Origin of the sequence: Pseudobutyrivibrio sp. (genome assembly GCF_015057185.1) — a bacterium.
Taxonomy (GTDB): Bacteria; Bacillota; Clostridia; order Lachnospirales; family Lachnospiraceae; genus Pseudobutyrivibrio.
Map to the genome: position 1 here is coordinate 1 of NZ_SVEV01000008.1, position 57,671 is coordinate 57,671.

General features: G+C 38.4%; 46 protein-coding genes and 1 pseudogene (1 of these 47 running past the window's edge). 39 read left to right on the forward strand and 8 right to left on the reverse strand.

The window, feature by feature from the left end:
- Positions 1 to 81: 81 nt before the first annotated feature.
- Both E7276_RS04510 and E7276_RS04515 read left to right on the forward strand, forming a co-directional pair.
- Positions 82 to 2,268, forward strand: coding sequence for a glycoside hydrolase family 2 protein (locus E7276_RS04510; protein ID WP_294214268.1), 2,187 nt, complete (start codon positions 82 to 84; stop codon positions 2,266 to 2,268).
- Positions 2,269 to 2,335: 67 nt separating this feature from the next.
- Entirely contained in the window at positions 2,336 to 3,529 is a 1,194-nt protein-coding gene (locus E7276_RS04515; RefSeq protein ID WP_294214269.1) for a helix-turn-helix transcriptional regulator, read from the forward strand.
- Here the strand turns inward: E7276_RS04515 and E7276_RS04520 are convergent.
- The 3 genes from E7276_RS04520 to E7276_RS04530 all read right to left on the reverse strand — a co-directional run bounded on the left by E7276_RS04520 (position 3,474) and on the right by E7276_RS04530 (position 7,507).
- The gene (locus E7276_RS04520) at positions 3,474 to 4,736 is read right to left on the reverse strand and encodes a carboxylesterase family protein (RefSeq protein ID WP_294214271.1); all 1,263 of its coding nucleotides are present in this window, start codon (positions 4,734 to 4,736) and stop codon (positions 3,474 to 3,476) included. The genes E7276_RS04515 and E7276_RS04520 overlap by 56 nt on opposite strands.
- Positions 4,729 to 6,183: an MFS transporter gene (locus E7276_RS04525; protein ID WP_294214273.1), complete on the reverse strand. Its 1,455-nt coding sequence runs from the start codon at positions 6,181 to 6,183 to the stop codon at positions 4,729 to 4,731. Before E7276_RS04525 ends, E7276_RS04520 begins: the two co-directional genes overlap by 8 nt.
- A gap of 100 nt (positions 6,184 to 6,283) precedes the next feature.
- On the reverse strand, positions 6,284 to 7,507 hold the full coding sequence (locus E7276_RS04530) for a helix-turn-helix transcriptional regulator (protein ID WP_294214275.1): 1,224 nt from the start codon (positions 7,505 to 7,507) through the stop codon (positions 6,284 to 6,286).
- A gap of 195 nt (positions 7,508 to 7,702) precedes the next feature.
- Here E7276_RS04530 and E7276_RS04535 point away from each other — a divergent pair, with 195 nt between their 5' ends.
- The 5 genes from E7276_RS04535 (at position 7,703) to E7276_RS04555 (ending at position 14,305) form a co-directional block, all read left to right on the forward strand.
- A complete protein-coding gene (locus E7276_RS04535; protein WP_294214277.1) occupies positions 7,703 to 9,229 on the forward strand; it encodes an MFS transporter in 1,527 nt (508 codons plus the stop codon).
- Between the two features lie 25 nt (positions 9,230 to 9,254).
- Positions 9,255 to 10,979 carry a glycoside hydrolase family 3 protein gene (locus E7276_RS04540; protein ID WP_294214279.1) on the forward strand — a complete coding sequence of 575 codons (1,725 nt, stop codon included), beginning with the start codon at positions 9,255 to 9,257 and terminating at the stop codon, positions 10,977 to 10,979.
- 16 nt (positions 10,980 to 10,995) lie between these two features.
- Positions 10,996 to 11,829 carry an HAD family hydrolase gene (locus E7276_RS04545; protein ID WP_294214282.1) on the forward strand — a complete coding sequence of 278 codons (834 nt, stop codon included), beginning with the start codon at positions 10,996 to 10,998 and terminating at the stop codon, positions 11,827 to 11,829.
- 206 nt (positions 11,830 to 12,035) lie between these two features.
- Positions 12,036 to 12,875: a sugar phosphate isomerase/epimerase family protein gene (locus tag E7276_RS04550; protein WP_294214284.1), complete on the forward strand. Its 840-nt coding sequence runs from the start codon at positions 12,036 to 12,038 to the stop codon at positions 12,873 to 12,875.
- A 143-nt stretch (positions 12,876 to 13,018) separates the two neighbouring features.
- Entirely contained in the window at positions 13,019 to 14,305 is a 1,287-nt protein-coding gene (locus E7276_RS04555; RefSeq protein WP_294214286.1) for a Gfo/Idh/MocA family protein, read from the forward strand.
- Positions 14,306 to 14,390: 85 nt separating this feature from the next.
- Here the strand turns inward: E7276_RS04555 and E7276_RS04560 are convergent, their stop codons facing one another.
- On the reverse strand, positions 14,391 to 15,263 hold the full coding sequence (locus tag E7276_RS04560) for an AraC family transcriptional regulator (RefSeq protein WP_294214288.1): 873 nt from the start codon (positions 15,261 to 15,263) through the stop codon (positions 14,391 to 14,393).
- Between the two features lie 199 nt (positions 15,264 to 15,462).
- A complete protein-coding gene (locus tag E7276_RS04565) occupies positions 15,463 to 16,047 on the reverse strand; it encodes a TetR/AcrR family transcriptional regulator (RefSeq protein ID WP_294214291.1) in 585 nt (194 codons plus the stop codon).
- Between the two features lie 157 nt (positions 16,048 to 16,204).
- Here E7276_RS04565 and E7276_RS04570 point away from each other — a divergent pair, with 157 nt between their 5' ends.
- Together E7276_RS04570 and E7276_RS04575 are read left to right on the forward strand one after the other, a co-directional pair.
- Positions 16,205 to 17,581, forward strand: coding sequence for an MATE family efflux transporter (locus E7276_RS04570; RefSeq protein WP_294214294.1), 1,377 nt, complete (start codon positions 16,205 to 16,207; stop codon positions 17,579 to 17,581).
- Positions 17,565 to 18,287, forward strand: a complete 723-nt coding sequence (locus tag E7276_RS04575) for a diacylglycerol/polyprenol kinase family protein (RefSeq protein ID WP_294214298.1) — start codon at positions 17,565 to 17,567, stop codon at positions 18,285 to 18,287. The genes E7276_RS04570 and E7276_RS04575 overlap by 17 nt, the downstream gene beginning before the upstream one ends.
- A gap of 17 nt (positions 18,288 to 18,304) precedes the next feature.
- Here E7276_RS04575 and E7276_RS04580 read toward each other — a convergent pair whose 3' ends face one another.
- Positions 18,305 to 19,507 (reverse strand): helix-turn-helix domain-containing protein, encoded by a 1,203-nt coding sequence (locus E7276_RS04580; RefSeq protein ID WP_294214299.1) that lies wholly within the window; start codon positions 19,505 to 19,507, stop codon positions 18,305 to 18,307.
- A gap of 124 nt (positions 19,508 to 19,631) precedes the next feature.
- Between E7276_RS04580 and E7276_RS04585 the strand changes: the two genes are divergently transcribed.
- The 14 genes and pseudogenes from E7276_RS04585 (at position 19,632) to preA (ending at position 37,256) form a co-directional block, all read left to right on the forward strand.
- Complete coding sequence (locus E7276_RS04585) at positions 19,632 to 21,146, forward strand: MFS transporter (RefSeq protein ID WP_294214304.1); 1,515 nt, start codon at positions 19,632 to 19,634, stop codon at positions 21,144 to 21,146.
- A gap of 21 nt (positions 21,147 to 21,167) precedes the next feature.
- On the forward strand, positions 21,168 to 23,378 hold the full coding sequence (locus E7276_RS04590) for a glycoside hydrolase family 2 protein (protein WP_294214307.1): 2,211 nt from the start codon (positions 21,168 to 21,170) through the stop codon (positions 23,376 to 23,378).
- A gap of 2 nt (positions 23,379 to 23,380) precedes the next feature.
- Complete coding sequence (locus tag E7276_RS04595; protein WP_294214308.1) at positions 23,381 to 25,630, forward strand: family 78 glycoside hydrolase catalytic domain; 2,250 nt, start codon at positions 23,381 to 23,383, stop codon at positions 25,628 to 25,630.
- Entirely contained in the window at positions 25,620 to 26,942 is a 1,323-nt protein-coding gene (locus E7276_RS04600; protein WP_294214310.1) for a glycoside hydrolase family 1 protein, read from the forward strand. The genes E7276_RS04595 and E7276_RS04600 overlap by 11 nt, the downstream gene beginning before the upstream one ends.
- A gap of 11 nt (positions 26,943 to 26,953) precedes the next feature.
- Positions 26,954 to 27,805 carry a sugar phosphate isomerase/epimerase family protein gene (locus tag E7276_RS04605; RefSeq protein ID WP_294214313.1) on the forward strand — a complete coding sequence of 284 codons (852 nt, stop codon included), beginning with the start codon at positions 26,954 to 26,956 and terminating at the stop codon, positions 27,803 to 27,805.
- Positions 27,806 to 28,050: 245 nt separating this feature from the next.
- Positions 28,051 to 28,662: pseudogene (locus E7276_RS04610) on the forward strand (bifunctional 4-hydroxy-2-oxoglutarate aldolase/2-dehydro-3-deoxy-phosphogluconate aldolase); the annotation flags it as partial.
- A 29-nt stretch (positions 28,663 to 28,691) separates the two neighbouring features.
- Positions 28,692 to 29,765 carry a mannonate dehydratase gene (gene uxuA / locus E7276_RS04615; RefSeq protein ID WP_294214317.1) on the forward strand — a complete coding sequence of 358 codons (1,074 nt, stop codon included), beginning with the start codon at positions 28,692 to 28,694 and terminating at the stop codon, positions 29,763 to 29,765.
- Between the two features lie 16 nt (positions 29,766 to 29,781).
- Complete coding sequence (locus E7276_RS04620) at positions 29,782 to 30,630, forward strand: SDR family oxidoreductase (RefSeq protein ID WP_294214319.1); 849 nt, start codon at positions 29,782 to 29,784, stop codon at positions 30,628 to 30,630.
- 2 nt (positions 30,631 to 30,632) lie between these two features.
- The gene (gene uxaC, locus E7276_RS04625; RefSeq protein WP_294214322.1) at positions 30,633 to 32,033 is read left to right on the forward strand and encodes a glucuronate isomerase; all 1,401 of its coding nucleotides are present in this window, start codon (positions 30,633 to 30,635) and stop codon (positions 32,031 to 32,033) included.
- A 159-nt stretch (positions 32,034 to 32,192) separates the two neighbouring features.
- On the forward strand, positions 32,193 to 33,290 hold the full coding sequence (locus E7276_RS04630) for a sugar kinase (RefSeq protein WP_294214325.1): 1,098 nt from the start codon (positions 32,193 to 32,195) through the stop codon (positions 33,288 to 33,290).
- Positions 33,291 to 33,524: 234 nt separating this feature from the next.
- Entirely contained in the window at positions 33,525 to 33,716 is a 192-nt protein-coding gene (locus tag E7276_RS04635) for a hypothetical protein (RefSeq protein WP_294214328.1), read from the forward strand.
- A 228-nt stretch (positions 33,717 to 33,944) separates the two neighbouring features.
- Positions 33,945 to 34,856 carry a CPBP family intramembrane glutamic endopeptidase gene (locus E7276_RS04640; RefSeq protein ID WP_294214330.1) on the forward strand — a complete coding sequence of 304 codons (912 nt, stop codon included), beginning with the start codon at positions 33,945 to 33,947 and terminating at the stop codon, positions 34,854 to 34,856.
- A 47-nt stretch (positions 34,857 to 34,903) separates the two neighbouring features.
- The gene (locus tag E7276_RS04645; RefSeq protein WP_294214333.1) at positions 34,904 to 35,713 is read left to right on the forward strand and encodes a CPBP family intramembrane glutamic endopeptidase; all 810 of its coding nucleotides are present in this window, start codon (positions 34,904 to 34,906) and stop codon (positions 35,711 to 35,713) included.
- A 49-nt stretch (positions 35,714 to 35,762) separates the two neighbouring features.
- Positions 35,763 to 37,256: an NAD-dependent dihydropyrimidine dehydrogenase subunit PreA gene (gene preA / locus E7276_RS04650; RefSeq protein WP_294214335.1), complete on the forward strand. Its 1,494-nt coding sequence runs from the start codon at positions 35,763 to 35,765 to the stop codon at positions 37,254 to 37,256.
- 1 nt (position 37,257) lies between these two features.
- Here preA and E7276_RS04655 read toward each other — a convergent pair whose 3' ends face one another.
- Both E7276_RS04655 and E7276_RS04660 read right to left on the reverse strand, forming a co-directional pair.
- Positions 37,258 to 37,542 carry a hypothetical protein gene (locus E7276_RS04655; RefSeq protein ID WP_294214337.1) on the reverse strand — a complete coding sequence of 95 codons (285 nt, stop codon included), beginning with the start codon at positions 37,540 to 37,542 and terminating at the stop codon, positions 37,258 to 37,260.
- A 14-nt stretch (positions 37,543 to 37,556) separates the two neighbouring features.
- The gene (locus E7276_RS04660; protein ID WP_294214340.1) at positions 37,557 to 37,802 is read right to left on the reverse strand and encodes a helix-turn-helix transcriptional regulator; all 246 of its coding nucleotides are present in this window, start codon (positions 37,800 to 37,802) and stop codon (positions 37,557 to 37,559) included.
- A 178-nt stretch (positions 37,803 to 37,980) separates the two neighbouring features.
- Here E7276_RS04660 and E7276_RS04665 point away from each other — a divergent pair, with 178 nt between their 5' ends.
- The 16 genes from E7276_RS04665 to E7276_RS04740 all read left to right on the forward strand — a co-directional run.
- Complete coding sequence (locus E7276_RS04665; protein ID WP_294214342.1) at positions 37,981 to 39,240, forward strand: glycoside hydrolase family 5 protein; 1,260 nt, start codon at positions 37,981 to 37,983, stop codon at positions 39,238 to 39,240.
- Between the two features lie 6 nt (positions 39,241 to 39,246).
- Positions 39,247 to 41,040: an aminopeptidase P family protein gene (locus E7276_RS04670; RefSeq protein ID WP_294214344.1), complete on the forward strand. Its 1,794-nt coding sequence runs from the start codon at positions 39,247 to 39,249 to the stop codon at positions 41,038 to 41,040.
- A 190-nt stretch (positions 41,041 to 41,230) separates the two neighbouring features.
- Positions 41,231 to 43,933: a DNA polymerase I gene (gene polA, locus E7276_RS04675; protein WP_294214346.1), complete on the forward strand. Its 2,703-nt coding sequence runs from the start codon at positions 41,231 to 41,233 to the stop codon at positions 43,931 to 43,933.
- A gap of 2 nt (positions 43,934 to 43,935) precedes the next feature.
- Entirely contained in the window at positions 43,936 to 44,538 is a 603-nt protein-coding gene (gene coaE, locus E7276_RS04680; protein WP_294214347.1) for a dephospho-CoA kinase, read from the forward strand.
- 4 nt (positions 44,539 to 44,542) lie between these two features.
- Complete coding sequence (locus E7276_RS04685) at positions 44,543 to 46,618, forward strand: cell division FtsA domain-containing protein (protein ID WP_294214350.1); 2,076 nt, start codon at positions 44,543 to 44,545, stop codon at positions 46,616 to 46,618.
- A 136-nt stretch (positions 46,619 to 46,754) separates the two neighbouring features.
- Positions 46,755 to 47,555, forward strand: a complete 801-nt coding sequence (locus E7276_RS04690) for an MBL fold metallo-hydrolase (protein ID WP_294214352.1) — start codon at positions 46,755 to 46,757, stop codon at positions 47,553 to 47,555.
- Positions 47,556 to 47,568: 13 nt separating this feature from the next.
- The gene (locus tag E7276_RS04695; protein ID WP_294214355.1) at positions 47,569 to 47,844 is read left to right on the forward strand and encodes an ACT domain-containing protein; all 276 of its coding nucleotides are present in this window, start codon (positions 47,569 to 47,571) and stop codon (positions 47,842 to 47,844) included.
- A gap of 49 nt (positions 47,845 to 47,893) precedes the next feature.
- A complete protein-coding gene (locus E7276_RS04700) occupies positions 47,894 to 49,258 on the forward strand; it encodes a PFL family protein (RefSeq protein WP_294214357.1) in 1,365 nt (454 codons plus the stop codon).
- Positions 49,259 to 49,346: 88 nt separating this feature from the next.
- The gene (locus E7276_RS04705) at positions 49,347 to 49,979 is read left to right on the forward strand and encodes a precorrin-2 dehydrogenase/sirohydrochlorin ferrochelatase family protein (protein WP_294214360.1); all 633 of its coding nucleotides are present in this window, start codon (positions 49,347 to 49,349) and stop codon (positions 49,977 to 49,979) included.
- A 25-nt stretch (positions 49,980 to 50,004) separates the two neighbouring features.
- The gene (locus E7276_RS04710) at positions 50,005 to 51,681 is read left to right on the forward strand and encodes a dicarboxylate/amino acid:cation symporter (RefSeq protein ID WP_294214365.1); all 1,677 of its coding nucleotides are present in this window, start codon (positions 50,005 to 50,007) and stop codon (positions 51,679 to 51,681) included.
- 128 nt (positions 51,682 to 51,809) lie between these two features.
- A complete protein-coding gene (locus E7276_RS04715) occupies positions 51,810 to 54,146 on the forward strand; it encodes a hypothetical protein (protein ID WP_294214368.1) in 2,337 nt (778 codons plus the stop codon).
- A gap of 78 nt (positions 54,147 to 54,224) precedes the next feature.
- Positions 54,225 to 54,698 carry a hypothetical protein gene (locus tag E7276_RS04720; RefSeq protein WP_294214371.1) on the forward strand — a complete coding sequence of 158 codons (474 nt, stop codon included), beginning with the start codon at positions 54,225 to 54,227 and terminating at the stop codon, positions 54,696 to 54,698.
- A gap of 70 nt (positions 54,699 to 54,768) precedes the next feature.
- Complete coding sequence (locus tag E7276_RS04725) at positions 54,769 to 56,709, forward strand: hypothetical protein (protein ID WP_294214373.1); 1,941 nt, start codon at positions 54,769 to 54,771, stop codon at positions 56,707 to 56,709.
- Between the two features lie 246 nt (positions 56,710 to 56,955).
- Positions 56,956 to 57,438 carry an RNA polymerase sigma factor gene (locus tag E7276_RS04730; RefSeq protein ID WP_294214376.1) on the forward strand — a complete coding sequence of 161 codons (483 nt, stop codon included), beginning with the start codon at positions 56,956 to 56,958 and terminating at the stop codon, positions 57,436 to 57,438.
- An 11-nt stretch (positions 57,439 to 57,449) separates the two neighbouring features.
- Positions 57,450 to 57,659, forward strand: a complete 210-nt coding sequence (locus E7276_RS04735) for a hypothetical protein (RefSeq protein ID WP_294214379.1) — start codon at positions 57,450 to 57,452, stop codon at positions 57,657 to 57,659.
- A protein-coding gene (locus E7276_RS04740; protein WP_294214381.1) for an Mbov_0395 family pilin-like conjugal transfer protein crosses the window boundary here: on the forward strand, positions 57,656 to 57,671 show its beginning. 308 nt of this gene lie beyond the right edge of the window; 16 of the gene's 324 nt are visible here — the first part of the coding sequence; the start codon lies at positions 57,656 to 57,658; its stop codon lies off the right edge, out of view. The genes E7276_RS04735 and E7276_RS04740 overlap by 4 nt, the downstream gene beginning before the upstream one ends.

Sequence of the window (57,671 nt, forward strand, 5' to 3'; positions counted from 1 at the left end):
AGCTTCATCTATGTGACTATGAAAAAGTGAGAAAAAGTGAGTTAACAAGAGATATAACAAGATTAATATGGGAGGATATTTATGAGCAGTATTATTAATTGGAATAAGCATTGGATTTTTAAGAAAGAAGCATGGGAAAATATTGATGCTTCTCAGGTGATAGATGGAGAAAAGGTAGATTTGCCTCATACATGGTACAAGGATGATGATTACTATCAGGGGGATGCAGTATATCAAAAAATATTTACTTATGAGCGCAAGGACTCAAAATGTACATTTGTAAAGTTCTATGGTGTTGATAAAGTGTGCCGCATTTTTCTTAATGGAAAAGAGGTGGGGCACCATGAGGGTGGCTACAATATTTTTGCCATTGATTTAACAGACGAAATTATCGATGGACAAAATGTCATGACCGTTCTTGTAAGCACCGATAAGAAATATCAGGTGTCTCCAATATCAGGTGACTTTGCTGTGTTTGGTGGTATACATAGAAAGGTAGAACTGATTGAGACATCAAAGGTCTGTTTTGACAGAACCTACTTTGGTACAGATGGATTTATTGTTAAGACAACCTGTGATAATGGTGTTGGCAAAATAGATGCCAAAGTAGTAGTTCATGGCGCAGAAGAATCAGCATGTGATATCGTATATACGATATATGATGGCGACGAAATAGTAATGAGCTCTAGGGAGAATTCATTTACATTTGATGGTCCAAAGCTATGGAATGGTCTTGATGATACATATTTATATACAATCAGGGCAACTCTAATTGTAGATGGAGACCCTGTTGACTGTGTAGAAAAAGAAATCGGATTTAGAAATATTAGAATGGATGCTAATGAAGGCTTTTTCCTTAATGGTAAGCATGTAAAGATTCATGGCGTAGCCAAGCATCAGGATACAGCAGGAGTATTTTCAGCAGCAACTATAGAGCACTGGAAGCAGGATATGGAGCTTATTCATGAAATCGGCGCAAATGGCGTTAGACTTTCCCACTATCCACATCCACAGGAGGTTTATTCGCTGTGTGATGCATATGGTTTTGTGGTATGGGCAGAGATACCTCTCCTCAAGCTTACAGAGGATGAGGGATTATTTGAAAATGCAAAGCTACAGCTCAAGGAAATGATACTTCAGAATATGCATCATCCAAGCATTTGCTTCTGGGGAATACAAAATGAGATTGCCATTTATGGTGAGTTCCCATATATGAAAGAAAAAATGGATGTGTTAAATGAGATTGCACATGAGCTTGATGATACCAGATTCTCGGTTTGTGCAAATCTTAATGTGGTACATTCCAATAGTAACCTTAATCAGGTGACTGACGCTACAGCCTATAATATTTATTATGGCTGGTATTATGGCAAGTTCGAGGATCATGGCAAGTTTTTAGATGAATTCCATCGTATTAATCCTGATATGCCACTTGGAATCTCAGAATATGGTGCAGATACAAACACAGCTTTTCATAGCGATGAGCCAAAGGTAAACGATTATACAGAGGAGTTCCAAGCTCTGTATCATGAGACAGTATATCCGATGATGGCTGAGCGTGATTTTGTATGGGGCAGCTTCGTTTGGAATATGTTTGATTTTACAAGTCCAATCAGACAGGCAGCAAATATTAAAAATAGAAATATTAAGGGACTTGTTACTTTTGACAGACAGACTAGAAAGGACAGTTTTTACTATTATAGAGCTATGTGGTCCAAGGAACCTTTCGTTCATTTTGCCAGCAAGCGCTATGTGAATCGCTCAAATGAGTTCATTAGTGTAAAGGTGTATTCAAATCAGCCAGAGGTTACAATCATAATAAACGGATTGGAATATACTCAGAGAGTGGAAAATGGTAGTGCCATTTTTGAAAATGTAAAGCTTGATATGGGCGAGAATAAAATTGTTGCCAAGGCAGGAATCTCTGTTGATGAGGTAATATTTAATCGCCAGAGTGAAGCAGACGAGTCATATGTATATGTAGATCAAAATCCGGGTCTCAATGTTCGCAACTGGTTCTTAGATGAGCAAAGCGAATCAGAGTTATTCCCAGAGGGCTTTCTTTCTATTAGAAGTACGATTAATGATTTATTAGCATCTGATGAAGCCACATCTGTTATTGATAAGAGAATGCCTGACGTTGGAAAGGATATAAGAGATATGGTAGGAACTTTTTCTCTTGAAAAATTCTTCTCATTTGCCAAGCCTGATTATACTGAGGAAGAATTCAAAGCATTGAATGCTGAACTTACAAAAATTGCTTTATAGTGATATAATTTACTATCAAGGACTGAGTTTTCCTCAGTCCTTTTATTGGTTTGTATAGAGGGTATTTATGAATAAAAACATTGAAACACTTAATACTGCATTGAATCTTATTCATTCTATTTTTAACTTGGGGACTAATACTTTCCAGGGTGAAAATGATGTAGAAAATTTTTGTAATGAGAACAGAGCTATCGAAGGTCAGGCTTGGCTTGCTCCTGAGGCACTAAAGCTGATTTTGGAAAAAAGCCATGAGAATAGCATTAATTACTTCGAGGATTTATTACACATTAGGATTGTGCTTTTTTATTATAAAAGCATTCCTGTGGTGTTAGGACCATATTTATCTGAAGAAATGACCATAGGTCAGAGCATTCAGATTTGCAATCAGATAGATAAAAAGAAAATGAATCCTAATGAATTGATAATATACTATGGTAAGTTCCCTGTTATCCCTGATGGAGTTATGAATAAAATTTTGCATGGCATATCAGAAAACCTTGGCTTAGAAAATCTATCTGAGCATTTTACCAGGTATAAGGGGCATAATGATGATATGTCAGAAAATGACGATTTGGAGCGTATAAGCAATGCCAACATCGAGGCTCATTATGTAACCGAGCGAGAATATATGAATGCAATTAAAAGAGGAAATACCCAGGAAGCCATTCATTACAAAAAGCTTCTATCTGAAAATGCCGCTGGAATGTGGACCAGAAAGGCTACCTTACAGGATAAAAAATTTGGCCTTGCTGTAAACAGAGCCATGAGTAGAATAGCAGCTTACGAAGCGGGTGTGCCAGCCCCTATTATTCATAAAATAACAACTAAAGAGTCTAGGGCGATTGCAGCAGCTAATAGTGAAAGTCAAATGGATGAGGCATGCGATACAATGCTCAAGGAATTTTGTGAGATAATTCGTATCATAAGAAATGAAAAATATTCTGCCTTAACACAAAGCATCATATATTCTGTAAATCAGCATTATATGGATGATATAACAATTAAGGAAATAGCAGATGAGTTAAACATTACAGAAAGCTATATGATTTCACAGTTTAAGAAAGAAACAGGACAGACGCCTGCAACTTATCTACGCCAGATTAGATTAAAAAATGCCGCCAACCTCTTGATTTCCACAAATGATGAAATCCAAAAGATTAGCGGCTGTGTAGGCATCCCTGATGCCAATTATTTCGTTAAATTATTCAAGGCTGAATTTGAAATGACACCTGGGGCATATCGTAAGCGTTACAAGATATAGAACCAGTCCTTACAAATTCTGATATTGCCTTTACAAGATTATCAGAAATTGCATAATCTTCATCAGTCATTGGACGCCAACACTTTTTGAGAGAGCCCATGGTGTACCAAAGCTCTGCTGAGTGGAAAGCGCCTGATTCATCTCCAGGAAGCTGTCTTGTAAAATAGAAGTAGTAAGCTTTTCCACCATTTGAATTAACTGCGTTGCAGAAATTCTTGCTCATGTCATGTAGAAATTCCGGTGCCATGTCTTCTGAGTTTGTGCTTAGGAGATATGGCACTTTTGCATATTCATTATTAGCTAATGCTTCTGCTGGATCCTTGGAAATGATAATACCATCCACATGAGGACAACAGTGAATCATCATATTCATATCAATGCTTGCTTTAAATGTTTCGATTAATTCCTGAACAGGGACTTTTCTCCAGTCATCAACATTATTCCCCAGTTTGTTTGTAAAGTTAGCAAAGTAATCGTAGCTATCCTCTACAGGATTAACAACGGCAAACTCTTTGCCGATTCCAGCGCCACTTGCCATATATACTTTATTGATATAAGGCTTGGTAAGAGGAGAGAAGCAATGCTGCTGGATACTCATTGCACCTGCAGACTGACCAAATAAAGTGATATTGTCAGGGTCTCCACCAAATGAAGCAATATGCTTGTGAACCCATTTGATAGCTTCTAACTGATCATATAAACCATAGTTTCCACTATGACCAGCTTCTTCAGTAAGCTTTCTATCGCAGAGAAAACCCAGTACTCCAAGTCGATAATTAATAGTTACAAATATGATGCCATTTTTTGCATAAGCGGATCCATCCATATGAAGCTCGTTTCCGCAACCGCCCTGGAATGCTCCGCCATGAATGTAGATTATAACAGGAGCCTTTTTAGCATCAGCAGGAGCATAGATATTAAGGAAAAGGCAATCCTCATCGTATTTGAATTCTAATCCATCTCTAAACTCTTTGTAATAAAAAGGCTTTGGTTCTTTTTGATCCTCTGGATCATAGGTTCTAAATTGTGGACAGGCATTACCGAAATCTGTTGCATCATAAACACCTTCCCATGAGTCTACTGGAACAGGATAAGCAAAGCGCTTGGCTGTTGCGTATCTGATTCCTCTAAATTCTTTTGTTCCATCTATGAATTCCAGACCCTGGATATCTCCAAGGTCTGTATTTATTGTTACTAGTTTATACATTTTCTACCTCTAGCTCTGCTGAATTTATATCCTCAGCAATAGCTTCTTTTTCATTTGAATTATTTGCGCTGTGAATCTTATGAAGCTTTTCATACATTTCCTCAGACTTATTTTTTGTAAGAGGATAAACAAGCCAAATGCTCACAAGAATTACTACTGCACCAAAAAGTGGCATTAATATAACAAGCTTTCTGATGTTTTCTCCAAAAGCAGGTGATTGCTCAGCAGCGCCGGCAACAAATCCTGCAGTGCCGATAAGCGCAGTAGATAGTGATGCGGCAGCAGCAGAACCAATTTTTCTAGAGAATGTGTAAATAGAATACATTGTTCCATCTGAACGCTCCCCAGATTTGTATTCCTGATAGTCAATTGATTCTGTAACAAGTGCCCAAACAAGCATTGTAAATGCTGTAAGTCCAAGGTTTGCAATAGAATTTACAAACATGAATACATAGCAATTTGGAATTCTTACAAGGTATAAAATTGCAAAAGCTACGATACTGTAGGCAGCAGAGTAGATGATAAGTTTTCTGTTTCCAACAATTTTAGCAAGGTGAGGTACCGCGAAGAATGCAAGGAACATCATTGGCAAGCTGATGAATGATGATGCAGCCATTGCCTTTGGCATATGGTAATACTCTTTAAATAAATAGTTGTTCATGCTTTGTGCACTTGCAAACATACTACCTACAGAAGCAATCATTACAGCAATAAGAGCTCTGTTTGTAAATGCTTCCTTGACAACATGACCAAGACTATATTTAGGAGCGTTATCTCCAACAAATCTATGCTCCTGGTGAATGCGCTCTTTTGTGAGATTTACAAGTAAAAGATAGAAGATGATAGAGAGAACACCTGCAACTATAGCCATAAGGAAATAGCCACTAGCCTTTGGATTTCCTGCATCATCCCAAATTGCAAGAGAAACAACTGGAATAAATAAAATACCAACACCCATTCCGCCGAATGCTCTCGCTCTTGAAAGACGTGTACGCTCCACTGGTGAATCTGTGATTACAGAAGCCATAGCACCATATGGCATTGATACACCTGTATAAGCCATTCCGTAGAGAATATAAGATACAGCAACCCATGCGTGCTTGATTACGCTAGGGAATGAAGTAGTGTCTGTGAAACATAAAAGACCTGTAAGGGCTAAAGGCACCATGAAAATTTTTACCCATGGCTTGAACTTATCAGAGCCCTTACCAATTTTGAAACGGTCAGGCAAAGAGCCAATCATTGGATCATTGATGGCATCCCATATCTTTGCCACAAAAATTAATGAAGCCATCCAGGCTGGACTGATACCAAGTACATAGTTGCAAAATGTAACATAGAATGCACTGATATAAAGATTTACTAAACTTCCCCCGAAGTCACCACTGAAATAACCAAATTGCTCTAGAAATGACAACTTAGTTTCTTTAGTTTGTTCTTTTTTCATTACTAAATGCTCCTTTTTTAGTGTTGTTGTATTTGGTGAATTCAGTATAAAAAAAGATATTTATCACAAATAGAAATATTTATAGCTGAATATAAAAATATTACTGTAACAACATTTTTCGGTATTGGCTAGGAGACATGCCTTTTTCCCTCTGAAAAATACGAGTGAAATAAGTTACATCAGGTATACCGCAAGAGCTGGCAATGTCTTGAATCTGTTGATTGGTTGTATTTAATAAGAATATTCCATGATCAATTCGTTTACTGTTTACAAATTCAGTGAAAGTTTTTTCCGTTTCCTTTTTAAATAAGGTTGCAAGATAGCTTTTGTTAAGTGCCAGGGCAGTGGCAGTGCTTTGAAGTGTCAGCTCTGTTTCAAAAAGATGCTGTGAAACGTAGTTGATTACTCGTTGCATAGTAGGGCTGTATCCTGATGTAGATTGATGCTGTACCATGGTGCAGTATCTTTTGAGAATTTCACGATGAACTTCTCTGTCCTGGTCAGGCGATGCCATATTCTCAATTTTGATTGCCATTCGGCGTGACATTTCATCAAGATGAATTGGGTGCACATTTCCCTTTTGTGCACCTTTTCTGCAAACGGTATTAAATGCAAGTAGATTATTTTTTTGACTCCTAAGTGTGTTGGAAGATCGGTTGTCAATGTTTCTAAGAGCCTGGTCTGTACTATAGTGCATGGCTGAATTAAAGTCACCTCTTGAAATGGCATCAATAACCTTTTCCTCTAATTCATATCTATATTCAAGTCTGGCCATAATGTCATCAGTTCCTGTGTTGGCATCCATATAGGTAATATAGGCGGTATCCTCATCAGAATTTTGTCGTAGATACTCAAGCCTAAAATTGCCAGGACCATAAATATGTTCACCAACGGTAAGTAAATAGTTCTCGATGATTGAGGAGTCCTTTAGGCAAGGCAATGTAGCGTAGTATTGATGCATAAAGGGAACTAAAGCCTCGGGAATTTTATTCTTGTGACATAGCTCGTTTGTGCGGTTGATACCAGAATTGATAGTGATATAAGGTCCAAGGATTATTAAATTCTCTTCTGAATCAGAAGGAATGGGTATGAAAATGTAGTGACAATCAAATCGGTCTGTCATCAAATAGATTATATTTTTTCTCACAAAGTCAGTATCTATATCCTTAAAAGAAAGTATGGTGGTATTGTCAGCTCCAACTATGGCATTTCGAAGTCCTAAATCCACTTTTGTGGAAAGTGGAGTAGTAGGGTTGATAATATTTGAACCTACATTAAGTTTTGAAAAAAAGCTGATTGTAAAATCTAAATAATTATTATCCATAAGAACACCTTTGTTAAAATAAAAACTCAATATCGAATGATATTTATTTATAATAATACAATATTTGCAAAAATAATATAAGAGTAAATATTGTACTACTTATACCAAATATAGTAATTGAGAAAACCAGGTTACCTAACTATGATATCTCTATAAATAATAAAGCCAAATGGGGATTGGCGAAGGAGGAGAATCATGGAACAGAAAAATGATGGAATTAACAGAGCCAAATGGTGGCAAATTGCAGGGTTAGCTGTTAATGATGTAGGCACAAATACCTATATGTGGATGATGATATTCATATCATATTATCTGAATGGTATTGTTGGTGTGGGTGTTGTCATTGCTTCATCACTTGCAACAATTATGAGACTTTGGGATGGAGTCACTGATCCTATTATTGGAATCATTTTGGACAAAACAAATGGTAAATTCGGAAAGAACAGACCTTTCCTTGTAATCGGTCAGGCAATTATGATTGTTATGTCAGCATTGATGTTTTTCGTAACACCAAAGTTTCCAAAGGTAGCTCAGTTCTTTATGTTTGTAGTGTTCTATGCTGTTTATATCATTGGTTATACATGTCAGTGTGTTGTTACAAAATCAGCACAGACATGTCTTACAAATGATCCAAAGCAAAGACCAACCTTTGGTATATATTCAGGAGTATTATCAGCATTATTCTTTACATTAGCACCACTTTATTCCTATACATATTTATTAGGAAAGCATATGTATCAGTTTGATATGGGATATTTTGCTGAGATGTGGAAGACTGGCGCTATTATGTCTTTGATTTGCACAATTATTGCATATATTGCTATCAGAGGTAAGGATAGAGATGAATTCTATGGTACTGGATCGGCAAAAATAGAGAAAATATCATTTAGAGATTATCTTGATGTGTTAAAGCACAACAAGGCTTTACAGATGCTTGTAATCAGTGCTTCTACTGACAAGTTAGGACGTCAGATGAATGGAAATGCAACAGTTTCAATTATTATTTATGCAATTATTTGTGGCAATGCATCAGCTGCTGGATTGGTTGGAACTTATACACTTGTTCCAGGAATGATAATGCTTTTCCTTGGAATTGGTTATGTGGCTAGAAAATTTGGTCAGCAAAAGGGATTTGTTTACTCTAGCTATGGAGCAATATTCTCTCTTGCAGCACTTATAGCTTTATTTGTAATTGGAAATCCTACATCACTTTCATTACCTGGTGATGGAAGATTTGCAGGATGGAATGTATTCTCATTATTGTTCCTTGTACTTATGGTTGTATTCTCAGGATTTCAGAATATTGCAGGAAGCTTGATTTATCCTATGACAGCTGACTGTACAGACTATGAAGTATATCGTAGCGGCAAATATGTGCCAGGCTTAATTGGAACAGTATTTAGCTTTATTGACAAACTTATTTCTTCACTTGCACCACTTTTGATTGGTTTATTATGTGCAGCAGTAGGTTATTCAAAGGCACTTCCAACAGCAGATACTCCTTATTCAACAGGTTTAGCCTGGGTTGGAATCATCAGCATGTATGGCGTTTTATTAATTGGATTTATATGTAATGTTGTTGCAATGAAATTCTATCCACTTTCAAAGGAAAAGATGGAAGAAATTGCAGAAGACATTGCTAAAATTAAAAAGGAAGCAACAGCAGAATCAGTAAACGAAAGCTCAGACAATGATAAAAAAGCAGCTTTGAAGAATGCTTAAGCTGTTACTAGAAGTGAGGTTATAAATGATAGATCTTAAGGCAAAGCCTTTTAATTTAAATGAAAAACAGATTGAGTGGGTGGAGAAGACATTTAATTCTTTAACAGAGGATGAGAAAATTGGACAGCTTTTCATCAATTTGACATTGCAAAGAGATAAGGAAAGCTTGGACAAACTCATTAACGAATACCACATTGGTGGTGTTCGTTGGCAGGGGGGAACACTTGAGGAAGTATATGAGCAGAATAAATACTTCCAGGAACATAGCAAGGTTCCAGTGCTCATAGCAGCAAATACAGAAGCAGGTGGTAACGGTGCAGTTTCAGAAGGAACATTTATTGCATCTGGTGCTGCATGTGGAGCCAGCCAAACAGAGGAGACTGTTAGAGACATGGCCAGCGTAGGAGCTGAGGAAGCAAAAGCAATAGGCTGCAACTGGGTTTTTGCTCCAGTGTGCGATGTGGTTTCAAACTGGAGAAATACTATTGTAAATACTAGAGCCTTCGGAGATGATCCAAAGCTTGTGGCTTCACGTTCTATAGCTTACATGGAAGAAAATTTAAATAGAGGCGTTGCCTGTGCAGCTAAGCATTTCCCTGGTGATGGTTCAGAGGAAAGAGATCAGCACTTGGTAATGGGCTGCAATGATTTATCAGTCGAAGAGTGGGATGATAGCTTTGGATATGTTTATAAGTCACTGATTGATGCAGGACTCCCTAGCATTATGGTTGGGCATATTTGCCAGCCAGCATATTCAAAAAAGCTTCGTCCTGGAATAAAGGATTCTGAAATCAAGCCAGCTACACTTTCGCCTGAGTTATTACAGGATTTATTACGTGGACAGCTTGGATTTAATGGACTTATTGTTACTGATGCAACTCACATGGTAGGCCTTACAGCTGCGGCTTCAAGAAAGGATTGTTTACCTGGAGTGATTGCGGCAGGCTGCGATATGATTTTATTCTTCAATGACCCAGCTGAAGATATTCAGTACATTAGAGAAGCTCTTACATCAGGCGTTCTTTCAAGAGAGCGCCTTGATGAGGCAGTTTATCGAATCCTTGCTTTAAAGGCGTCCGTAGGACTTAATGATTTCAAGTTCCCTGCTAAGGATGCTCTTGAAATCGTAGGTTGCAATAAGCACCATGAAATGGCATCAAGAGCTGCTGATGAAAGCATCACATTGGTTAAGGATACCAGAAACGTTCTTCCTGTTAATCCAAAGGAAAAGAAGAATGTATATTTGATTTTCCTTGAAAGTGCGCCTACAAGCATTGCCTGTGGCACTGACAAGGCAAAGAATTTACTTATTAAAGAGCTTGAGGACGCAGGCTTTAATGTAACTGCACCAAAGGACCTTTATGAATTTGAGGCAGAGCAGCCAAGCAAGTTCAACAAGTTCAAGGTTATAGGCCATGTTAATCGTGAAGAGTTCAAGAAAAACACAGACCTTGTTCTCTTTGTTATCAATATGAAGGGCTATGCTCAAACCAACAATGTAAGACTTACATATGATGCATCCCATTCAGTGCAGAACCCTTGGTTTATAAATGAGGTGCCAACAGTAGCAGTTTCATTAAACTACACTAATCATTTGTATGATGTGCCAATGATGAAAACCTTCATTAATGCTTATGGTGATACACCTGAGTATTTGCATGCTTTGGTTGAAAAAATTACAGGCCAGTCAGAGTTTAAGGGCAAAGCCAATGAACTAGTATGGTGCGGCCGTTGGGAAACAAGATTGTAATATTGGAGATATAGAAATGTCAGCTTTAGAATTATTTGAAAAGAAGAAGGATTATATAGTTTGTGTTGATTCAGATGGTTGTGCAATGGACACAATGAATATCAAGCACATTAAGTGCTTTGGCCCATGCATGATTGAGGAGTGGGGATTGCAGCAGTGGCAGGATGAAATCCTAGCCAGATGGAATCAGGTTAATCTTTACACTATGACCAGAGGAATCAACAGATTCAAGGGGCTGGCAACAGCACTTGCTGAGGTCAACGAGAAATACAAACAAATCGAAGGTGTTATTTGCTTAGTAAATTGGGTGGATAATGCAAAGGAGCTTAGCAACAATGCTGTGGAAAAAATGATTCCTAAGCATCCTATTTTTGAAAAGGTGCTTAATTGGAGCAATGCGGTAAACAAAGCTATCGAGGCATTACCAGAGGATGCACTAAAACCATTTGGGGGAGTTTTAGAGGCGTTGAAATCAATCCATGAGAAATGCGATATTGCAATAGTTTCGAGTGCAAATCCTGAAGCAGTCAGAAACGAATGGAGAAAGTACGGGCTGCTTGAACATGTTGATTTAGTCTGTGCACAGGATATGGGAACAAAGTCTGTTTGCATTAGAAAGATTCTTAGCAAAGGATACAAAATGGATCAGGTTTTAGTTTGTGGCGACGCAGTAGGAGATATGCAGGCAGCAGCAGGCAACGGAGTTTTGTACTATCCTATATGTGTAAATCACGAGGAAGAATCTTGGGACAAGCTACAAAATGATGCAATTCCAAAATTCTTGGAGTTTACTTACAAGGGAGACTATCAACGTCAGGTAATAGATGAATTCTTAGATAACTTAAAGTAGGAAAATAAAATTAGAGTTATAAAAAATGATGCAATGGATGATGCAAATCTGTTGCATCATTTTTTTGCCGTAAAATTGATTCTGCAATTAAGAGAATAAAATCGAAAATAATATCAAAGTGTGATTTACCGTTTTTTCATAGAATAACAGCATAGACAAGAGGACAATAGTTTTTCAACTATTACATAAGAAAGAAGGAGAAGAAAATGAGTAAAACACTTCCAGTTGGTATTCAGGTATACGGTCTTAGAGACTTACTTGAAAACACACCAGAAAATTTCAAAGATGTTATGACAAAAGTTAAAGAACTTGGTTATGACGGAGTTGAGCTTGCAGGTCTTTATGGACTTGAGCCAGAGTTCGTTAAGAAGACTCTCGAAGAGGTAGGACTTACACCAATTTCTGCACACGTTGCATTTGATGAGATGATGAATGACATCGACAAGGTCATCGCTGATTACTCTACAATCGGTGTTAAATATTTGGTAATGCCTTACATGGCTGAGGAATATCGCCCAGCTAATCCAGAAGGATTCAAGAAGTTCCTTCCACTTTTAAATGAAGTTGGAGAGAAGATTCACAAGGCAGGAATGACATTCCTTTATCACAACCACGATTTCGAGTTCGTTAAGCTTGAGAATGGCAAGTGGGGATATGATGAGATGTTTGATTCAATCCCAGCTGAGAACCTTCAGTCAGAGCTTGATACTTGCTGGTGTGATGTTGCTACAGGCGAAGCTCCAGAATTCGTTAAGAAGTACACAAATCGTATCCCAGTAGTTCACCTTAAGGATTACATCAAGAAGGGTGAAGTTAAGAATATGTACAAGCTCATCGGTATCGAAGAGGAAGAGTCTGAAGGAGACACAGGATACTTCGGATTCCGTCCAGTTGGATTCGGACAGATGATTTGGGAGCCAGTTCTCGATGCAGCTATCGAAGCTAATGCAAACTGGGTCATCGTAGAGCAGGATGAGCACTACGAGCTCGAGCCACTTGAGTGCGCTCGCCGCAGCCGCGAATACTTACGTATCCTTGGCTGGTAATCGTTGAATAATTTATTTTATCAAAAAATTTAAGTGAGCTTTGTAACTATCAAGCTCTAAGTGTTGCTGAAAGGAACGTGTCAGTGACTGAAAGCAATATCTTAGGCTTGAGAGTGTAACAAAGCGGACTATAGGAGGAAAAAATGAAAAAAGAAATTAGAATTGCCATCATTGGCTGCGGTATGATTTCACACCGCCACATGACAGTTATCCAGAATCTTAACAAGAGAGGCGAGAACCTTAGAGTTGTTGCAGCTGCTGAAATCGACAAGGAAAAGCTTTTAGCTTGGGGTAAGCAGTACGGAATCGATGAGAAGGATCTTTATGTTGACTTCCGCGAGATGTTAAAGAGAGATGATATCGATGAGGTAGAGGTTTGCGTACATAACAACCTTCATACTTCAGTTGCTACAGCAGTTATGGCAGCAGGTTTCCCTTGCTACTCAGAGAAGCCAATGGCTTGCTCATATGCTGATGCAAAGATTCTTTACGATGCACAGAAGAAGTATGGTCAGAAGCTTGCTGTTCAGATCAGCTCAATCTACAACCCACAGACACGTATCGCAAAGAAGATGATTGAAGAAGGAAAGCTTGGTAAGGTTTACCATGCACGTTCAGTAGGTCACAGACGTCAGGGCCGTCCTGGTTATGATATGCAGTTCTTCTCAAAGGACTTCATCAATCCAGAAATCGGTGTTCACGGACCATTATTTGATCTTGGTATTTATCACCTTGCTCAGATGCTCTATGTACTTGGTATGCCAGAGCTTGAGAGCGTTTATGGTGTTCAGTCTTGTGATTATTGGACACACCCAACAATCGATGCACAGACAAATCGTACAGCTCCAGTAGAGGATCTTGGTGTTGGTATCGCTCGTTTCAAGAACGGTCTTTCAATGGATATCTACGAGGATTGGGCTATTCACATGGATGAAATCGGTACAAGCTTCATCGCTGGTAAGAACGGCGGTATCAAGTTTATCGATGTTGACTCAACAGGTGGTCCTATGGCAGTTCCAGAGGGCGGCGCTATCGTTGGTGGTGGTCACCTTCAGACTCCAAAGCTTGAGCACTATGGTGTAGACGAGGATGGAAACTTATTTGAGACAAAGCTTGATTGTGCTATCGGTGATATCACAGGTCAGCAGGAGCTTGCTCTTCACCCAGAGATGGTTATGTACAATGACAACCAGCTTCACTGGTATTCATACCTTCGTGGCGATCTTACAGATGAGACACGTATTGACTCACCTTACATCGCTATGCAGACAGCATTCATTTCAGAAGGTATCGTTCTTTCTAACGAGCTTGGCCGTTCAGTAACAGCTGACGAGATCAAGAAGATGTCTAAGTCAATCGCTATCCGCGAGCAGAAGACAGACTTCGGCGTAATCAAGTACGATTTTGATGAGTACGTTCCAGAAGTATAATCAATAATTTAAACAGTAATTTTTAATACATTAACTAATTTTTTTCCTTTAATTCAAATGCACCCCAAGCCAGTGGGGTGCATTTTTATTTGCGAAGTATTTCATCCCTATATTTTTTAGGACTCTTACCATATTCTTTTATGAAAGCCCGATAAAAAACTGAGTAGTCAGAAAAGCCGTAGGATTCGGAAACTAAAGAAATATCTTGGCCGCTAAGAATGGCGTCTCGACACATGTCGAGGCGCTTTTTTGTTATGTATTTATGCAAAGGTAGTCCATTGGTCTCTGTGAAAATGTGAGAAATATGGAATTTGCTCACATGCATTTTCTCAGCTAATAAGTCCAGAGATAAATCCTCATCAATATGTGATTCAATGTATTGGATGATGCTCTGATAGAGGGTATCTTCACTTAAATCGGTGACTTCTGGATTAAGTGATTCGTACACGAAACGATTTACAGATAATACAAAATCACTAACGTTTAGAAGAATTTTTGCATCTCGTCCAAATCTGTTTGAATGAATCTCGTCTATAAGTGTAAAAACCTTTCCCTGAATACTGTTGAATTCTATGTCTGTAAATTTGTGAATAAAACCATTCTCTTTTTTTGATAAATCAGAAAGGTAATAGTAATCCTCAGACACATTGGTAAGAGTCTTTAAGAAGTCCTCAGTAATCCAGAATACGATTCTCTTATAGCTGGATTTGGTGTCTACTTGTCGTATGTGATGTGGTATTCCTGGTGGGATGACAATCATCGTACCTGGAGTGGGAGCAAGGGCTGTCTGATTCAGGTACATGATAATGTCTCCTTCAAGGAAGAAGTAAAACTCATAGTAATCATGTGAGTGCTGCTTTACATCAGGTACAGTTTTGTCGCTGTAGTAGTAGATCTCAAAATCCCTGTAAAGCATATATTGTCTTGTACTAAATTCGGTTTTTAAATTTTTTTTCATACTAACCTCTAATCCGATGGTTACAACAACAAGCCTTTGATTCTCTTTCTTCAGCTAAAATGCCTCATTCAGAGAACAAAGAGCTTGTAGTCTACCATCTCGATTAAAAAACAGAATAACATTATACCGCAAGAATTGCAATGTGTTTAGCAAAAGCAACAATACAATGGTTTGAATTCTGAGGATAACAGAATATGAATTATGAGATTGTAAGATAATTTATTGTTGAGGAAGTTATAGTAGTCAGTTTTGACGCAATGATTTCCTCGCTTTCTTTATAGCCACCTTTTATCCAGTAATCGATTATTCCGGCGCAGCCAGCAGCTATATACGCAAATACGATATTCTTATCCTCATCGCTGACACAAGTGATTTTACTATTCATATAAGTTGAAAAGTTTTGGTAAATCATTGAGGATATTTTTGAAGTGAAGCTTGAAGCAGTGCTCATAGTCAACGTACCAGCAATAGTTTGATTGTCTATATTTGCTTTTAAGTATTTTAATATATCAATGATAAAATCTTCGGGATTATTTTCGATAGCCATATTTAGCTTGTTTGAAAGCTCTTGTATAGTTTCTTCTTGAAGCTTGTCGATCAAATCCTGCACATCTAAATAGTGTTTGTAGAATGTCGCACGATTTATGTCTGCCCTCTTACAGATGGCAGTGACAGTTATCTTCTCCACAGATCTTTCTTGTATTAATTCGTAAAGCGCAGAGCGTATTCTCATTTTCGTGTAGCGAACTCTGCCATCTTCTTTTTTTATTTCGATTTCTGACATATTCAACACTTCTCCTTAATACTGTTTAATAAGTTTCATTCTAGAAATTATTGATGGTTGTATCCATGTTTTGGCGGATTTATAATCCATTACATAAAAGATAATAAACATATGTTGAATAACTTTCAAGTGTTTCTTATCTTGCTGGAGGTGGAAAATGAAAAAAGAACAAGTTGAGCTTTTTGAAAGTGACAATCAGTGGATGGCAATTTTTAAAATGGTTGGGCCTGCACTCATTGCAATACTAGTCATGTTAATTTACAACATGGCGGACATGGTTTTTGTAGGACAGACGGGCGAGACAGCTCAAGTTGCGGCAATTTCGGTTGTTAGCCCCGTATTTAACATTATCATGTCTGTTGCAATGCTTATATCTGGAGGGGGGACAGTTCTTATTTCAAAAGATTTAGGAGCGAAGGATATGGAGCATGCCAAAATTGTATCAAGCCTTTGTATTTGGGCTGCTTCAATATTAGGTATTTTAGTTGGAGGTTTGATAATACTCTTTAGACATCCCTTATTGTTACTACTTGGTGCTACGCCTGATATTGAGAAATATGCTTTGCAGTACATGGTGATACTTGCCATGGGAGCACCGTTACTATTATTAGCTAATATGTTGGGACAGGTTCTTCGTGCCGAAGGAGCAGTAACAGACGGATTGATAGGTAATCTTATAGGGACAGTTATTAATATTATTCTTGATCCAATCTTTATTCTTGGAATGAATATGGGAGTTGTGGGAGCTGCAGTTGCCACTGTGATAGGCAATATATTTGCAGTTGTGTACTACGGATTTTATATGAAGAGGAGAGCTGTAGTCTTAAATGCCAAGATTCAATATGCCATAAAGCGGCCAATATATATTTTTTCGGTCATGGCTTTGGGTGTACCAAATTCATTAAGCACCTTGTTGTCTGGACTAGCAAATTCTTTTGCGAATCAATTATTGGCAAAATATGGTTCTGATTCAATAGCTGCCAACACAGCGGCAGGCAGAGTGAATTTGATAATTGTTATGGTCCTGATGGGCATATGCATGGGAGCGCAACCATTGATTGCTTACAATTACGGAGCGGGGAATTACATAAGACTTGCAGCCGTAATCAAACGTTTGCTAATACTAAACCTCCTTGGTGGAGCGGTTATGTCAGGAGCGGTTATCATTTTAAGAACAGAAATAATTGGGCTATTCCTAAAGGATGAAGCAGTGGCAGCAACGGCGGAGTCAATTCTTTCTATTTTAATGATTAGTTCACCGTTTTTGGGATTGTTTTATCTAGGTACAAATTTTCTTCAAGCAACAGGAAAAGCTATGGAGGCTACGATAGTATCAACGATGCAGAAGGGGATATTGTTAATTCCATCATTATTTATTTTTGAATATATATATAAATTTATGGGGATTAGATTGGCGTATGTCGTAGCAGATTTTGGTTCAGTAATCATAGCGGTAATACTTTTGATTATAGAATGGAAGAAAACAGTGGAGGCGAATCAGAAAAGGAGAGTAGATTATGAATATTGTGCTTGATGCGGTAAATGGTTTAATGTATTTCTTTATTTATATGTTTTCAATGGCATTTTTATTATTTATTATCAATGGGGTTTTTGAGGTACCGAAAGAACTATTTAGAAAATTGTTTCATTTTGTATCATTCTCATCTGTAATAGTGATGATATATGCTGCAAAGGAGTGGATTGCTGCAGCGTTAATTCCACTAGGAGTAATAGCTATTAGTTATCCAGGACTAATTATGTCAAGCAAAAATGAAAAGTTCACATCAGTATTATCAGAACGCAGGCCTGGAGAATTAAAATCAAGTCTAGTGCAGTTATATATAACAATTGCAGTAATTATAGCCGTATGCTGGGGCTTGTTTGGGCATAAGGAACTGGCTATTGCATCAATTCTTATGTGGGGATTTGGAGATGCAGCAGCAGCTCTTATCGGGAAAAAATATGGTAAACATAAGGTACTTCGATTCAAACATGTGGATAATAAGAAGAGCTGGGAGGGTACAGCAGCTATGTGGTTTGTGGCGTTTACATTTGGATTATTAAGTCTCTATATTGTAGGAAGTTTGCCAATTATTAATTGTGTATTAGCGATTGTTGTAGCGGCGCCGATTGCAGCAATAACGGAACTTGTGACCCAAAATGGTCATGATACAATTACAGTTCCCTTGGCGTCTGCAGTTGTAATATATGGAAGCTACATGGCCATGGGAATAGCTTGATAACTTAAAAAGATTTTTCATCCCTTTCGGTAAATTGAAGGCGTCATATTATAAATTTTCTTAAAAACTTTCACAAAATAATTATTATCATCATAGCCTACAAAGCTGCTTATCTCTTGAATTGGAAGCTCAGTTTCCTTTAAGAGAGAGGTAGCTTTTTTGCAACGCTGTTTTGCAATGAAATAGGATATGGTTTCTCCTGTTTCTTTTTTAAATAGCATAGATAAATGAGAAATTGAGATTCCTACATGTTTAGAAATGGCATCGAGTGTCAGCTCTTCGCTTAAGTTTAAATCAATATATTCAATGACTTTTTGAATAGTTGATGAGTATTGACCATAAGATATACGGTGATTGCGCACTGCTTTTGTAAGCTCTAGTATCATTTCTAGGATAAATTGTTGTTGTGAATCAACACTTCCAGTTGAGGCCAATTGCACGTATTTTTGGGTGATTGAATCAATGGTTATTACTGAAAGCCCTGATTGTTCCGCCGCCTTTCTTGCCAGTGAGCGGATAATAGCAAAGCTTGAAGCAGAAGCATAATAGTTTTGTATATCGCTATTGTATGAATGTGGATTAAAGTTAGAGGACATCTCTTTAAATGCGGTGCTTATGTTTTCCACATCGCCATTTTTTATCATAAGTAAGAAACGCTTTTCATTGTCATAACGCTTATATATTTCACTATAATTAGGAATATCTCCGAAGGTTTGCTGATTGTTCTTGGTGACTGTTTTAATAAATCCCGTAAGTCTGCGATATTCAAATTCAACTTCATTAATTGATATTGTTTTTAGTATGCCTTCGATAGTTTTTTGAATTTGAGAAGCATAAAGAATAGGAAGTTTTGTGTAGTACAGCTTTAGGGCAAGTGCCTTTGATGCAGCAGCATTGTGTTCAATTAGAACAGTTTCTATTTGTGATTCTGAAAGGCTGGATTTTACATAGGGGCCTACTATGAACTTCTGATTTGCATATTCGAAAAAAACAATAGACACGCCAAAGTAATCTACAACTTCATAAAAAGTTTTAGGGACAGCTGAATTCAGTAAATAGTGCAATGCATCTGTGGTGAACATAGGCTGTAAATCTTTATCGAAACAGAATTCCTTCTCGAACCAAGAAAGTTCCTTGGAATCATTACTTATCGCAATTGCAGATAAAGATAGAATATTTTGAGTTAGTTCAAGTAGTAGATTTACATCAGCTTTTTTCATTTTACACCTCGTAAGATATTACTATAAATAATACGATAATTCTATCACAGCAAACAGTAACATGCTACTATATGCTTACCAAGAAAGCTTTCGATAACAAATTATTAAAGACAGAGGTAAAAATATGGGAAAAGAAAAGACTCTTACGAGAGAAGACAATGGAGTTGTTTATAAGAAAGCTAAAACTATACACATTGCCTTGGCAACTATGACAGGTGCCGCTCAGATGGTTTTTTATATGCTTATGGGGGCAGCAACGTATATTGGAAATGCTAATTTTGGAATACTAGTTGCTATTACAGGATTTATCATCACGGGTTCTCGATTGTTTGATGGCATTACTGATCCAGTGATTGCTTTTTTTATTGAAAGGTTTAATTCGAAATTTGGTAAAGTGAGATTTTCAATAATGACTGGATGGGGGTTAATGGCAATAGCCACAACGTTAATGTGCAATATTGGACCAAAGCTTCATCTGACAGGATTTATGGGATGTATTTTCTTTGTTTTTTCTTATGCCATTTATATTGTGGGATACACTTTTGGAAGTATCGCAGGTCAAATAAATGCAAATGTACTTACGAATGATCCTAAGCAGCGACCTACGATTGGAGTGTGGAATACTACGTATGCGTATTTGACACCGATGATTATGTCAGTTGTTGCATCTGCAGTGATTCTCCCACGATTTAATAATATTCAAGGAACAGAATACTTTGCAACATACAATATCGTGGTCATTATTGTTTCGTTTATTCTTTATATTTTGGCTTGTATTGGAATAGCACCATACGATATTCCAGAAAATTTTGAAGGTTTAAAGACTGATCAAGAAAAAGAAAAGACTACGCTTAAAGATATGGTAGCACTTATTAAAGAGAACAAAGAACTTCAAAGATTTATTGTGGCTGCTACATCTGATAAGCTTGCGCAGACAATAGGCTCTGCATCTGTTGTCTCGACAATGTTATTTGGAATAATGATAGGTTCGCTTGCAATTTCATCAATTCTTTCAGCGGTTGCAATGATACCTTCGATTATATTTGCAATTATTGGTTCAAGAATGGCAGGAAAACATGGAAGCAAGGCTGTGATGATTAAATGGACTTGGGTCTGCATAGTATTGAATGTTTTCTATGCTGTATATTTGCTATTTGCTCCAACTCAACTTGTAGGTTCTATTATTTATGGAAATCATTCGATGGCTGCAATTGCTATGGCCATTGTATTTCTACTATTCACATTTGGTAATAATGCTGTAAAAATGGTTGTTTCAGTAGCTACTGGAACATTAAGAATTGATATTGTTGATTATGAGTTGGATCGTTCGGGAAATTATATGCCTGCAACTGTTTCGGCTGCATATAGTTTTATAGACAAGATAGTATCTTCTTTAGGTGCGACTATTGCCACAATATGTGTTGGATTTATTGGTTATACAACAACAGTACCACAGCAGGGAGATCCACTTACTTTAGGAATAAAAATTATGACTGTAATTCTAATGATTGGTTTTCCAATTGTTGGGTGGATTTGTACACTTTTGGCGATGAAGAATTCGACCATATCTTACGAAAGAATGACAGAAATACAAAAAAGCATAGCAGAAAAAAAGGCAGCCTTGAAGCAAGGGGTTTAATTAATATTTGAGAGGATATAGATGAGAACTACAATACTTTGGAATGATAATTGGTTTTTTATAAAGGAAAATCATAGGGAAAAGATAACGCTTCCACACACTTGGAATGCAGTCGATGGACAGACTGGTCCAAATCAATACTATCGTGGAGTATGCACTTATATAAAAGAATTTGAAAAGCCTGTAATGGAATCCGGACAAAGATGTTACATTGAATTTCGAGGAGTTAATTCTTCCAGTGAAGTTTGGGTAAATGGACAGCATATTACAAGGCATGATGGAGGCTATTCAACATTTAGAGCGGACATAACAGATTTTTTGGCTTCTGAAAATGAAATTAAAGTTTATGTTTCAAATGAAGCAAATGATCGAGTTTATCCACAGCGAGCTGATTTTACCTTCTACGGGGGGATATATAGAGATGTGTATTTGCTGTTAGTTGATGAAAATCATTTTGATTTGGATTACTTCGGTGGAAATGGCTTATATGTAACTCCAAGAATTGCTGATAATACGGCAAACATTGATGTGAAAGCATATTTTACAGGTGGCGCTGACGAGGTAATTGTATCTATTGATGGACTGGGAGAATCAAAGCTTACTATAAAAGAAAAGTTTGGGAAGTTCGTAGCAAATGGAACAATCAAAATAGAGAATCCTCATCTATGGAATGGTGTTGAAGACCCATTTTTATATGAAATAACAGCGACACTTATTAAAGATGGGAAAGCGTCCGACCGTATATACGATAAATTTGGCGTTCGTGAATTTGCAGTTGATGCGGAGAAAGGCTTTTTTCTAAATGGAAAAAGTTATCCGCTTCATGGAGTGTCTCGTCATCAAGACTGGGCAGGGGTTGGAAATGCTTTGACAAAGGATATGCATGAAATAGATATCGACCTAATCCTTTCAATGGGCGCAAATTCTATTCGCTTGGCACATTATCAGCATGATCAGTATTTTTATGATTTGTGTGATGAAAAAGGAATCGTGGTATGGGCAGAAATTCCTTATATCACAGTCCATATGGATACTGGTAGAGATAACACAATATCTCAGATGCGCGAACTGATTTCTCAAAACTATAATCACGCATCCATTATGTGTTGGGCACTTTCCAATGAAATATCATTGCAGGGAGTTACAGAGGATTTAATTGAAAATCATAAAATTCTTAATGATATTGTTCATGAGATGGATCCAATTAGATACTCAGCCATGGCAAATTTATTTCTTCTGGAAACAGATTCGCCGCTTGTAACACTCCCAGATATTCGTGGCTATAATTTGTATTATGGCTGGTATGTGGGAGAGGTTACTGACAATGACAAGTGGTTTGATGATTTTCATGAAAAATATCCTGACGTTGCAATAGGACTTACAGAATATGGCGCTGATTCAGTAATAGACTTACAATCTCCGAAGCCACAAAAAGGTGATTTTACGGAAAGCTATCAGGCTATATATCACGAGCATATGCTAGAAATGTTTTCAATTAGACCTTATATTTGGGGAACTTACCTTTGGAATATGTTTGAGTTTGCTGCTGCTGGCCGTGACGAGGCAGGCGACCCAGGAAAGAATCATAAAGGTGTTATTACTTTTGATAGAAAACAAAAAAAGGATGCATTCTATATTTATAAGGCATGGTGGTCTAATGAACCATTTGTACATCTTTGTGGCAGCAGGTATAAGGATAGAATTGAAGAAGAGACTGAGATAAAAGTTTATTCTAACCAGTCAAAAGTGACTCTTTTTATAGATGGTCAGGAGTTGGAAACAAAGACGGGAGCGCATGTTTTTACATTTAGAGTGAAAATTAGTGGTAATCATAAAATAAAGGCAGTATCCGGTAATTGTTCAGATGAAATGGATATTAGAAAGGTTTCTAAACCTAATCCAGCATATTTTGCATCTTTGGATGAGGTAAAGAATTGGTTTGATGAACCTGAAGATAGTTTATTAGAAAAAGAAGGCTATCTATCCATTAATAGTTCCATGGAAGAAATTCAAGCAGTTCCAGCGGCAAAGGCTATTATTGATAAGATGATGGAAAAAATGACGAGTCAGACTGCTGGAGGAATGGGTGCAGGAGTAAAAATCACACCAGAAATGCAACAGATGATTAATAGACAACCATTGTCTAAACTACTTAGTCAAGGTGGAATAAAGATAGATAGTGAGCAGACAAAAGAACTGAATGAGGCACTATCTCAGATTAGGAAGATATAGAAATGAAGGAAGTATTTAATAAAGCAGAATGGATATCGCCGGAACAGAATATAGAGCCAAACAAGAGAAAAGGTGCAGGATATTTAAAGCAATTTTTTATTTATAGTGGTGGAGATGCAAAGATATATGCAACAGCTCATGGACTATATCAGATTTTAATCAATGGCAAGGAAATAACTAATGCGAGATTAACGCCTGGCTGTGATGCATATGATAAAAGATTACAATACCAAGAATATGAAATTACTGACGCATTAAAACTAGGTGAAAATGAAATATATGTTACCTTGGGAGATGGTTGGTATAGAGGCTGTAATGGAATTGATGGTGTGAGAAATCTATATGGAGATGATTTATCGTTTTTGGCCTCTATCATTGTTGATGATGATTTTTCTTCGCCAATTCTTGTGACTGATAATAGTTGGCTTGCTTCAGAGAATGGGCCAATTCTTTTGACTGATTTACAATTGGGTGAGACGTGCGATGCCAACATAGAAATAACATCGTGGAATCAAGCAAAGAAGATGCATTTTAGCTACGATAATTTAGTCCCACAGGAAGGACCATATGTTACAGAACATGAAATGTTTGAAGGTAAACTAATCACTGTTCCTAGTGGCGATTATGTATTTGATTTTGGTCAAAACTTAGCTGGATATACATCTTTTGTGGTAGAACATGCTCAAGGTGGCGAACGAATCACAATTGTTCATGGAGAATCACTTGATGAAAACGGTAATTTTACGATAGCTAATTTCCAGCCTGGCGAGAGGAATAAATCCGGAGGAATTAAGCAGGAGATAAACTATATATGCAAGCCTGGAAGAAACGAATTCAAACCGCTATTTTCAATTTTTGGATATAGATATGCGAAGGTGGAAACACAAATCCCTATCGATCATTTCTCTATAAAAAGCATATCTTTATACTCCGATATGAGACTAACAGCAACCTTCAAATGTGGTAATGAAGCTGTTAATCAGCTTTTTAATAACAGTATTTGGTCCATGAAATCAAATTTTTGCGATATACCGACGGATTGTCCAACTCGTGAAAGAGCAGGATGGACTGGGGATGCAGCGGTGTTTGTCAAAACAGGTGTGTACCTTATGGACTGCAGAGGTGTTTATGAAAAGTGGCTGGCGAATGTTAGATTGGGTCAACATAGTGATGGAAAGATGGCATATATTTGCCCTAAAAACTCTAAGCCAGGACAAATTGCTGAGATGTTTTCAGCATCTGTGGGCTGGGGCGATGCAGCAATTCTAGTACCATGGAATTTATATCGTATATACGGAGATAAGAACATTTTGATTTGCAATTACGATATGATGAAAAAGTGGGTGGATTTTTTAAAACAACGAGCTGGTAAAAGTAAGCTGAAAAATCGTTTTGGAGGTAATCCGTATAGGAAGTACATAATTGATACAGGTATGGATTATGGTGAATGGTGTGAACCTGGGGCAGATGTTATGAAGACAATGATGAATGCATTTAAAAATGGTCAGCCAGAGGTGGCAACAGCGTATTTTGCCCATTCTTCTAGATTGCTTTCAATAATTGGTTCAATCATTGGAGAAGACGAAGATAGTAAGTATTATGGAGTACTTGCTACAAACGCCCGAAGAGCCTATCAACACCTAGTTTTAAAAGATGGAAGGATAGTTTCAAATCGACAATGCGAGTACGTAAGGCCTATTGCATTTAAATTATTGGATGAATCTGACGCCAAGGTCGCAGCAGCTGATTTGAATGATCTAGTGATTGGTAATGATTATCATTTGAATACAGGATTTTTGTCTACACCTTTCTTATGTCAGGTCTTGGCTGATTATGGATATGTAGATACTGCGTATAAGCTATTATTGCAAAAAGATTATCCGTCATGGTTGTACGCTGTCGAAAAAGGAGCTACCACAATTTGGGAAACTTGGGATGGTATACGAGAGGATGGTACAGTTCATGATTCATTAAATCATTATTCTTATGGTGCTATTTCAGGATGGCTTTTGTCAGGGGTTTGTGGAATTGATTATGACTTTGAAGAAGTGCGAATTAGACCAATACCACATAAGAGTTTAAAATTTGCCAGTGGCAGCTTTGATTCTCCAAAAGGAAAAATTGTTTCTGAATGGAGATATGAGGGTGAAAATGTGAAGTATCATATAGAAATACCAAATGGTTTGGAGGCGACAATTGAGTTGCCTGACGGCCGTATTATAAATGCAATTGGAGGAAACTATGAGTTTTAAATTTGATAAAGATTTTATGTTGGGAGCATCTACTGCTGCACATCAAGTGGAAGGCAATAATACAAATTCTGATTATTGGGTAATGGAAAATATGGAATACACTCAGTTTGTAGAGCCATCAGATGATGCTTGTGATCATTACAATAAATATGAAGAGGATATCAAAATGCTTGCAGAAGCAGGGCTTAATACATATCGCTTCTCAATTGAGTGGGCAAGAATTGAACCAGAACAAGGGCATTTTGATGAAAAAGAAGTTGAGCATTATCGTGATGTAATCAAATGCTGTAAAGAAAATGGGATAGAGCCAGTAGTTACATTAATGCATTTTACTTCGCCAATTTGGCTGATAAAAATGGGTGGATGGGACAACGAGCAGGTTATTGATTTATTTGCTAATTATGCTAGATACATTACAGAGCAATTGGGAGATGAATTGAATTACATTTGTACAATTAATGAGGCAAATATGCGACTCCAGATTGGCGCTCTGATGGAGCGATTTAAAAAGCAGATGATGGCAAAAATGGCAGAGAATAAGGCCGGAGAAAATGAAGGAAAAGATGCACAAGAATCTATGGAAGGACAGGTTCAAGTGGGACTTAATCTCTCTAATCCGATGGAAAAGATGAAGCTTGCAGCTATTGAAAATGCAAAAGTATTTGGTGACCCACAACCTCATACATTTGTATCAGCTACTGACTCACAAGGAGATGAGATTGTTATTAAGGCTCATTTGGCGGCTAAAGAGGCAATTAAGTCTATTAATTCAGAAATAAATGTTGGAATTACACTTTCTCTTCATGATTGTCAAAGTATTCCAGGAGGAGAAGATAAGGCAAAAAAAGAATGGGATGAAGAGTTTGCTCATTATGTTCCATTTATTAAAGATGATGATTTCTTTGGCCTCCAAAATTATACAAGAACTATGTATGGACCAGATGGAATTGTTCCTGTTTCTGAAGGTACACCAATGACCCTTATGGACTATGAAGTATACCCAGAAGCTCTTGAAAATGTAATTAGAAGAGTTAATGAGGAAATGCCGGGTGTTCCAATTTTGGTTACAGAAAACGGCATTGCTACAGCGGATGATTCGCAACGCGTGAATTTCATTGATGTGGCTTTGAGAGGTGTATACAGTTGTATTGTTGATGGAATTCCTGTGATTGGTTACTGCCACTGGTCTCTTCTAGATAATTTTGAGTGGCAGAAGGGATATGCGCTAACCTTTGGACTATGTGCTGTTGATAGAACCACTCAGACTAGATTCCCAAAGCCAAGCTTGAAGCATTTAGGAAATTATATTTAAGAGGATTTGAAATGAAAATGTTAACTGGGGTTCAACAGATAATGATAGGGCGTTGCTGTAAGGATTACGAATCTGCGCTTACAACCTTAAAGAAAATAAAAGAAGCGGGATATGATTCGATTGAACTGAATGACTTTATGATCCACCCAACGCCATTTTTTGTGAGGATGCTTACAAAAGCAGCAGGAATGCCAACTGGAAATTGTGGAAAGCTTGATTGGCATAAACTAATTGCAGATAGTGGGCTAAAAGTGGCAAGTTTACATAGTTATTTGAATAGTATTGAAGAGAATCCTAAGGTAATAGCTGAGGAAGCATTAAGCTTTGGAACAGATACTGTAGTAATTACAGGTATGTATAGATTTGACTATAGTAAGCAAGCAGAGGTTGAGCAACTTGCGTCTAGATTAAATGAATCGGGAAAAGCATTATCTAAATATGGAGTCAAACTTTTGTATCATAATCACAACGTTGAACTTCAGAAGGTTAATGAAAATCAGACAGCATTTGATATACTAATTGAGCAGACGGATGAAAGATATGTAAGCTTTGAGGTTGATACATATTGGCTGGTTGATGGTGGTGCCGATGTTATTTCTATAATGAGAAAGCTTGGGAAAAGAATGACAATGTGGCACATTAATGATAGAGGTTGCAGGAATAATGGTCCCTATACAACGCCTATTCTTAAAATGAATGCAATGGAATTAGGAACAGGCAATATGGACTTGAGTACAATGCTTGAGATTGCTAAGGAAAATGAAGTAAAAGCCATAGTATTAGAGACCCATAAGAATTGGATAGATAACAGTCCTATTAAGAGCGTGGAAGTAAGTTCGAAGTGGTTAAGAAATAATATGTAAATTCTTTTGGAATACAGCTGATCATTTGATTGGCTGTATTTTTTGTGCTTATGTGATTTACATACAATCGCAAGAATTGCAATGTAGATGGCAAGCGTGACAATGGGAAAATAATTGAGTATTTTTTATTATTTGTACATAAAGAAAAGCAATAAATGAATCTTGGATATTACATATTTTGTAAGTGAATTCGTGGTGAACGACAAGATATGTAATAGTCAAGATTCATAGAAAAGGAGAAGGTAATGTACGAAGAATTAAAAGAAAAATTATCGAAAATTGGAATTATTCCTGTTGTTGTTTTAGAGAATGCAGATGATGCACATGCTCTTGGAGAGGCATTAATGAAGGGTGGTCTTCCAGCAGCGGAGGTTACATTTAGAACAGAAGCTGCAGAAGAGGTTATTAGAATTCTCTCTTCTGAGTTTCCAGAGATGCTTGTTGGAGCTGGAACAGTTCTTACAACAGAGCAGGCCGATAGAGCAATGGCGGCAGGTGCAAAGTTCATCGTAGCACCAGGCTTTAACCCAACAGTTGTAAAGCATTGCATTGAGAAAGGATATCCTGTTACACCAGGTGTTCAGACACCAGGTGAGATGGAGCAGGCAATGGAGCTTGGACTTGATTTTGTAAAGTTCTTCCCAGCTGAGCCATCAGGCGGTCTTTCAATGATAAAGGCTGTGGCAGCACCATATACAAAGCTTAAATTCATGCCAACAGGTGGAATTAACAAAGACAACGTAAAAGATTATTTAGCATATAACAAGATTGTTGCTTGCGGTGGCACATGGATGGTTAAGGGCGATTTAATTGCATCTGGTGATTTTAGAACAATCGAAGACTTGACTCGAGAAGCAGCTGATATTGTTAGGGAGGTACGTTCGTAATGGAAATGACTTTAAGATGGTATGGAAAGGATTTCGATACCGTAACTTTAGAGCAGATTAGACAGATTCCTGGTGTTACAGGAGTTATCACAACACTTTATGATACAAAGCCAGGAGAGGTATGGACTCGCGAGAGAATCCGCGAAATGAAAAAAGAGGTTGAGGCAGCAGGCCTCAAGGTTGCAGGTATTGAGAGTGTAAATGTACACGAGAATATCAAGCTTGGAAAAGATAATCGTGACGATTTAATTGAGAATTATATTGAGACACTTAAGAATCTTGGTGAGGAAGATATTCATCTTGTATGCTACAACTTCATGCCAGTATTTGACTGGACACGCACAGAGCTTGCTAGAAAAAGAGCAGATGGCTCAACGGTACTTGCTTATACACAGGAAGCAGTTGATGCACTTGTTCCAGAGGAAATGTTTAACTCGATTTCTGGTGATATGAACGGATCAGTAATGCCAGGCTGGGAGCCAGACAGACTTGCTCACGTAAAGGAATTATTTGAGGAATACAAGGGCGTAACTGATGAAGATTTATTTGAAAATCTCAAGTATTTCTTGGAAAAGATTATGCCAGTATGTGACAAGTATGACATCAACATGGCTATTCATCCAGATGATCCAGCATGGCCAGTATTCGGACTTCCTAGAATCATCATCAACAAGGAAAATATCCAGCGAATGATGAAGATGGTAGATAACCCACACAATGGTGTTACATTCTGCTCAGGTTCTTACGGAACAAATCTTGATAATGATTTGCCAGATATGATTAGAAGTCTTGAAGGAAGAATTCATTTTGCACATGTAAGAAACCTCAAGTTCAATACACCAACAGATTTTGAAGAGGCAGCTCACCTTTCAAGTGACGGCAGCTTCGATATGTACGAGATTGTAAAGGCTCTTTATGACATCGGATTTACAGGTCCAATTAGACCAGATCATGGACGTATGATTTGGGGCGAAAAGGCAATGCCAGGCTATGGTCTTTACGATAGAGCATTAGGGGCAACATATATTAATGGTCTTTGGGAAGCAATCGAGAAAGCAGATAAGAATAAATAATTAGGAGAGAAAGAAAATGGGATATTATGAAATCGATTTAAAGGGTAAGGTAGCAGTAGTAACAGGAGCAGGTGGAGTACTTTGCAGTATGTTTGCCAAGACTCTTGCAGCAGCAGGAGCAAAGGTTGCTCTTCTTGATTTAAATGAAGAAATGGCAAAGAAATTTGCTGATGAGATTAATCAGGCAGGTGGTATTGCAAAGGGATATAAGACAAACGTACTTGAGAAGGAAAGCCTTGAGCAGGTACATACTCAGGTTTTAGCAGACCTTGGTCCTTGCGATATTCTTCTTAACGGAGCAGGTGGAAATAACAAAAGAGCTAATACAGACAAGGAATATTTCTTCGCAGGTGATGAACTTGATAATGATACAATCAGCTTTTTCGACCTTGACCAGTCAGGCGTAGAATTTGTATTCAATCTAAACTTTATTGGAACACTTCTTCCAACACAGGTTTTTGCAAAGGATATGATTGGCAAAAAGAATTGCTCAATTATTAATATTTCATCTATGAATGCCTACACACCACTTACAAAGATTCCTGCATATTCAGGAGCAAAGGCTGCCATCAGCAACTTTACACAGTGGCTTGCTGTTCACTTCTCAAAGGAAGGCATCCGTGTAAATGCAATCGCACCAGGATTCTTCGTGACTGCTCAGAATAAGGATTTATTATTCAATGCAGATGGCACACCAACAGCTAGAACAGAAAAGATTCTTGCAGCAACACCTATGGGCAGATTTGGCGAGGCAGAAGAACTAAACGGAACACTTTTATACCTTTTAAATGAGAAAATGGCAAGCTTTGTTACAGGCGTTGTTATCCCAATTGATGGCGGATTCTCTGCATACAGTGGGGTATAAAAATGAAAAAGTTCATGGACGACAATTTTCTTCTTTCAAATGATACAGCAGTTGAATTATTCGGGGCTGTAAAGTCTGAACCAATAATTGACTTTCATAATCATTTGAATCCTAGAGAAATATACGAAGATAAAACATTTGATAATATGGCTGAGGTTTGGCTTGGCGGTGACCACTATAAGTGGCGCGCCATGCGAGCTAACGGCATTTCCGAAGAGCTTATTACCGGAGACGGGGCTCCTTTTGATAAATTTATGGCATGGGCAGATACTGTACAGAATCTGATCGGCAATCCACTGTATCACTGGACTCATTTAGAGCTTCAGAGATATTTTGGAATCACTACACCACTTTGTCCTGACACTGCCAGAGAAATTTGGGACAAGTGCAACGAAAAGCTTCAAACAAAAGAATACTCAGTTAGAAATCTCCTAAGGATGCAAAATGTATCTGTCCTCTGCACAACAGATGATCCAGCCGATTCCTTGGAATGGCATAGCAAAATAAAAGAGGATGGCTTTGAGATAAAGGTACTTCCAAGCTTTAGACCTGAGAAGGCTGTTGCCATTGAAAAGGCTGATTACAAAACATACATTAACCGTTTAGAAACTGTAGTAAACACACCAATTAAAAATGTAGAAGATTTAATTTCAGCTTTGGCTAAGCGTCTTGACTTCTTCGTTGAAAATGGTTGTCGCGTGTCTGACCATAGCTTGGAAAACACATTTTTCGTTCCAGCTGACTATGCAGAAGTAAACCAACTTTTTGTAGACCGTTTAAATGGAAAGGCTCTCACAGAAGAGGAAGCAGGCAAATTCCATGGCTACATGTATGTGCAGTTGGCGAAGGAATATACAAAACGAGACATTGTAATGCAGCTTCATATTGGCGCTATTAGAAATAACTCAAAGAGATTTTTTGAAAAGCTTGGAGTAGATACAGGATTTGATTCCTTAAATGATTTCAACTACGCTCCACAGCTTTCTGCAATGCTTTCAGAAATGGATTTATATGATAACCTGCCAAAGACTATTCTTTACTGCCTGAATCCAAAGGATACAGAAATGCTTGCTGCTATGGCTGGCAATTTCTGCAGTAATGAAAAAGGAATTAAGGGCAAGGTACAGCTAGGTGCTGCATGGTGGTTCTGTGATCACAAAAACGGAATGGAAAAGCAAATCGAAGTTATGTCAGACCTTGGGCTCATTTCCACATCAGTTGGAATGCTCACTGATTCTCGTAGCTTTTTATCATTCCCACGCCACGAGCTTTACCGCAGAATCCTCTGCAACAAGGTAGGTTCATGGGTAGAAAACGGAGAATATCCAGCCGACCTATCGTATTTACGTAACATGGTACAAGCCGTATGTGGCACAAATGCTATACAATATTTTAAGTTTTAGGTTGCCTAGCATAGAAAAACATGGCAAGCGCGAGCAGGGAAGTGCCATGCCAAGCCTGGGAGGGTCCCACACCGGGCGGGTTGGGGCCCAGGCTTGAGTATGGAGGGTGCCCTGCGGGAGCATGAAAAAGTAGGATTGCTAGGCAGAATGGAGAGAGAAATGGAACTAGATTTGAGAGACAAAAAAGATTGTAAATTTGATGCGGTGAGCTTGGGGGAGGTTATGCTGAGACTTGACCCAGGTGAGGGCCGCATCCGCACAGCTAGACAGTTTAGAGCATGGGAAGGCGGCGGAGAGTATAATGTAATCCGCGGACTTCGCAGATGCTTTGGAATGGACACGGCAGTTATTACTGCATTTGCGGATAATGAAGTTGGTCACCTTGTAGAGGACTTTATTCTTCAGGGAGGAGTTGATACTTCTCTTATTAATTGGAAGAAAACAGATGGAATTGGTAGAGAGTGCAGAAATGGCTTGAACTTCGTAGAGAGAGGCTTTGGCATTCGTGGAGCACTTAGCTGCTCTGATAGAGCAAATACTGCAATTTCTCAGGCAACAGCTGAGGATTTTGACTTCGATTACATTTTTGGCGAGCTTGGAGTTAGATGGTTCCATACAGGCGGAATCTATGCAGCTCTTTCTGAAAAGTCAGCCGAGACAGTAGTAAAGGCTATTAAGACTGCAAAGAAATATGGAACTATTGTTTCTTATGATTTAAACTATAGAGCTTCTATGTGGTCAGCTATTGGCGGTCAGAAAAAGGCTCAGGAAGTTAATAAGGAAATTGCTAAATATGTAGATGTAATGATTGGAAATGAGGAAGATTTTACAGCTTGCCTAGGCTTTGAAATTGAGGGAAATGATGAGAACCTCAAGGAGCTTAACATTGATGGTTATAAAAAGATGATTGATGAGGCTGCAAAGGTTTACCCTAATTTCAAGGTTGTTGCTACAACTCTTCGTACAGTAAAGACAGCAACTGTCAACGATTGGTCTGCACTTTGCTGGGCAGATGGTCAGATTTTCAAGGCAAAGGCTTATGATAATCTTGAAATCCTAGATAGAGTTGGTGGTGGCGATTCATTTGCATCAGGACTTATCTATGGTCTTATGACAACAGGCGATGCTGAAAAGGCTGTTGAGTATGGTACAGCTCATGGAGCACTTGCTATGACAACACCTGGCGATACCACAATGGCAACCTGTGCTGAGGTTGAAGCACTCATGGGAGGCGCAGGAGCTAGAGTAAAACGATAAGATTTAAACAGGTCCTCATGGGATCTGTTTATTTTTTTTGTGTTAAATAATCACATAAAATTGAGCACTTTTGATTGAAATAAACACTTAAACGTTAAAGAAATCCACAGTATTGAAAATATTCACAAAAAGTTCACATTTATGTATAGACAATTTTAGGCGCAGAGATTATTATAGATAACGTTCACGCGACAACGAACAAATACGGATAAAATCCGGGGAGGAAGAAGAAAAATGGCTATAGGCACTATTATTACTTGTACTGGACCAGAAGACTTGTACAGAAAGGCTGAGGATTTACTCAGACATGGGATTCACACAGAATTCATTGCTAGAAACACTATGAGGGTTGTAAGTGTTCAGAAAATTAGCAAGGTAAGTCAGATGAATGTCCAAAGTGCTAACAAGACATTAAGTATTGCGTAGTTATATTATATAAAAATAGGGTGTTATATAATAGATAAGCAAGCAAAAAGCGATCACCAAGAGGTGGTCGCTTTTTTGCATGCTGCGGTATGTTTTTATTTTGAACTATATGTGAATTTAACCATACTTTTACGTTTTGCGATTATAATTATGAGCATAGACTTAATGTCTGTTTCATGTAAATAGGTTTCAGAATCTTGTTTATGTTCACACTTAGGGGGATTTTAAATGAGTACTCTTTTTAAGAAAATTCATACAGAAGATTTTAGATGGTATGACGAAGTATTTATAGTTTTGTTTGTTGCAGCTTTCTTGATGATAATTTTGGGAGAAAGTTTGGGTGGTTTGTTAGTGGTCCCTTTTCGTCATCTAATAGAAAGTGATACCACTGGCTACTGGGCAATGTTCTGTATGTATTTCATGTTCATAGGAATTTGGGTGGTCTTTTTGGCAGTCATGCTCATTATAAAAAAAGACAGACCAATTCTTAGGACCCTGTGGAAGGCACCAAAGGGAAATAATATCAAATATTTGGGAATTGGATTTTTGATTGGATTTGGTCTCAATATGCTGTGCGCTATTGCAGCAATGCTAAACGGGGATATTTCCTTGCATTATGACTCTTTTAATATTATGAAGCTATTATTGCTATTAATTGCTGTTTTTATACAATCTTCTGCTGAAGAATTGGTTTGCAGAGGATTCATATTTCAGCGATTGAGAAGGGGATATCGTCATCCTGCAGTAGCTATTATTATGAATGCTATGTTGTTTGCATCAATGCATTTGTTGAATCCTGGCGTTGGGGTCATTTCTATAGTAGCGGTATTAATGGCAGGAATATTCTTCTCATTGATGGTTTATTACATGGATAGTATCTGGTGTGCTATGGCTGCTCATGCAGCATGGAATTACAATCAAAATATCATACTTGGTCTTCCAAACAGCGGAATAGTATCTCCAGTCTCAATTTTTAAATTAGATGCAGCATCTGCTAGAAATAGTTTTGCTTATAACGTTGAATTTGGTATAGAAGGTGCAATAATGGCAGTGGTTGCTTTGGTTGTTGCCAGCATACTTATTATTGTTTTTTATGGTAAGAAGAACCAAAAGCCTTACAATCCATGGACAGATATATAGTTGCAACTATCAAGCATATATGAGCACATAAAAAGGAGAAGCATAAAATGAATAAAAAAAATAGCGTTCAATTACTTTGTGAAAAAATGCCATATTTAGCAGTATTACTGGCTGTGATTGTCCCAACAATTCTTGTGGGAATAGGAGCAGCTATAGGAGAAATGATTTCCGTTGACGCTGGAAATATAGGAACGTGTATTGCTGCTGTAATATTGATGTTCATATTTAAGTTTTGTATTTTTCCGGAATTTAAAGGCTTTGTAAAAGCGGAAATCTCGGCAAAGGACATTTGCATAATAATGCTTCCTTTTATTATTTATCTAATACTTACGTTGATTTCTCCTTTGTTCTTTGGAAAATCATTATATTTTAATCCAACTATTAAAGCGATTATCATGGGGCTTTCTGCTGGATTTGGTGAAGAGGCAATGTTCAGAATTTTTTCGCTGACTATTATTATGGGATACGTTAAGAAGGAAAAAAGACTTGCTGTAATAGTTTTACTAGCATTGTTATTTGGATTAATTCATTTAGGTAACATTACACAGGGGGCAGATATGGTTATGTCTGTGGTGCAGATGGTCGACTCAATTTTTATGGCGCTTTTGTTTACTGAGTTGTATTTAATGACGGGTAGTGTGGTATTTCCAATATTTGCCCACGGTTTTTATGACTATATTTGTTTTACCACAGACCCATCACTTTCCGATGAAGGAATACTTGTAGAACAGTACAGCAAAGGGGAGATTGTGTATGCTCTTGTATTGGGAATAATCGTTGGCATGGTTGCATTATATTTGTTAAGCAAAAATAAAATGCAAAAAGCCAATGAAATATGGGATAAAAAGTGGCAATAAGAATTATTGAAACACCAAAATAGTCAGTGGATATAAGCGGGGTAATAGTATGTTGATGCATGATTTTATAAAACGTTCAGATATGATTTCCTGTATGTTGTGTAAGGATGCGCCATGTAGTAATGCCTGCGAAAAATTTAATCCCGCAGATGCTCTTAGAAGCGTCTGGTTTGGCAATCAGGATGTTGCTTCTTTAATTATTCCTCAGGGCACCCCTTGCATGGACTGTAAAGGATCATGTGAGAATGCCTGTGTGGCAAATGACAAAGTCAGAATAAAAAATATTATGACAACACTTTCTGAAAAAGTAAGATCTGCTGCAGAAATAGATTTGCCTCAGGATGAAGAAAGATTGAGATGCGATATGTGCGGAGTTCCATTGGAAAATCCGTTTATTTTGGCCTCTTCTGTTGTAGCGTCAACATATGATATGTGTGCCAGAGCCTTTGAGGCTGGCTGGGCTGGAGTTTCATTTAAAACAATTTGTTCCTTGGATATACATGAAGCGTCTCCTAGATTCTCGGCAATAAAGGGCGACAACGGAAGTATTATAGGATTTAAGAATATAGAACAATTATCAGATCATAGTGTTGCTGAAAATATGCATATTTTCAGGGAACTGAAAAAGAATTATCCTACTAAATTTATTTTGGCTTCAATTATGGGAAAAGATGAGGCTGAATGGGAATCCCTTGCAAAGGAATGTGAGGAAAATGGTGCGGATGCTATAGAGCTTAATTTTTCATGCCCTAATATGATGGAAGGGGGCCTGGGCTCTGATATTGGTCAGGTGCCAGAATTGGTGGAGAGATTCACTAGAGCCGCTAAGAAAAGTACTACTATTCCTGTACTTGCAAAGCTGACTCCAAATGTTGCAACAATGTCACCTGCGGCGGAGGCTGCATATCGAGGCGGCGCTGATGGCGTAGCAGCTATTAATACTATAAAGAGTGTTATAGGGGTTAGCCCTTATACATTTGTTTCTGCGCCGGCAGTCAAAGGAAAGTCTGCACTGGGCGGCTATAGCGGAAATGCAGTTAAGCCTATTGCTCTTAGATTTATTTCTGAATTAGGCCAAAACAAAACGATCGAGGGTATGCATATAAGTGGTATTGGTGGGATAGAAACCTGGAGAGATTCTCTTGAATTTATTCTTTTAGGAGCAGGTTCAATCCAAATTTGCACAGCTGTAATGCAATATGGATACAGAATTATTGACGATTTAAAAGCTGGTTTAAATTATTATTTACATCAAATGGGAATTGCTTCAGTGAAGGATATTGTAGGAGCAGGTATTGAATCCATTAGCAACACAACAGATGTGCTAGAGAGAGATACTATACTGCTGCCACAGTTTGATATTAGTAAATGCAATGGCTGTGGCAGGTGCGTAATATCATGTGATGACGGAGGTCATCAGGCAATTAGATTTGAAAATAGGATTCCTAAACTAGATGGTAGCAAGTGTGTAGGCTGTCATCTGTGCCGTCTAGTGTGTCCGGAAAATGCTATATCACAAACCAAAAAGAGAATTAGCAGGTGATTTATATAACAATTAAGTGCAGTCTGTTGTAGTCTCTTTCCTCTAGTAAATACAGAATTCTGCGAGCTCGAGAGTACTGAGTTCTGTTGATAGAGATAACACAGAGCTTGTCAGCGCCATTGTATAATCCACGTCTGAAAAATGGAATTCTGCGCCATGATTTTGTAAATGCAACGGACTGCTCTAAAAGTAAATCTGAGGTCCTGTTGGAGACGATTCTATTTGTGGTCTCGCAAAGAACAACATCTCTTCCTACGTTCTTTGAAAGCTTAGGTTTCTTTTTCATATAACATATACCTCTTAGTTTAAATGAATATCTAATTTTTTCCCCATAGAATCTGCAATTTTAACTAGAAAATCTAGTGAAGGATTATACTTCCCACTCTCCATACGTGAAATATTTGATTTTTTGGTGCCTGCAATGTCTGCAAGAGCCGATTGTGTAAGATTAAGTGTCTTGCGAGTGTCACGAAGCTCTTTGGCAATTGAATGTCTGGCGGAAAGAGCTGAGGGAGTGACAACACCGTCTGAGTATCTATTCTTCATAGTTCACCCCACATGTATAAGTTATCATATATGATAACATATGGCAAGGGTATTCACAAGAAAAACATCTTTTTAATTAACCGGTAATGTACTATAATTTTTACTGAGATATTCTTAGATTTTTGTTTTTATAATTAATAGAAACAGGAATCCTGCTAAAATATTTGGAGGAAGGAATATGGTCAACAAACAACACAAATTTCTTACATTTATCTTAATTATTATTCTTACTACCGGTATCATTGGTGGAGTTTTTGGAATAAGCTATTTCAAAGGCGGAGTCACATTCCCGTGGCAGCTTACCACCTTGGCAAATGAGCAAAATGTTACAGAAAAGGAAACTGCTGTAGAGCCACAGACACAGGAGGAGACAGCGGTGGCTGGTAAAACAGAAACAACTACAGAGACCACTACAACAGAGGAAACAACTGAGCCAGAGCCAGTTATCGAGGTTACCGAAGGCGAGGACACAGAGGACAATGAGCTTCACTCTAGCATTGGCACAGCTGTTACTCATGAGGATAGAGATGATTACTATGGAGCCCTTTTTGTAGAGGATGGCAAGCTAGTAGATTCAGAGGGCAACCAGGTTCAGCTTACTGGTGTCAGCTCACATGGCATCAATTGGTTCCCAGAATATGTTTCAGCAGACTCAATCAAAACGCTCAGAGATGATTGGGGTGTTAACGTAATTAGACTTGCTATGTACACCAGCGATTACAATGGATATTGTGTTGGTGGCAGCGACAATCAGGAGACTCTCAAGGGAATCATTGATGAGGCTGTAGAGGCTGCTACAGATAATGACATGTATGTTATTATTGATTGGCACACATTAAATGATAGCGACCCTAACGAATACAAATCAGATGCTATTCAGTTCTTTGGAGAGATGGTTCGTAAATACGAAGATTACGATAATGTAATTTACGAAATCTGCAATGAACCAAATGGCGACACAACATGGGACGACATCAAAAAATATGCAAACGAAGTTATTCCTGTTATCAGAGGAGTAGATGAGGATGCAATTATCCTTGTTGGCACACCTAGCTGGTCAAGCGATTTAGAGTCAGTTGTTGATGATCAGCTTGATTTTGATAACATTATGTACACGTATCACTTTTACGCAGCTAGCCACAAATCTAGTGCTAGAAGCGATTTAGAGGATGCTTTAGAGGCAGGACTTCCAGTATTCATTTCTGAGTACGGTTTGGTTTCTGCAGATGGCAACGGCGACGTTGATACCAAAGAAGCAGAAAAGTGGTATGACCTAATTGAAGAAAACAATCTTTCATCATGCATTTGGAATCTTTCAAATAAGGATGAAGGTTCTGCCCTCATTAGCTCAGATTGCGATGAGACATCTGATTGGGCTGAGGATGATTTATCCGAAGAGGGACAATATTTTTATGATTATATTAAGACTGGAGAATAAGTAGTAATGACAACAAATGAAAAATTAACAAAGCTTCGAGAATTGATGAATGAGAGAGGAATCGATATGTATCTTATTCCTACAGACGATTTTCATTCATCTGAGTATGTAGGAGAGCACTTTAAGGCTCGCAGCTTTATTACTGGATTTACAGGTTCAGCAGGTACAGCTATTGTTACAGCAACAGAGGCTCATTTATGGGCTGATGGCCGTTATTTTGTTCAGGCAGCAAAGCAGATTGCTGACAGCGAGATTGTTCTTGAGAGAATTGGTGAGCCTGGAGTTCCAGAGGTAGATGAGTTCATCGAAAAGAATTTACCAAAGGGCGGTTGCCTTGGTTTTGATGGACGTTGTGTTTCAGCAAAGAATGCAGCAAAGTATTCTGATATTGCAGCTGAAAAGGGTGGCAAGCTTGCTACAACAGAGGACTTAGTAGACATTATCTGGGCAGACAGACCAGAGCTTCCAAAGGCTACTACATGGGTTCTTGCAGATGAGTTTTCTGGCGAGAGCATGCCAGCTAAAATCTATCGCATCCGCGAAAAAATGAAAAAGAAAAAGGCTGATGCACATCTTGTTACTAGCCTTTATGACATTTCATATATTTTAAATATCAGAGGAAATGATATTCAAAACGTTCCAGTTTTCTTGGCATTTCTTTTGATTACAGATGATAGTGTTATCTTATTTACAGACACTACAAACTGGCCAGAGGAGTCGATGAGCTACCTCAACGACAACAACGTAAAGCTTTATCCATATGATATGGTTTACCATTACATGCAAAGCGCTGATATGGCTGACAGAAGAGTTCTTCTTGATGAGAGCATTGTAAACTACAATATCGTAAATGCACTCAAGGGCTCAGCTACTATCATCAATGGCAAAAATCCATCAGAGCTTATGCGTGCTGTTAAAAACGAGACAGAGATTAAAAACACAAGACTTGCTCATATTAAGGATGGCGTTGCTTGTACAAAGGCCATCAAATACGTTAAGGAAAACATTGGCAAAGAGCCAATGACAGAGATTACTGTTTCTGATTATTATGAAGCTAGACGTAGAGAGCAGGAGAATTTCCTGGACCTTTCATTTGGAACAATTTCTGCTTACGGACCAAATGCAGCTATGATGCACTACAGTGCAAAGCCAGGTTCAGAAGCAACACTTAAACCAGAGGGCTTCTTGCTTGTTGATTCAGGAGCACATTACCTTGAGGGTACAACAGATATCACTCGTACAATCGCTCTTGGCGAGCTTACACAGCAGATGAAGGAGTACTACACAGTAGTTCTTCGTTGCCACTTGAGACTTCTTGCAGCTAACTTCCCTAAGGGAGTTACTGGAGCAAACCTTGACATTCTTTCACGTGGACCAGTTTGGGATATGGGACTTGATTACCGTTGTGGTACAGGCCACGGCGTAGGACACATCTTAAATGTACACGAGGGACCAAACCGTTTCCATTGGAGAGTGCTTCAGGGACAGAACTCTGCAGAGATTCTTCCAGGTATGATTACAACAGACGAGCCAGGTCTTTACATTGAAGACGGCTTTGGAATTCGTATCGAAAACGAGCTCCTTTGCGTAGCAGGTGAGACTACAGAGTACGGAGACTTCCGCCACTTCGAATCCCTCACTGTATGCCCAATCGACCTTGATCCAGTTATCCCTGAGATGATGACTGAGGCCGAGAAAAAGACCCTCAACGAATACCACGCAATGGTTCGTGAAACCCTCAAACCTTATCTCACCGTGGATGAGTATGATTGGCTCGTTAAGGAAACACGTGATATCTAAGGTTGAAACATAACAGTTAATTTAAAATCTTTAATTATTAGAAGAGCCAGTAGGTAACAAGCCCTTAGAGAGTTAATTAAATCTAAGCTAGTAATAGACAAGCTCTTAGGTTACTGAATGAGGCATGTTAGCCGAATGAAGTAACACTAAGGCTTGTAACCGTAACTGGCGGACTAAAGGGAATAAACATATGAAATTATTGTTAATGGATGGACATAGCATAGCTAACAGAGCTTTTTATGGAGTGCCAGATCTTACGAATAGCGCCGGCGAGCACACCGGCGCCATTTTTGGTTTTTTGAATATGATGTTTAAGTTCATTGAGGATGAGCAGCCAGACAATTTTGCGGTGGCATTTGACGTTCATGCTCCTACATTTAGACATAAAATGTTCGACGCATACAAGGGCACACGTAAACCAATGCTTCCTGAGCTAAAGGAACAGATTCCTAGAATTCAGGAGCTTTTGCAGGCAATGGGTGTGCCAGTTATTAAAATGGAAGGTTGGGAGGCTGATGATATCCTAGGCACTCTTTCTCGCATAGGTGAAGAGAGAGGAATGGATGTAACAATCGTTTCCGGAGATAGAGATTTACTACAGCTTGCCACAGAAAAAGTAAAGATTTCTATACCAAAAACTAAGAAGACTGGAACAGAGATTGAGAATTATTATGCTGAGGATGTTAAGGCTTTATATGGTGTTACTCCAAAGCAATTTATTGATATTAAGGCTCTTATGGGAGATGCATCTGATAATATTCCTGGCGTAGAGGGAATCGGAGAAAAAACTGCATCTAATTTAATTCAGCAATATGGATCAATCGAGGAATGCCATGCTCATGTTGAGGAACTAAAACCACCAAGAGCATCCAAAAATTTGGCAGCTCAGTGGGATATAGCAGTTCTTTCAAAGGAGCTAGCTACAATCAATGTAAATGCTCCAATAGAGCTAGAAGAAGGCTGCACAAAGCTTGGCAATCTTTTCACTGAGGAGGCATATCTTCTTTGCAAGAGATACGAGCTTAAAAAGCTCCTTCCTAGATTTGAATCAACTGAGACAGAAAAGGTCATCGACAAAACCTCAGAGACCTTTAAACGTATATACGAATTAAACGAGGTAGAAGCATTCTTCACAGGACTTCAGTCTGCCGGCAAGGATTTCGTTGGTGCTAGCATTATGGCTGACGAGGATAGAACCATAAAGGGTGCAGCACTTTCAGATGGAGATGCTACCATTTACGTTGACTGTGCAGGACTCATTACACCAGAATACTTGGCAGACAAATTGATCTCTGTAAGTAAAGCTGGCGTTAGATTATGCTTCTGGGATTTGAAAAATGCAATGCATTTGCTCTTTGAATTGCTTAATGAAAATGATAAAAAAGCTGTTTTAGAAAAGGGTGGCAAATCAGAGATTTTCCCTAATGCAGTAGACGTTGCAGTGGCATCATATTTGCTTAATCCTATCAAAAAGGAATACACAGCTGATGACATTGCAAATGAGACTCTTGGAATCATCATTCCAGCCCAGGCAGATTTATTTGGAAAGAAAAAGCTAAAGGATGCACTTAATGATGACAGCTTACTTGATGCTGTTACCACATACGCTTGCTACAACGCATACGTGGCATATGCTTCCTTTGAAAAAATAATTGGTGAGATAGAAGCTCAGGGAATGGTAGATATCTTTAATAATATCGAGATGCCATTGGTGTACACATTATTTGATATGGAGCTTCAGGGCGTTGCCATGGACAAGGAAGCTCTTACAGAGTTTGGCGGAAAGCTTTCTGTTAGAATCGCAGAGCTAGAGAAAAGCATTTATGAGCAGGCTGGTGAGGAGTTCAACATCAATTCTCCAAAGCAGCTTGGAGTTATCTTATTTGAAAAACTTGGAATTGAAGGCGGCAAGAAAACTAAAACAGGCTATTCTACAGCGGCAGATGTTTTAGAAGAATTAGCACCAGCAAATCCAATAATCACAGATATTTTAGAGTATAGACAGCTGGCTAAATTAAAGAGTACATACGCTGATGGATTAGCTACCTGCGTGGCTGAGGATGGAAGAATCCATTCAACATTTATGCAGACAGTTACAGCCACAGGACGTATCAGCTCAACAGAGCCTAATTTACAGAACATTCCTATTAGAATGGAGCTTGGAAGAGAAATCCGTAAGGTATTCTATCCAAAGGATGGCTGCGTATTTTTAGATGCTGATTACTCTCAGATTGAGCTTAGAGTGTTGGCTCACATGTCAGGAGACGAAGGCCTTATCAATGCATTCAAGGCTGGCCAGGACATTCACCGTTCTACAGCTTCATTGGTCTTTAACACTCCATTTGATGAGGTTACCGACCTTCAGAGACGTAGTGCCAAGGCTGTAAACTTTGGTATTGTTTACGGTATCAGTGCCTTTGGTTTGGCAAAGGATATTGGAGTTGGCAGAAAAGAAGCTCAGGAGTATATCGACAATTACTTCATGGCTTACCCAAAGATGCATGAGTTCCTAGAAGGATTAAAGGAAAGCGCAAAGGAAACAGGCTTTGCAACAACCATGTACGGTCGTCGCCGTCCTGTCCCAGAGCTTGCTTCATCAAACTTCATGACTCGTCAGTTTGGTGAGAGAGTTGCCATGAATTCACCTATCCAGGGAACAGCCGCAGACATTATCAAAATAGCCATGGTAAAGGTTCATGATAGATTACTTGCTGAGGGGCTTAAATCAAAATTACTTCTTCAGGTTCATGATGAGCTTTTAGTTGAGACTTACATTGAGGAACAGTCACAGGTTGAGAAGCTTATTGCAGAGGAAATGGAGAATGCAGCCCAGCTTTCTGTTAAACTTGAGATAGATATGAATGCCGGAAAGAATTGGGCGGAGAGTCACTGATTATGAAATTTATAGGTGTAACAGGAGGTGTTGGGGCTGGCAAAAGCACAGTCCTTGCCCTTCTAAAAGATAATTTTAATTGCAAGGTTTTGCTAGCCGATGAAGTGGCAGCAGAGCTGATGACACCAGGCCATGATTGCTTTGATAGAGTGGTGGCTTTGAAATGGCCAGAGTCGGTGCTTGATTGTCAGGGGAAAATCGACAGACTGAAAATGGCCAAATTCATGTTTGCTGACAATAGCTTGCGTGAACAGGTCAATGACATCGTTCATCCCGCTGTAGAGCAAGAAGTACTAAATCAGGTAGAGGCCGAAAGAGAAAGACACAATATAGAGTACTTTTTCTTTGAAGCTGCATTGCTCATAGAGTGTGGTTATGGTAAACTTGTTGATGAGATGTGGTATGTTTTTGCCACAGAAAACATCAGAGAAAAGCGTTTAATGGAGTCTAGGGGTTACTCAAAAGAGCGCATCAATAATATGATGAGTTGTCAGCGCAGTGACGAGAGCTTTAGAGCTAATTGTCAGTTCGTGATTGATAACAGTGGTTCGCCAGAGGACACATTGGCGCAGATTACAAACTATATAAATTCTAAAGGGGACTAGGTTTATGGAGAAGAAGGATATTGTATTTGGACTGGATATTGGTACCAGAAACGTTATTGGTACAGTGGGTTATTTAGACGGGAATGATTTCCATGTTATAGCCCAGACTCTCAGGGAGCACGACACTAGAGCCATGCTAGATGGCCAGATTCACGACATTGGTCGAGTTGGTGCCACCTGTAATGAGGTCAAAGAAGAGCTGGAGCAAATGACAGGTCTTACATTGACAGAGGTATGTATAGCTGCCGCTGGCCGTGTGCTTCGCACTATTACTACTCATGTTGAAATGGAATATCCAGAGGAGACAGTTGTTTCCGGAGAGGATTTGCATACTCTCGATATGCTTGGTATCGAGCAGGCGGGCAAAGAAATCAAAGGCGACGAGGACAACAAATACAAATTCTTCTGCGTAGGTTACTCCACCGTTAGATACTATTTAAATGGTGATGTATTTACATCCCTCGAGGACCACAAGGCTGACGTTATAGGAGAAGATATCATTGTTACATTCCTTCCAGAGGATGTTGTTGATGGTCTTTATTCCGCAGTTGGCAAGGCAGGCCTTTCAGTAGCAAACCTTACATTGGAGCCTATAGCAGCTATTAATGTTGCTATCCCACAGAGCTTTAGAATGCTTAATATTGCCCTGATTGATGTTGGCGCAGGTACATCCGATATCTGTGTTACTAGAGACGGCAGCATCATAGCCTACGGTATGATCCCTATGGCTGGTGATGAGCTTACAGAAGTATTAGTTCACGAATTCTTAGTAGACTTTGCAACTGCTGAGTCTATCAAGAGAGCCTCTACAGAGGGTGGTGAGATTACCTACGAGGATATCATGGGCATTTCTCACACAATCAAATCAGAGGATGTTTGGAAACTTACCGACCCTGTAATGAACAAAATTGCAGGAGAGGTTTCTGAAAAGATAAAGGAGCTTAACGGTGACAAATCAGTATCAGCTGCGTTTGTTGTTGGTGGTGGTGGCAAAATCCACGGCTTTACCGAAGCTCTTGCAAAGGATTTAAAAATTATTGACGAGCGTGTAGCTCTCCGTGGCGAAGAGGTAATGAAAAACATTATCTTTGAGCAGGAGGATGTTACAAAGGATTCACTCCTTGTTACCCCTATTGGTATCTGCTTGAATTACTATGAGACAAAGAACAACTTTATCATGATTCACTTTAATGGTGAAATGATGAAGCTTTACGATAATGGACAGCTTACAATTGTGGATGCTGCTATGCAGGCAGGATTTTCTGCTGATCAGCTATTCCCTAGACGTGGTCGTGAGATTAATTTCACAGTCAACGGCGTTTCTCGTATGATTCGAGGAACAGAGGGCGAGTCTGCAATTGTTAAAATGAACGGCAAATCAGTTGGAATCAATACACCACTTGAGTTCAACTGCGATGTTGAGCTGACACCTTCTACAGTTGGTGCCGGTGGAAATGGAACAATCGCTGATTTGGCAGAGTTCACCACAGAGTATCTGTACTTTACAGTTTGTGGACACAGAGTAAAATGTCCAAAGTTTGTTGAGGTTAATGGCTCTTTGGAGCCACCTACATATTCAATTAAAGATGGGGATGTTATTGAGACTCGCCCATTCTACACAGTTGGCCAGTTAGCAGAATTTATGGATGTTACAATCGACGAGCGTTACGAGATTCTCGTTAACAACCGTCCATCCAGTGTGGATTCATTGGTATATGAAAACTTCGTTATTGATTGGACTACCACCAGCCCAGCAGCATATTCTGGAGACTATTTGGTAGACGGCGAGGAGGGATATCCTGAGGATTATCAGGTGCCTGACCAGCCAATGGCTACAATCACAGACATCCATACCAAAATGAAGCCAGAGGCCACCGAAATCACAATAACCATCAACGGTCAGAAAAAGAAGCTTTCTGGCAAAAAGGATTATATCTTTGTTGATGTTTACAATCTCATCCGATTTGACCCTAACGAAAGCAACGGAAGACCGCTCATCACCAAAATCAATGGAAAGAAGTGTGGTTATTCCGATGAGCTTCATGCGGATGATGAGGTCGAGGTTTATTGGGGAGAGTAAGTAGGGGGGGCCCTTTAGGGGAGAACCTGCTTACCACAGCGCGCCCATCGCGAAGCGATTTTTAAATGGGTGCGCTTTCCCGTAAAGTAGGGGGACCCTGTTTTCCCGCAAAAATAATAGAAAGTAGTTTAAAGTAATGGATTTTTTTAGTATTGCAAGTGGTAGCAGCGGCAACTGCATTTGTGTTGGAGATGACAGCACACATGTAATGATTGATGCCGGAATTTCTGGAAAGCGTATCGAGGCTGGGATGAACAAGTATGATTACACCACAGCCGATATGCAGGGGTTACTTGTGACCCACGAACATTCAGATCACGTGTCAGGATTGGGGGTTATTTCTAGGAAATATCACATTCCAATCTATGGAACCGCTGGTACCATTAGGGCAATACGTTCTATGAAAAGCCTTGGCGCTATTGATGACACACTTTTTCATGTCATCAAAGCGGATGAGGATTTCTCTATAGGTAGTCTTACAATTCACCCATTTCGTATTAGCCATGATGCGGCAGATCCAGTTGCATATCGTATAGAAAATACTAAGTCTAAGGTTGCAGTCTGCACTGACTTAGGGTATTATGATGCAAACATTGTTGAAAATTTGACAAATTTGGACGCTATGTTACTGGAAGCTAATCATGATATCCACATGCTTGAGGTAGGGTCGTATCCTTACCCACTAAAGCAGAGAATACTTGGAGACCATGGCCATTTATCAAATGAAGCCAGCGGGCGACTTCTCAGTAAAGTCCTCCATGACAATGTAAAACACGTATTTTTAGGACATCTCAGTCATGAAAATAATTATCCAGATTTAGCGTACGAGACCGTTCGCCTGGAGGTTACTATGGATCAAAGCACTCCATACAACGCCAGTGATTTCAATATAACAGTTGCATCTCGCTGCGAAGTATCCGAGCGCGTAGTTATATAAAAGGAGAATAAAAATGGAAAACAAGGTCATAATTACTGTAGTTGGTAAAGATACTGTGGGTATCATCGCTCGCATCTGCACATACTTAGCAGATAATGGAGTTAATGTTTTGGATATTACACAGACTATTGTTCAGGGATTTTTCAACATGATGATGATTGTTGACATCGAAAAGGCAACAAAGAAGTTCGGAGAACTCCAAAAGGACCTCGAGGCACTTGGAGGAGAAATCGGAGTTCAGGTTAAGGCACAGAAAGAAGCTATATTTGATGAGATGCACCGAATTTAAGTATTTTTCTTCGAAAAATACTTAAATTCGGTGCTTAATTGGAGGACACATGGTAACTTTAAAAGAAGTAATAGAGACAAACAAAATGGTGGAGGAGCAGACTCTTGATGTCCGCACAATCACTATCGGTATTAGCCTTCTTGAGTGCATTGACTCAGATTTAAATAAGGTTAATGAAAATGTATATAATCGCATCACTACTGTTGCAAAGGATTTGGACAAGGTAGCAAAGGAAATCGAGAGAGACTACGGTATTCCTATTGTTAACCGTCGTATTTCTGTTACACCTATTGCACTTATCGGTGGTGCTGCTTGCAAGAAGCCAGAGGATTTTGTCACTTTGGCTCATACACTTGACCGCGCAGCTGAGGCTGTCGGCGCTAATCTTATCGGTGGCTATTCTGCCCTTGTTTCAAAAGGAATGACTACAGCAGATGAAATGCTTATCCGTTCTATTCCACAGGCTCTTTCAGAGACACAGAGAGTTTGTAGTTCTGTTAATTTGGCTTCCACAAAAACTGGTATTAATATGGATGCTGTTCGCCTTATGGGTGATATTTTACTTCAGGTTGCTGACGCCTCTAAGGATAGAGATTCAGTTGACTGTATGAAGCTTGTTGTATTCTGCAATGCTCCAGATGACAACCCATTCATGGCTGGTGCATTCCACGGTGTTACTGAGGCAGATGCTATTATCAATGTTGGTGTTTCTGGTCCTGGTGTTGTTAAAAAGGCTCTTGAGTCAGTTCGTGGAGAGAGCTTTGAGGTACTTTGCGAGACAATCAAAAAGACAGCATTCAAGGTTACCCGTGTGGGACAGCTTGTAGCACAGGAAGCTTCAAAGAGACTTGGTATTCCATTTGGAATTATCGACCTTTCACTTGCACCTACTCCAGCAATTGGAGATTCAGTTGCTGATATTCTTTGTGAAATCGGTCTTGAGTACGCAGGTGCCCCTGGTACAACAGCTGCTCTTGCAATGCTTAACGATCAGGTTAAAAAGGGTGGCGTAATGGCAAGCTCTTATGTAGGTGGTCTTTCAGGTGCATTCATTCCTGTATCAGAGGATCAGGGTATGATTAATTCTGTTGAGGCTGGCGCAATCACACTTGAAAAGCTTGAGGCTATGACATGTGTATGCTCAGTAGGTCTTGATATGATTGCTATCCCAGGAGACACACCAGCAACTACAATTTCTGGTATGATTGCTGATGAGATGGCACTTGGTATGGTCAACCAAAAGACTACAGCAGCCAGACTTATCCCTGTTATCGGCAAAACTGTTGGTGATACAGTTGAATTTGGTGGATTATTCGGTTATGCACCTATCATGCCTGTTAATAAGTTCTCTTGTGCAGACTTTATTAATAGAGAAGGACGTATTCCAGCACCTATCCACTCATTCAAGAACTAAATTTTTTAACAATTATAAATTCCCTATTGTGATATACTGAGGATATCATGATAGGGGATTTTTTTCTTTATATGTATGAGGAGGCTTTATGGCATATTTTCCAATGTTCGTAGATTTAACAGATTCCAACTGTCTAGTAGTAGGTGGTGGAAGTGTAGCTCTCAGAAAAGTAAATGTATTACTTGATTTTGGAGCAAAGGTTCATGTTATTGCAAGAGAGATTAGTATGGAGCTGGCAGCACTTTCAGAGGAGACAGACCATCTTCTTTTGGAGCAACGTGAATTTGAAATATATGATTTACAGGATCGCAGATTAGTTGTAGCAGCAACTAGTGATAATGAATTGAATCAGCAGATTTCATCTATATGTAAAGAGGGTAATATTCCTGTAAATGTAGTGGATTGTCAGGAGTTATGCACTTTCATTTTTCCTTCATACTTGAAGGAACAAAATCTTGTTGGAGCTTTTTCTAGTTCTGGAAATAGCCCAGCACTTACTCAGTTTTTACGCAATAAAGAAAAAGAAGTTCTTACACCTAAGCTTGGTGAACTAAATGAAATGCTAGGACGTTGGAGAAAGCCGATATTTGAGCTTTTCCCAATGGAAAGTGCAAGAAAAAGTGCTTTCGAGCAGCTTATTGACTACGCTCTTTGCTATGATGGAATCCCAACAGACGAAGAAGTAGAGGAGTTGCTTGGTGCAATTAGTATGACTCTATAGGTATGCATTTTAATCGGGGAGTGGGATGAGGTTTTTACATAAGAAAAAAATTTTTAATTCCAATGACAAAAAAATAATTACGGAAGGGGTAAGATTCATAGAGGATGAGCTAAAGGCTTCGAAAACTAATAAAAAGCTCATGGTTCGATCTATGCTCCTTTCCGAGGAGATACTTGTGCATCTTCTGGAGGCAGTAGGGGAAGATACCGACATTAGCATTAGTATCCGTAGACTATTCTCAGATACAGAGATTGTCATCAAGGCAAGAGGTCAGGAATTGATTCCTACACAGGTGGATGTGGAAGGAATAGAGGACATTTCCCAATTGGGAGATGAAGACCTACAAACGGCAATCCGTGCTATTCTTCTGAAGTCCCAGGGTGAGCAGTTAAAATTCTCCTATAAAAATGGTATCAATCAGATACGAATCATGGTTGGACAGGCTAAAAAGTCCATGCTTGTGCAAACTGTAAGGGCAATGGTGCTTGGCCTTATAATTGGACTTGCCTTAAAACATGTTGCTTCACCGGCAGTTACTGCAGCTGTATGCCATAATGTATTAGAGCCGATTAAAACAATTTTTATGAATGCTCTGCAAATTATCATCGCACCAGTTGTGTTCTTTTCCATTGTCACTTGTTTTTCTCAATACAAAAATATAAGAGAAATAGGGCGAATTGGCATAAAAGTCATGGGCATGTATACAATGACAACCGTAATTGCGGTATGCCTATCAATGGCCATAACAAATATTGCAACCACCGAAGAATTTGGATTTGCCAAGGATATATTTAATACCGATGTGGCCATCAATGTAGACGCAGAAGGGACGTCCTCTGTACTGGAGACAATTGTTGGTATAGTGCCAGCGAATTTTCTGTCTCCATTTATAGAATCAAACACACTGCAGATTATTTTCCTTGCAGTTTTATGTGGGTTAGCAGTAGGTATGATTGGGGAGTATTCTAAAATGCTTCAGGATTTTTTTGAGGCATGCAATTCACTGTTTCTTACAATAACTTCCTTGATTACCCAGTTTATTCCACTGGCAGTATTTTCATCACTAGTACTTATTATTAGCAGCATAAAAATGCAGACTCTGGCGTCGCTGCTGGGGATGATAGGTAAGTACCTAATGGCCATAGCATCAATGTTAATTGTTTATGGGTTGCTTATTCTTATTTTTACACGGCTCGATCCCATTAGATTTTACAAAAATAACAGAGAGGGCATGATAACAGGATTTACATTAGCCTCAAGCAATGCAGCCATGCCAACCAATATAAGAAACTGCGTTAATAAAATGGGAATAGCACCAAAGATTGCCAATTTCTCAATTCCACTAGGGGCTACGGTAAATATGGATGGAACCAGTATTTTCCTGACAATCATGGGACTGTTCTTAGCCAGAGCCTACGGGGTGGAGGTTCCTAGTGCATCACTGGTGTCTCTTGCCATTACAATTATTCTTTTATCCTTAGGTTCACCTGGTGTACCAGGTGGTAGTATAGTGTGCCTTGGTGTTGTACTTCCTTCGATTGGAGTTCCAATTGAGGGAATTGGATTGATTCTCGCTATTTATCCATTTATGGACATGTTCAACACAATGCTTAATACTACAGGGGATGTTGCTGTAGCAGTGATTGTAGCCAAATCAGAAAAATCAATAGACACGGACATATTTTACGGGCAATCAAAATAAGATTGCCTTTTTTTGCAAATAAAAATTTTTTGCACCCGATTTTGGGTATTAGGGGTATTAGTTAGTAAGAGGAAGAAATTTAAACTATTCAATTACAATAAAAGAAATTATCTAGTGGAGGTGTTCATATGCCAGTAACAAATTTAGGTCAAGCATTAAACATTGAAAATGATCCTACATTTTCGCAGGGAATCACAGAGGCATTAAATACTTTCATAAATAATGTTATGACGAATGGCACTCAAAAGAATGAGAGATGGAAACAAAACAAAGCAAGTAAACTGTCAAAGGTTGGTGTCAGAGAGTTTACAGAGTTTCCATGGTCTATGGCCGAGGACCAATATGCTCCACTTGACGATGCTAAATACCAGCAAACAATAAATTATGCTTTTGTATCAAAGGATGTACGGGAAAAGATGATGGACGAATTTTATGATACAAGGGCAGCTGTTGATTATAGAAACTTTGACTTTTCAGCATTATTGGGACAGGGTGTGTCAGCAGACCCTGCAAGAGAAGGACTTAGTCAAAGTGAAAAGGACGTAGTCAGATTCATTTCTCATATGGTATCGTCCCAAACTGAGGGTGCATTCAAAAAAGAAAACCCAGATTATTACAATGAAAGAATGCAACTATTGACTCCACAGGAACAATTCATGGCAAGAGTGAATTCCGAGTATTTGACAGCAGCGTGGGTACCTGTAGAGTATATGCTAAAAAAGAAACATGGCTATCAGAGTAATTGGGCATTCGAGCAAAATAATATTGATAGCTACAATGAGGGTATCAATAATTACTCAAATGCATTTGCTACCCTTGCTGAAAATATGGAAGTTGCCCATCAGATATATAGCTATAGGATGGCAATGGTAAAGAATGAGCCAAATCCACCACAGCCAGTTATAAAATTCAAGGTTCCAGACCGTTGGAATCCTCTACATCTAAAAGAATTTGGTCAGAGATTAGAGAATAGAGATACATCACAACATTTAAGAAACTTTGATCATGAGTTTGAGGCTTGCCAAAACATGTACGATGCAATGTTTGGCCATTTTAAGACACCTATGGGTGTGGTAAATCCTGAAATTAAGGAATTTGACAATATATTTATAGATAACAGATCAGTTGCAGACTATTGTAGTAAGTTTGCTCCACAAAATGTGGAAGACAAAATAAAAGTATATAAAGCCACTATAGTCAGTGCAATTTTAAGTGGTGATCACACCGTTGAAACAGCTGTACGATATATGAAACCTGATGGCAATATGGACGTGAAGCTATTTGCAGTAGAACCTGATTTGACTGCAGTGGCAAGAAGAGAGAATGCTAGACATAGCTGGTTCAGAAGATTATTTAATTGGGGACCATTCAAGTTAGACAATGCAAAAAGAAGACAGGCTAGAAGAATTGCAGCTGACACAGCACAGAGCCGAAGTGCTAGACATACAGCTATAGAGGGACGGTACCATGTTGCAAAACCAACAACAGATAATCCAAAACAGATAATTTTCCCTGAAAATGAGCCTGTAAAAATAAAGGATGAGGTTAGAGGGGTTTATAAGCAGGCATATGAAAACTGGTTAACAACGTTACGCGAAAAAAGAGTTGGAGAAAAGATAAATCAGCTAAATGTCAATAAACAAGATTGGAATACAACCAAATCAATGATTGCAGCCATAGATAGAATTGGTGTAGGAAATACTATTAAAATTTTTACAAGAAATGACGATTTGGCCCTGGCAAGTGATGATACAGTAGGCTCTACCTATAAGAAGGCTATAGAAACATACAAAGCTATGCCAGATAATTATCAACCAACTATTTCTAAAAGAGAAGCCTTTGATAGATTGATGAATTATTTCTTCAAGCATGGCGGACTGGAAAATGAAAATGCATCATTTATAGTCGATGCGGCAGGGGGATTGGCTGTAACAGAAGAACAAAAGAAGTTTGCTAATTCATTAGCTGTTATGAATGAAGGCAGAGAACAATACGATAAAAATATAATGGGATTAGCTAATTTGCGGGATAAGGGAGTTAAGCTTGGACCAGAAAATGTGAAGGATTTTGATAAGAATCAAATTCAAAAAAATGTTAACAAGATTCTATGTGATTCTGTTATAAAGCAGCTTTCAGAAAAAAAGCCATTTGATAATTCGATTCTTCAAAGCCAGGAAGTTCAGAAGATTAACAAATTAGCAGAAAACGATGGCAAAGAGTATAAACACCTAGTAGAAAGTGTAGTCAAAGAAGCAAATCTTGATGAAAATAGAGAGATTACAGCTGAGGAACAATTGAAAAACATTCATGCAAACATCGATAAAGTACCTGAAAACATCAAGAGCGCTATAGAAAAAGTAATAGCAAAGAATCAACCAGTTGCAGAGAATAATCTAAATCCACAGAAGCAGGTGGAGAAAAATATACAGGTACAGGCACATAATCAAAATCCAGTATTGGCATAAATAAAGCAAAAGCCAGGAGGATAACAATACTATTATTCAATAATATTTTCCTAAGTCATTTCATTGGAGGGGAATAAAATGGGGACTTTCTCAGAAAAAGAAGTAGAACATTTTCTATCCAAATTGGAGCAGGCTTACAACAGTGTTCATAAGGAACATGGAGATTTTAATATAGCCAAACTTAAATATGAGCATGTTGTGCCTGCAGAACTGCGTCATTTAATCACTAGGGATGTTTTTCAGAAGTTTGTTGAGAAACGTATGAAGATATCTAACATCGATTCAAGTGATGACGATTCAGAGACCTTAGAGGATGAAATACGTGAAGAGGAAGAAGAGGAACTTGAGAAAGAGAAGAAGAGACAGCTGCAATTAAAAAATATATCCTCTGAAATCATCCAAAAAATGCTTAAGAAGCGAGAAGAAACTGCGGCAAAAATAAAGCGTGCTAGTGATAATAATTCTGAAAAAAGTGCGCCTGAAGAAGGTGCGTGTGAAGAAACTGAGGAACAGCCAGAAGCTTCAAAGCCTGAGAATATCATGAAGATGTAGCATCGAAAACATTTTAGATATAATCTTTGGGATGTTAGTGAAAGAAGCTTCATTTTAGGAGGGGAAAACTATGCCAAAATACACTGAAGAAGAATTGATGAATATGGATGCTATAGCTACAGCATTTTTTGAACAGTATAATTTTAGTAAAAATATGGAGTATGAGGATATAAAATACTATGCCCAGCTTGCATATGGATACAAAGTTGATAATGTTGAGCAGTGGACAGAAAATGTGGAGAATGCAGAGGCTGAAGAGGTAAATAGGCTAGTTGATGTCCAACATAATTTGCAGAATCTTTTGCAAAATGTTCAAAAAAGAAGTTTAGAGAGATACAAGAATGATAATAATAAGCCTAAAACTGAACAGAATTTTGCAGTAAAAAGTTTAAAGTATGAGGATGTAATACCAGAAGAAGCACGCCATCTCATTCTACAGGGGGATTATCTTAGAATACGTGATGAAATATGTTCAAAATTTGAAAAAGAGTATAACGAGTTTCATCTAAAGGAAAGTGAAGAAAGAGAAGCTGAAAATGCCAAAATACAGAATTCTGGTTTAGATAAAGAAGCTTATGAGGCAATAAAGGAAGACAGAGAGTATAAGTATTTATTAGCTGAGAAAGCAAAACTAGAAACCAAGATTAAGGACTTAAAAGAGAAATATGGAAATGATAAGGAGCAATATGAGAAACTCAAGGCCACAGTGCAACAGGGTATAGACATATATGATGAGAAATTGCAAGCCCGCGCTTCAACAATTTGTCCTGGTATATACCAAAAGCAGGCTTCTGATAGAGAAGCAGCATTGTTTAAGTTAGAGCAGAGCTTTAACAAGAAGGTCGACGACAAGTTTAAGGAAATTGATAAGAAGATAAAAGATGAGTTTGATAAAGCCATCAAAGATAGAATTAAGGAGGAAAACAAAAGAATACAGCCATCTGTTCAGAATTTTATAAAAGCCAATATCGAACCTGCAGCTAATGAGATAAAGGCTAAGCAAGTACAGAGTAAGAAAAAATTAAACTATTCGAATGTAGATGAAGATTATTCTGAAATCGAAAACAACATTATTTCAGAAAATGAAAAGAAGAAATCTAGAGAAGAAGCGATGATTGGGGAACAGAATCTGGCAAAAAAGCTTGCTAATTTAATGAATTATGAGGATAAATTGCCAGGACAGCTTCTCAATGCTATTAAAAATGATTGGAGTTTTGGGGCTGTTCCATATAATAGAGATCATTTTATGGATGACCCTAATGCTGAGGTTCAGCCTGTATACGATAGACTGCGTGATTATCAAGATGCCTACCAAAGAGAAATCATAGCCGTAAAGGATACATTTGAGGTTGATAAAGTAAATTTCAGAGTGGCACATTTTGACCATTTTGAAAGAATTAGCGGAATCCATAAGATTTTAAAGGATAACAAGAAAACAGGTCTAACAAAAAATTCAACGGAGTATAAGGCTGTCCTGACAGAGTTGGATACATATGAAAAGGGTTTAATAGAAAAAGGCTGGTACGATGTTGTAAAAGCTGAAAAGGAGGGTAGAAAGCTTACTCCTGAACAAGAGCAAATGAAAGTAGATATGCTTGATCAGTTAGATAGAGTATTTGAATCAGCATCTACTTATATGATAAAAAAAGGACCTGAGAAAAAGAACTGGGGACATGGACAAGCAAGATATGAGCTTATGTATTTGCTCTGCGATGAAATATATGCTAGAGGTGGTCATGCGGCTGAGGCACAGGCACGAGAAGCAAGAATTGAAAAGGAAGTGCGAGCACATAAGCAAACTGCTTCGGCCTATCTCCATCAGATAAAGAATGCTGCATTTGGTGGTGCTGATATTACTGCAAAATATCAGGGCAAAATAACAGCTGCTATAGAGGGTACTGCACGAGTCCCTGGCACCAGAGCTGAAATCGCTCGAAAACATGCTGAGTATATGAACAAAGGTTCCAACGAAATCATTAATCCAGCAAATAATGTGATTCCAAATATTTAAATAGAAAAAAACCATTTCTCCACATAGCCGGGGAAATGGTTTTTTTGTGTCTTAAAAGTGAATATTTTGCGTCAAATGTTATAAATGTGTGTACTATATTGTTTTTTTTTTTTTAGTTTCTTAGAATAAATTCATAGTATGGGTCGAAGTCTGACAACTTAGCCCATAGCGCGAAGAAAAAGTGAAATGATATGAAAAATATTTATTGAAATTTGCACCGATTTGTTCATCAGAAAGGTTTTACTTATGAACGGAGAAACAATAGTACGAACATACAGTGATATGGTATACGGAGTCGCGATGCGGTACGTAAAGAATCCTACAGACGCAGATGATGTATATGCAGATGTGTTCTACAGGTATTTTCGTAGAGAAAGGACCTTTGAAAGCGAAGAACATCGAAAAGCATGGCTGCTGAGAGTAACCATTAATTCGGCAAAGGATTTCCTTATTAAACGAAAGTTCGATGTAAGCAAAGATGATGACCTATTCGATGAATCATTGATGTCCGTAACGTTTTCTGGCACAGATATTTCTCAAGAGGAAATACTAGATGTTCGAAATGCCTTGAAAAAACTAAAGGAAGAAAGAAGAGAGGTTATCGAACTTTATTATTTCAATGGACTTAATACTAAACAGATAGCAGATATGCTTCAAAAACCAGAGAACACCATAAAATCAGAGCTATTACGAGGCAGAAAGGAACTAAAGGAATATCTTTCAAAGTAAGAGGAAGACAGATGGATGAACAGAGAATTGAAATGGCGTTGAAATTACTAGGGGAATGTGTTCCTAGGGCACCAGAAAAAACAGTAGAGAAAATGGTTAAAACCGTTAATGCTTTGGAGGCAGAGAGGAATCAAAATAATCCACAAGCCGAAGAAGCTAAGCCTAAGAGAGAAGCACAAAAGGTGATAGAAAATAAGAATTTAGGAGGACCAAGATTATGATGAACAATATGA

What these genes read in the sequence shown, in the direction of transcription:
- E7276_RS04540 (WP_294214279.1), top strand. Translation starts at nt 9,255, where the DNA reads ATGATAGATCTTAAGGCAAAGCCTTTTAATTTAAATGAAAAACAGATT.
- E7276_RS04685 (WP_294214350.1), top strand. Translation starts at nt 44,543, where the DNA reads ATGGAGAAGAAGGATATTGTATTTGGACTGGATATTGGTACCAGAAAC.
- E7276_RS04700 (WP_294214357.1), top strand. Translation starts at nt 47,894, where the DNA reads ATGGTAACTTTAAAAGAAGTAATAGAGACAAACAAAATGGTGGAGGAG.
- E7276_RS04510 (WP_294214268.1), top strand. Translation starts at nt 82, where the DNA reads ATGAGCAGTATTATTAATTGGAATAAGCATTGGATTTTTAAGAAAGAA.
- E7276_RS04730 (WP_294214376.1), top strand. Translation starts at nt 56,956, where the DNA reads ATGAACGGAGAAACAATAGTACGAACATACAGTGATATGGTATACGGA.
- E7276_RS04640 (WP_294214330.1), top strand. Translation starts at nt 33,945, where the DNA reads ATGAGTACTCTTTTTAAGAAAATTCATACAGAAGATTTTAGATGGTAT.
- E7276_RS04660 (WP_294214340.1), bottom strand. Translation starts at nt 37,802, where the DNA reads ATGAAGAATAGATACTCAGACGGTGTTGTCACTCCCTCAGCTCTTTCC.
- E7276_RS04515 (WP_294214269.1), top strand. Translation starts at nt 2,336, where the DNA reads ATGAATAAAAACATTGAAACACTTAATACTGCATTGAATCTTATTCAT.
- E7276_RS04520 (WP_294214271.1), bottom strand. Translation starts at nt 4,736, where the DNA reads ATGTATAAACTAGTAACAATAAATACAGACCTTGGAGATATCCAGGGT.
- E7276_RS04585 (WP_294214304.1), top strand. Translation starts at nt 19,632, where the DNA reads ATGGGAAAAGAAAAGACTCTTACGAGAGAAGACAATGGAGTTGTTTAT.
- polA (WP_294214346.1), top strand. Translation starts at nt 41,231, where the DNA reads ATGAAATTATTGTTAATGGATGGACATAGCATAGCTAACAGAGCTTTT.
- E7276_RS04620 (WP_294214319.1), top strand. Translation starts at nt 29,782, where the DNA reads ATGGGATATTATGAAATCGATTTAAAGGGTAAGGTAGCAGTAGTAACA.
- E7276_RS04595 (WP_294214308.1), top strand. Translation starts at nt 23,381, where the DNA reads ATGAAGGAAGTATTTAATAAAGCAGAATGGATATCGCCGGAACAGAAT.
- E7276_RS04690 (WP_294214352.1), top strand. Translation starts at nt 46,755, where the DNA reads ATGGATTTTTTTAGTATTGCAAGTGGTAGCAGCGGCAACTGCATTTGT.
- E7276_RS04550 (WP_294214284.1), top strand. Translation starts at nt 12,036, where the DNA reads ATGAGTAAAACACTTCCAGTTGGTATTCAGGTATACGGTCTTAGAGAC.
- coaE (WP_294214347.1), top strand. Translation starts at nt 43,936, where the DNA reads ATGAAATTTATAGGTGTAACAGGAGGTGTTGGGGCTGGCAAAAGCACA.
- E7276_RS04630 (WP_294214325.1), top strand. Translation starts at nt 32,193, where the DNA reads ATGGAACTAGATTTGAGAGACAAAAAAGATTGTAAATTTGATGCGGTG.
- E7276_RS04735 (WP_294214379.1), top strand. Translation starts at nt 57,450, where the DNA reads ATGGATGAACAGAGAATTGAAATGGCGTTGAAATTACTAGGGGAATGT.
- E7276_RS04705 (WP_294214360.1), top strand. Translation starts at nt 49,347, where the DNA reads ATGGCATATTTTCCAATGTTCGTAGATTTAACAGATTCCAACTGTCTA.
- E7276_RS04715 (WP_294214368.1), top strand. Translation starts at nt 51,810, where the DNA reads ATGCCAGTAACAAATTTAGGTCAAGCATTAAACATTGAAAATGATCCT.
- E7276_RS04635 (WP_294214328.1), top strand. Translation starts at nt 33,525, where the DNA reads ATGGCTATAGGCACTATTATTACTTGTACTGGACCAGAAGACTTGTAC.
- E7276_RS04600 (WP_294214310.1), top strand. Translation starts at nt 25,620, where the DNA reads ATGAGTTTTAAATTTGATAAAGATTTTATGTTGGGAGCATCTACTGCT.
- E7276_RS04570 (WP_294214294.1), top strand. Translation starts at nt 16,205, where the DNA reads ATGAAAAAAGAACAAGTTGAGCTTTTTGAAAGTGACAATCAGTGGATG.
- E7276_RS04590 (WP_294214307.1), top strand. Translation starts at nt 21,168, where the DNA reads ATGAGAACTACAATACTTTGGAATGATAATTGGTTTTTTATAAAGGAA.
- E7276_RS04530 (WP_294214275.1), bottom strand. Translation starts at nt 7,507, where the DNA reads ATGGATAATAATTATTTAGATTTTACAATCAGCTTTTTTTCAAAACTT.
- E7276_RS04695 (WP_294214355.1), top strand. Translation starts at nt 47,569, where the DNA reads ATGGAAAACAAGGTCATAATTACTGTAGTTGGTAAAGATACTGTGGGT.
- E7276_RS04720 (WP_294214371.1), top strand. Translation starts at nt 54,225, where the DNA reads ATGGGGACTTTCTCAGAAAAAGAAGTAGAACATTTTCTATCCAAATTG.
- E7276_RS04565 (WP_294214291.1), bottom strand. Translation starts at nt 16,047, where the DNA reads ATGTCAGAAATCGAAATAAAAAAAGAAGATGGCAGAGTTCGCTACACG.
- E7276_RS04545 (WP_294214282.1), top strand. Translation starts at nt 10,996, where the DNA reads ATGTCAGCTTTAGAATTATTTGAAAAGAAGAAGGATTATATAGTTTGT.
- E7276_RS04605 (WP_294214313.1), top strand. Translation starts at nt 26,954, where the DNA reads ATGAAAATGTTAACTGGGGTTCAACAGATAATGATAGGGCGTTGCTGT.
- E7276_RS04555 (WP_294214286.1), top strand. Translation starts at nt 13,019, where the DNA reads ATGAAAAAAGAAATTAGAATTGCCATCATTGGCTGCGGTATGATTTCA.
- E7276_RS04665 (WP_294214342.1), top strand. Translation starts at nt 37,981, where the DNA reads ATGGTCAACAAACAACACAAATTTCTTACATTTATCTTAATTATTATT.
- E7276_RS04725 (WP_294214373.1), top strand. Translation starts at nt 54,769, where the DNA reads ATGCCAAAATACACTGAAGAAGAATTGATGAATATGGATGCTATAGCT.
- E7276_RS04580 (WP_294214299.1), bottom strand. Translation starts at nt 19,507, where the DNA reads ATGAAAAAAGCTGATGTAAATCTACTACTTGAACTAACTCAAAATATT.
- uxaC (WP_294214322.1), top strand. Translation starts at nt 30,633, where the DNA reads ATGAAAAAGTTCATGGACGACAATTTTCTTCTTTCAAATGATACAGCA.
- E7276_RS04710 (WP_294214365.1), top strand. Translation starts at nt 50,005, where the DNA reads ATGAGGTTTTTACATAAGAAAAAAATTTTTAATTCCAATGACAAAAAA.
- E7276_RS04535 (WP_294214277.1), top strand. Translation starts at nt 7,703, where the DNA reads ATGGAACAGAAAAATGATGGAATTAACAGAGCCAAATGGTGGCAAATT.
- E7276_RS04575 (WP_294214298.1), top strand. Translation starts at nt 17,565, where the DNA reads ATGAATATTGTGCTTGATGCGGTAAATGGTTTAATGTATTTCTTTATT.
- E7276_RS04560 (WP_294214288.1), bottom strand. Translation starts at nt 15,263, where the DNA reads ATGAAAAAAAATTTAAAAACCGAATTTAGTACAAGACAATATATGCTT.
- E7276_RS04645 (WP_294214333.1), top strand. Translation starts at nt 34,904, where the DNA reads ATGAATAAAAAAAATAGCGTTCAATTACTTTGTGAAAAAATGCCATAT.
- E7276_RS04525 (WP_294214273.1), bottom strand. Translation starts at nt 6,183, where the DNA reads ATGAAAAAAGAACAAACTAAAGAAACTAAGTTGTCATTTCTAGAGCAA.
- uxuA (WP_294214317.1), top strand. Translation starts at nt 28,692, where the DNA reads ATGGAAATGACTTTAAGATGGTATGGAAAGGATTTCGATACCGTAACT.
- E7276_RS04655 (WP_294214337.1), bottom strand. Translation starts at nt 37,542, where the DNA reads ATGAAAAAGAAACCTAAGCTTTCAAAGAACGTAGGAAGAGATGTTGTT.
- E7276_RS04670 (WP_294214344.1), top strand. Translation starts at nt 39,247, where the DNA reads ATGACAACAAATGAAAAATTAACAAAGCTTCGAGAATTGATGAATGAG.
- preA (WP_294214335.1), top strand. Translation starts at nt 35,763, where the DNA reads ATGTTGATGCATGATTTTATAAAACGTTCAGATATGATTTCCTGTATG.